Source organism: Rhizobium sp. WYCCWR 11146 (genome assembly GCF_013591995.1).
GTDB lineage: Bacteria > Pseudomonadota > Alphaproteobacteria > Rhizobiales > Rhizobiaceae > Rhizobium > Rhizobium indicum.
In genome coordinates this window covers 453,894-511,292 of sequence record NZ_JACCEY010000016.1, presented here as the reverse complement: position 1 = coordinate 511,292, position 57,399 = coordinate 453,894, and the positions used below count along the sequence as shown (strand labels likewise).

The window sequence follows — 57,399 nt, the reverse complement described above, 5'->3', positions numbered from 1 at the left end:
GGAGCGCAGCGCCGTTTCGCCGTCGCGTGGTCCAAGCATCACCGTCGCGACGTCACCGAGCCGGACGCGGTCCTGCAGGATGACGTTGGAAAAATCCGCCGGGGTCTGCAGGTTGGCGGTGGCGCGCACCACGATATCCTGCGTATTGCTCTTCAGCGAGCCGGCCGGCACGTCGAGTGCGGCATTGTCGAGTGCCTTCGTCAGGTCGCCGATGGTCAGCCCGCGGCTGGCAAGAGCCCCCTGGTCGACATCGACGCGGAAGACCTTCTCCTGGTCGCCATATTCCTCGACGTCGGCAACCCCGTCGACGGAGGCGAGGCGATCGATCACCTCGTTTTCGACGAGCTGGGTCAGATCGTCCATGTTGAGATTGGTGGAGGTGACGGCAAGGCGCATGATCGCCGAGGAATCCGAATCCGCCTTGACGATCTGCGGCGCATCCGCTTCGTCGGGCAGGTTCTGGGTAATGCGGCCGATCGCGTCGCGCACGTCGTTGGCGGCGACCGAGAGATCGATCGCATCCGAGAATTCCAGCGTCACCCGGCTCTGACCGAAGGACGAGGTCGACGAAATCGATCTCAGGCCGCTGACGCGCGCGACCGCCCCCTCGATCACCTTGGTCAGTTCCTGGTCGATCGTCTGCGGCGATGCGCCGTCGAAGGTGGTGCGCACGGTGACGACGGGACGGTCGACATCGGGCAGTTCGCGCACCTCGACGCCGACATAGGCGGCAAGGCCGGCAACGACCATCAGCGTGTTGAACACCAGCGCCAGGATCGGTCGACGAACGAAAAGTGCAGTGAAGCTCTGCTTGCCCGACGCCCGGTCCTGATGAATTTCGGTCACGTTCATTGGGTGGCGACCTCCGCAGTCGCGGCGACATCGGCGCTCACGCGCACCGCCCCACCCTCACGCACGCGTTGCAGTCCCTGTGTGACGATCACGTCGCCATCCTCGAGATCGGCTTTGACGAGCACGAAATCCGGGTTGCGCTGCACGATGCTGACCCGCACCTTATGCGACTTGTCGTCGTTGACCTGCCAGACGAAGGAGCCCTGCGAATCCCACTGCACGGAGACCGGGTCGACAGCCGGATATTTGTCGCCAGGAAATTTCATGCTGACACTGAAGGACATGCCGGCACGCAGCTCGTCCGAACTGTTGTCGATCCGGGCGCGTAGGCGCAGCGTGCGGCTTGCCGCGTCGATGCGGTTGTCGACGGCTTCGACCAAGCCCGAAAACACCTGCCCCGGCCTTGCCACAGACATCGCCTCGACCGGCTGGCCGACCGACACCGTATTGGCGAAGCGCTCCGGCACCCAGTAGTCGACAAGGATTTCCGAACGGTCGTCAAGAGTGACGATCGGGATGCTCGTCGTGACGTTGTCGCCGATATTGACCGGCACGATGCCGACGATGCCGTCGATCGGCGCGGTGATGTTGCGCCGGGCGAGATTGAGCTCGGCGGCCTGCAGCTGCAGCCGCGCGCCCTGCTCGGCGATCTCCGAATCGAACACGTCCATGCGCGACACGCTGGACTTGATGTTGTGATAGAGATTCGACTTCTCGACGGCGGCCTTGACCGCCACATCAGCCTGGCCGCGGGCGATCACCTGCTCCTCGCTGTCGAGCTTGGCCAGCACCTGGCCGGCCGTCACCCTATCGCCCGACTTGATGAGAATTTCGCGGATCGTGCCGGATGCCTGCGGCGTGACCGCAACCGAACGGATCGCGTCACCCGTGCCGATGGCGTTCAGCCGGTCGTTGACGATCCCTTGGACGACGGCCTGCGTCGCGACGAGAATGGTGTTGTTGCGCCCGCCGCCATTGCGGCGGTTCTGTCCCTGCCCTTGTCCCTCGCCACGCTGCTGCCCTTGCGCCCGGGCGGGAGCGTCGGCATCGGCCGTCTCCCCGGCCTTCGGCGCGATCTTGGAAACGATGCTGTCTGGAATGCCTGCATCGCGCATCGTATCGCCGGCGCCGGGCACGAAGAAAACCCACGCGGCAAAGCCGGCAATAATGACGATGAGCGAAAGTACAAACTGCTTCCAAATGGCCATTCACGTCTCCGGAGGGACTCGAGGTTGGACCAGGGTCGGTCGAAAGAGGCGCTGCGGGATCGAGATTCCCGTCTGATGCGACAATATCGCGCGTTTACAGCTTACCGGCAAGCATAAGCAGCCGGCATTACCGATTTGTAATATCAGCAAAGAATGGAAATAACCCGGCCGCTCACTTTTGCTTGAATGAACACTGGCCCGTGTCTTTAATCCTGCCGATTGTCGAGCAAAATACCGTACAAAATCCCCGAGGATGCGGGTTGGATGTCTATCGACGCATCGACCACCGCACGCCCATGGTAGCCGCAATCCCCAGTATCGGCCACACCGCCCAGAACTGCCCCGTCCAGGTGAAAAGGTTGATGCCGGCAAGGCCAAGCGCCAGGATCGCCAGCAAGGTGATCTTGCGATTGAATCGGGTCTGATCACGGTTCCAGGCGAGCGCCGCGACGACGGCCAGCGCGAGCACCGGAAAACGCGCCCAGAAGACGCCCTGCCACGACAGGAGATTGATACCGATCAGGACGGCGGCGATGACGCCGAGCACGCCATACAGCCTGCGTCCGCCCGGTGCTGGGGTTGTCTCGGCCTTAGCGGCCGCCATAACCGACGCCGGCTGCGGCCGCGCGGGGCCGGATCGTTCCGCAGAAGGCGTCTCGTCTTTGGCATCGCCGATCTTCACCGCGTAGCTCGGCACGCCTTCATCGACATTTTTCACCATCAGCGGTCCGAGAAACTCGAAACCAACCGCCACCTTGTTGCGGACCTGGTCATAGACGGTGTTCGATATCACGATGCCGCCTGCCGCAGCCGACGTCTGCAGCCGCGCCGCAATATTGACGCCGTCGCCATAGATGTCGTCGCCTTCGACGATCACGTCGCCGAGATTGATGCCGATGCGGAAGAGCATGCGCCCGTCGGCCGGGCGGCGGGCGTTGAAACCCGCGAGTTCGTTCTGGGTGTCGACGGCCGCGCGCACCGCCTCGACCACGCTCGGGAAATCGGCGATCAGCCCATCGCCCCAGGTATTGATGACGCGGCCACCATGGCTTTCGATCAGGCGCCCCATCGCTTCCCGGCAGCGTTTGAGCGCAGCGAGCGTCCCTTCCTCATCAGCCCCCATCAGCCGCGTATAATCCTGCACGTCAGCACAGAAGATCGTCGTCAGCTTGCGCCGCGTTTCACTCATGGTCTCTCGTCTCCGCGCTATCCGCCCCGGAAGATCGCTGCAAAGGGTGAAACTGGTCGAGATCAAGTGGGCGATTGCAACGGCGGTAAACTACTAAGGCTTTGTGTTTGTTGCCACCGATAATTGTTCATTATCGCCGTCAGCATAATCTGTGATCACTGAACGATCTTGCGCGGGCTCGCCGCGTGTTCTCTCGCCACCGTGCTGGAACTGTCGATTTCCTGAAGCAACACGTCATAGCCCCAGAGATCGGCGAGATGCTGCAGGACGAGTTTCGTGTCATTTTCCTGAAGATAGCAGCCATTCATGACGATGTGCTGCAGCAACAGGCGGCGGTCGCCAGCGAGGTCGACATCGACGATATCGATTGCCGGATCGGTCCAGCCGATATCATATTCGCGGGAGAGCTGGCGGCGGATGCGCAGGTATCCACGCTCATTATGGATCGCCGAAACCAGTACCCCCTCGGTCTGTTCCGGATCGTCGTAGAGATGGAATAGTCGCAACTGCCGGATCAGGTTCGGGCTCAGAAACTGGCTAATGAAGCTCTCGTCCCGGTAATTGGCCCAGATGTCGCGCAGGACCGCCATCGCATCGCCTCGTCCGGCGATATCGGGAAACCATGCGCGGTCCTCTTCCGTCGGCGTCGTGACGATCCTCTCGATGTCCTGCATCATCGCAAAGCCAAGCGCATAGGGATTGAAGCCCGAGAATCGCCGGTCGTCATAGCTCGGCTGGAACACGACGTTGGCGTGCGACTTCAGGAATTCGAGGAAGTTTCCGTCGCTGATCTGCCCACGCTCGTGAAGCCGGTTCATGATCTGGTAGTGGACGAAGGTGGCGGTTCCCTCGTTCATCACCTTGGTCTGCCGCTGGGGGTGAAAATATTGCGCGACATGGCGGACGATGCGAAGGATCTCGCGCTGCCACGGCTGCAGCCGCGGCGCCGACTTTTCCAGAAAGTATAGGATGTTGTCCTGAGGAAGCCCGAGGGCGGCGCGGCGCTTTTCTAGGCCGATGTCACCCGCCTTCCGCGCCTTGCCGACGGGAACCGTGCGCCACAGGTCGTTGAACATCTGCTCCTCGTGGGCGCGGCGCTCCTGCTGCCGCTTTTCCTCCTGGCGAAGATCGATCGTGGTCTTGCCCGCGTATCGATGCACCCCGTGCGACATCAGCGCATGGGCTGCGTCGAGCGTGCGTTCGACGGCCGTCTCGCCGTAACGTTCCTCACAGCGGGTGATATAACCCTTGGCGAAATCGAGGTAATCGAGGATGCCCTCCGCATCGGTCCAGAGCTTGAAGAGATAGTTGTTCTTGAAGAAGTGGTTGTGGCCGAAGGCCGCATGCGCGGTGACGAGCGTCTGCATCGTCGCCGTGTTTTCCTCCATCAGGTAGGAGATGCAGGGCGAGCTGTTGATGACGATCTCATAAGCGAGGTCGCGCATCCCGCGGCGGTAGAAGGTTTCGTGATGAGCAAAGTGTTTGCCGAAGGACCAATGGCGATAGAAGAGCGGCATGCCGGTCGAGGAATAGGCATCGAGCATCTGCTCCGAGGTGATGACTTCGATCTGATTCGGGTAGACGTCGAGGCCGAGTTCGCCGAGCGCGATCTCCTCGCAGGCGTCGTGGATGCGCTGGAGCGTTGCGAAATCCCAGTCGGCCCCCTCGAACAACAGCCGCTCTCGTGGCCTCATCGTCATGGTCATGGCGTCACCTTCGACTGTGCGTCACGTTTCTGGAAGAGATCGTGGAAAACAGGGAATATTTCGTTTCGCCGGCAGACCTTGCGCATCGAAAGCGGCTGCAGCTCGGAACGGATCCCGTCATAAAGCATCCAAAGCGGCGAGCGGGATACCGAGGAGTCACCGCCTTCTTCGCCGACTTCGATATAGGCGAAATACTGGCACAGCGGCAAAATCTCGCGCAGCAGTTGTCCGCTCAGGTTCCCGTCCGAATGGGCGTTGTCGCCGTCCGATGCCTGGGCGCCATAGATATTCCATTCTGCCGGATCGAAACGCGCCGCGATGATCGCCCGCATTGCCGCCAGCGCACTGGAAACCAGCGTGCCGCCCGTTGCCGGGCCATAGAAGAAGGTTTCCTCGTCGACTTCCTCGGCCTTGTCGGTATGGCGGATGAAGACGATCTCCACTTTCTTGTAGCGCTTCGACAGGAAAAGGTAGAGCAGCAGGTAGAACCGCTTCGCCAGGTCCTTCATGTGTTCCGACATGGAGCCGGAGACGTCCATCAAGCAGAACATCACGGCTTTCGCCACAGGCTTCGGCTCGTTTTCGAAGCGGCGATACCGCACGTCGAGCGGATCGATATAGGGAATGCGCCGGCTTTTTTCCGTCAGGGATTTGAGTTTTGCCTCAAGCGCCAGCCGGCTCTCGTCGTCCTCGCATTCCTCGATCTGCCGCTGCAGGGCTTCGATTTCCTCGCGGCGCGGACGGTGAAGCGCGACACGGCGCATCATCGCGAGCCTGGTCGTGCGACCGACGGCGATGTTGGACGGCGATCCCGACACGGAATAACCGGCACGGAACGGAGTTTCCTCCTCGGTTTCGGCCAGGCGCCGCTTGGCAAGGTCGGGCAGTTCCAGATCGTCCAGGAACACATCGAGGAATTCCTCGCGCGTCAGCACGAAGCGGAAGCCGTCCTCGCCGTCGCCCTCACCCGCATCCTTGGGTTTTCCGCCCCGGCTCCCTGGCGGGCGCGGAAGAATGTCGCCTTCGACGAAGGCCCTGTTTCCCGGCAGGATATGGTCGCGGATGCCGCCGTCGCCCCTTCTCAAGTTCGGCTCGGCCATTCCATCGATCGGCAGGCTGATTTCCCCGCCGTCGAGCACATCGCGAATGTTCCGGTTTTGCAGAGAACGTTTTACCGCCTGCTGCACGGCGCCTTTCATGCGCCGAAGAAACCGTTGCCGATTTTCCAGACTTTTACCGCGCGGATTTAGCCGACGGTCGACAATGTGCATATTGGCTCCACATTAACTTGCCTGTTTGACGCGCATGTACCATTCGACGAGGCGCCGAACCTGCCTCTCCGTGTAACCCCGCGCGGCCATGCGCGAGACGAATTCGCTGTGCTTCTTTTCCGTTTCGGAATCCTTCTTCGACCCGAAGGAAATGACCGGCAAAAGATCTTCGACCTGCGAGAACATTCGCTTTTCGATGACTTCCCGGATTTTCTCGTAGCTCGTCCATGACGGATTCTTTCCGCCGTTGGCTGCCCGCGATCTCAAGCAGAACTTGACGATTTCGTTGCGGAAATCCTTCGGATTGGCGATTCCTGCCGGCTTTTCGATTTTCGTCAGTTCCTGGTTGAGGAGCTCGCGATCGAGAAGCTGGCCGGTATCGGGATCCTTGAAGTCCACGTCTTCGATCCAGGCATCGGCATAATCCACGTAGCGGTCGAACAGATTCTGTCCGTAATCCGCATAGGATTCAAGATAGGCCTTTTGGATTTCATTTCCAATGAACTCTGCGTAACGCGGCGCAAGATCGGCCTTGATGAATTCCAGATATCGCTTCTCGACATCGTCGGAAAACTGCTCGCGGCGGATCGACTGCTCCAGTACATACATCAGATGAACCGGATCGGCACCGATATCCGTGGTGTCGTGATTGAAAGTGGAGGCGAGCACCTTGAAGGCGAAGCGGGTCGATATGCCGTCCATGCCCTCGTCGATGCCGGCGGCATCCCGATATTCCTGGACACTACGGGCGCGCGGATCCGTCTCCTTCAGGCTTTCGCCGTCATAGGTGCGCATCTTCGAGAAGTACGTCGAATTCTCATGCTTGCGCAGACGTGAAAGCACGGAGAAGCGGGCCAGCATTTCGAGCGTTGCCGGGGCGCATGGCGCATCGGTGAGTTCCGATCCCTCGATCAGCTTCTCGTAGATCTTCTGCTCTTCCGTCACGCGCAGGCAATAGGGCACCTTGATCACGCAAATACGGTCGATGAACGCTTCGTTGTTCTTGTTGGCCTTGAAGGTCTGCCATTCCGCCTCGTTCGAATGCGCAAGGACGATGCCGGAGAAGGGGATGGCGCCGATATTCTCGGAGCCGATATAGTTCCCTTCCTGCGTCGCCGTCAGCAGCGGATGCAGCATCTTGATCGGCGCCTTGAACATCTCGACGAATTCGAGCACGCCCTGATTGGCGCGGTTGAGGCCGCCCGAATAGCTGTAGGCATCGGGATCGTTCTGGGAATAGGTCTCCAGCTTGCGGATATCGACCTTGCCGACCAGCGACGAGATATCCTGATTGTTCTCGTCTCCAGGCTCGGTCTTGGCGATGGCGATCTGGCGCAACCGCGAAGGCTGTACTCTGACGACGCGGAAGCGGGAAATATCGCCCCCGAAATCGTCGAGCCGCTTCAGGCACCACGGGCTCATCAGTCCGCTCAGGCGCCGCAGCGGAATGCCGTATTGCTCCTGCAGGAGCGATCCCATCGTGTCCGGGTCGAACAGGTTGAGCGGACTTTCGAAAACGGGGCTGATCTCGTCACCCGCCTTCAGCACGTAGATCGGATGAAGCTCCATCAGCAGCTTCAACCGCTCGGCCAGAGATGACTTGCCGCCGCCGACCGGGCCGAGCAGATAGAGGATCTGCTTGCGCTCCTCGAGCCCCTGCGCTGCATGCCGGAAGAAGGAAACGATGCGTTCGATTGTCTCTTCCATGCCGTGGAAGCCGACAAAGGCCGGATAGATCCGGATGGTCCGGTTCATGAAGATCCGGCCGAGGCGCGTGTCCCTGGCAGTATCGACCATCTGCGGCTCGCCTATCGCGGCGAGCAGCCGCTCGGTCGCATTGGCATAGGCAAGCGGTTCCTTTTTGCAAAGATCGAGATACTCCGAGATCGACATATCGGTCTCGCGACGCGCATCATAGCTGCGGGTGAACGCATCGAATACGGATTCGCTCAGCATGGGCCCTCCATCAAGGTTAATGCCACAGGCTCTAGGTCGTCATACCAAAGGAGATGGCCACGACATTCCTAAGAATCAATAGTTTCGCAGGTATATTCCACGCTCACCGGCTGTTTCTGGCAATGCACAAAAACGTGCGTGCACCGGTTATTTTTTTACTCTACGAAACTGTTTCTTATTGTAGTTGAGAAAAGGGCTATTGCGATATCAGCACATTTCGCGACGTGACAGAAAGATGAAAAGGGTGTGCAATGTCGCCCGTGATTCGAGCTCTGGAGAAATCGACGATTTGGCTGTGAAACTGCCCAAAGTCGATGCGGCGTGTGCCGATCCGCTCCAGACATGCTGGAAAACGGCGCATCCCAGCCATGCGCCCCGCATCGTGATCATGCGGCTACCCGGCGCGACTCAGCCGTTGAATGCCTTCTCCAGCGCGGCGACATCGATCTTGACCATGCCGAGCATCACTTCGGTCACGCGCTTGGCCCGCTCGCGGTCGCTGTCGGCGATCATCTCGGACAGCACGCGCGGCACGATCTGCCAGGAAAGGCCCCAGCGGTCCTTTAGCCAGCCGCAGGCCTCCGGCGTGCCGCCATTGCCGAGGAAGGCCTCCCATATCCGATCGATCTCGGCCTGGCTTTCCACGAGAATCGCGATCGAAAAGGAATGGTTGAAACTATCGAGCGGGCCGGCCTTCATGGCCAGGAAGGCCTGGTCGGCGAGCGTGAACTCGATCAGCTCGACGCTGCCGGGAGGCCCGCTCGGCGTTTCCGCCGGCAATATGGTAGTGCGGCCGATGCTGGAGTCCGGGATAACAGACACGTAGAATTCGACGGCTTCGCGCGCTTCCTCGGCGAACCAGAGATTTGAAACGACCTTCGGCATGAAACGGCCTCCTTGTTGACGGGTGTTGATCCGGACTGCTGTCCGATGACCCAAGGACGCCCCGCCGGCGCCGGTTCCGACACGCCGCGATCGAAATTTTAGCTCCGCCCGCCCGCATGGCGACCACAGCCGGGCTAGGCGGCGGCATTGCCGCCCGCAACATACCGCTTGGGATAGCGCCGGCTCGGGAATGAAAGCAGAACATCTTTTCTGGTCTTTCCTTCCCGAATCACTACATTACGCGCCATGAGCAATAGTTTCGACGATATGCCCTTCTTCGACGAAGAGCCGGGCGAGATGGCGCGCAAGCCGCAGCCGCCTGCCGCAACCGCCGAAAGGGCGCCCGCCGCCAGTGGCGGCATCGCCGCCCGCGCCATGGCGGCTCGCGATGGCGGCAAGCGACCGGATTATCTCGCCGGGCTGAACCCCGAGCAGACCGAAGCCGTCGAAACACTGGAAGGCCCCGTCCTCGTGCTCGCCGGCGCCGGCACCGGCAAGACGCGCGTGCTGACGACCCGCATTGCCCATATCCTCAATACCGGCCGCGCCTTCCCCTCGCAGATCCTCGCCGTCACCTTCACCAACAAGGCTGCCCGCGAGATGAAGGAGCGCATCGCGTTGCTCGTCGGCGGCGCCGTCGAAGGCATGCCCTGGCTTGGCACCTTCCATTCGATCGGCGTCAAACTTCTGCGCCGTCACGGCGAGCTTGTCGGCCTGCGCTCCGATTTCACCATTCTCGATACCGACGATGTCATCCGCCTGATCAAGCAGATCATCCAGGCCGAAGGCCTCGACGACAAGCGCTGGCCGGCCAAGCAGTTCGCCGGCATGATCGACACCTGGAAGAACAAGGGTCTCGGCCCTGCCGATATCCCCGAGGGCGACGCCCGCGCGTTTGCCAATGGCCGCGGCCGCGATCTTTATTTCGCCTATCAGGCGCGCCTGACGACGCTGAACGCCTGCGATTTCGGCGACCTGCTGATGCATCCGATCGCGATCTTCCGCAAGAACCCGGATCTCTTGAAGGAATATCACGGCCGCTTCCGCTACATCCTCGTCGACGAGTACCAGGATACCAATACCGCCCAGTACATGTGGCTCAGGCTTCTCGCCCAGCGCTCCAAGGGCGAGCCGCAGAACGTCTGCTGCGTCGGCGACGACGATCAGTCGATCTATGGCTGGCGCGGCGCAGAGGTCGACAATATCCTGCGCTTCGAAAAGGATTTCCCCGGCGCCAAGGTCATCAAGCTCGAGCGCAACTACCGCTCGACCGAACATATCCTCGGGGCCGCCGCCCATCTGATTGCCCATAATGAGGGCCGCCTCGGCAAGACGCTGTTCACCGACCGCTCCGATCCAGACGACGTCAAGGTGCAGGTCCACGCTTCCTGGGATTCGGAGGAGGAAGCCCGCGCCATCGGCGAGGAGATTGAGCAACTCCAGCGCGGCAAGCATCTCTTGAACGACATGGCGATCCTCGTGCGCGCCTCCTTCCAGATGCGCGAATTCGAAGACCGCTTCGTCACCCTCGGCCTCAACTACCGCGTCATCGGCGGCCCGCGCTTCTACGAGCGCCTCGAGATCCGCGATGCCATGGCCTATTTCCGCCTGGTCGCTCAAGCCTCCGACGACCTCGCTTTCGAACGCATCGTCAACACCCCGAAGCGCGGCCTCGGCGATACGACGGTGCGTGCGCTGCACGACTATGCCCGTGCCCGCGATATCCCGATGCTTGCGGCAGCCGCCGACATCATCGAGACCGACGAGCTGAAGCCGAAGGCGCGAAAGGCGCTCTTCGACGTGATTCAATCTTTCCGCCGATGGCAGGAACTACTTGAAAACACACCTCATACCGAACTTGCCGAGCAGATCCTCGAAGAGTCCGGCTATACCGACATGTGGAAGAACGACAAAAGCGCCGAAGCGCCGGGTCGGCTCGAAAACCTCAAGGAACTGATCCGCTCGATGGAAAGCTTCGAGTCGATGCGCGGCTTCCTCGAACACGTCTCCCTGGTCATGGATGCCGAGACCAACGAGAACCTCGATGCCGTCTCGATCATGACGCTGCACTCTGCCAAGGGCCTGGAATTCGACACCGTCTTCCTGCCCGGCTGGGAGGAAGGCCTCTTCCCGCACCAGCGCTCGCTGGATGAGAGCGGCCGCGCCGGCCTGGAGGAGGAACGCCGCCTCGCCTATGTCGGCATCACCCGCGCCAAGCACCGCTGCCACATCTGGTTCGTCTCCAACCGTCGCATCCATGGCCTCTGGCAATCGACCCTGCCCTCGCGTTTCCTCGACGAACTGCCCGAAACCCATGTCGAGGTCGCCGAAATGGAGCAGAGCTACGGCGGGTACGGCCGCGGCGGCTACGGCCAGTCCCGCTTCGACAAGGCCGAACCCTTCGCCAACTCCTATTCCACTCCCGGCTGGAAACGAGCCCAGGCCAACAAGACCGACGCCACACGCGACAATTGGGGCACCCGCTCCGGCCACGCCGTCGAACGCATCGGCTATGGCGAAAGCGGCCCGAAGGGGCGCACGATCGAAGGCGAGCTGGTGGCGAAATCGACCTCGTCGGAGCCATCGAAATTCACGCTCGGCGATCGCGTGTTCCACCTGAAATTCGGCAACGGCAACATCACCGGCATCGAAGGCAACAAGCTGACGATCGAGTTCGACCGGGCGGGACAGAAACGGGTGCTGGACGGGTTCGTCGAGCGCGTCTGACCGCGTCAGCACGACGCGAAAAGGCTTACCCGAGCATCCGCATCCTTCCGAGCCCGAGAATATCGTTGATCAGGGCGACGCCAATGCCCGCAGCGACGATTCCCAATCCGATCAGAAAGAGCCGGCGAGACCGGTCATATTTGGCGGCAAACAGGGAGTCCCGCGCCAGCAAATCGGCAAAGACCTTCACCTGGACGGCAATGCCCACGGTCAGGAACAGCATCGGCAGAATATCGATGCGGCTCCAGTCATTGGGATTGGAGACCCAGACACTGATGAAATTAAGCGAGAAACCGAGGATGATCCCGGCCGCCGTCAGCGACCCGTTGCGAAACGTCGCATCGATCTTTTCGTCGGGATCCGGCTCTGACATGGCTTCGCTTCCGGCTTGCTTCTGAGTAAGAAAGGCAGAAATCATGACCCGGAGCAAGATCGGCCTGACGTCGCCTCTCGCAGAAAGCAGACGAAATGTCGCAGCCGCGCAAACGCGGGCACTCCGCCCAGAGCTCCTCCGCGCGCTGCGTTACGGCAATTTCGGGCCAACACCGGCATGGATTTAATCGCGCCCAGACAAACCGACCGCCCACAAAAGCCAATAAATCCAATGAAAAAACTTTGGTAACCGAAAGGTTAACGTGCGTTGCCTCACGTCGTCAATCGCACTTCTGCCCTGTCAAAACGTCGCTTTGACGCCTTTCGCAAATCAGCTTAGCCCAGAGGCTGCCCGCCCATGAAAGGCAGGCTTCACGACGAACTTTTCGAAGGAGGTTCAAGTGACCAGTGTTTCATCTCTCGGCAGCACCTTAACTCAATATCAGTCTCCGCTTTCCAGTCTGGACAAGAATGGCGACGGCGTCATATCGGCGGACGAGTTGGCCGCCGCCTCGCAGTCCTCTACATCGGCCACGACGTCGACCGAGAGCGACGACAGCAGCACCGACATCGTCAAGAAGATCACCGCCGACATCCTGTCGCTGATGCTGTCCATGCAGAAGACAGACAGCAGTGACGATCAGGGCGACGGCGGCGATCAGAGCGACGACGCTTCCAAGGGTGTCTTCGCCGCGATGGATACCAATGGCGACGGCAAGTTGACCGAGTCTGAATTTCTTGCCGCCGATCCGAACAGCATCAAGACTTCAGGCGACAGCGATCCGCTCCTCACCAAGGTGCTGAGCGACATGCAGACGGCCCTTCAGGCCTACCGCAATACCTACGGCGCTTCCGCCGTAGCAGGTGATTCCGCGGCCGAAGACGTGGCGGCGGTCTAGCTGGCCGAGATCCGGGCTCTGCCGGGGGAGCCTCGATCCATCGATGCCGCACAAAAGTATCCTACGTAGGCAGATCGATTTGCCGGCACTTGCCACCGTCGTGGGCCGTGTCTGGGATCCGGAAATCATGCACGCGCCTTCCCCCTCCGTTCCATTTCAACACGAGAACCGCCGCCGGCTATCGCAATGATTGCATTAGAGCATTCTGTTTCGAAGACTTACTACCGCTAGTGCCAGAATTAACACTTGCGCGTCCGCGCCTGGAAATCCACTAGTTGATCCATTCAGTGTGCTTGGCGTCTTACACTGCAATAGAGCGAAGGGATTGGCCTTGATGAAAGCGCTGCTGCTCGTCGATATTCAGAACGGCTTCTGTCCGGGCGGCAATCTGCCGGTGCCTGATGGCGACAAGGTGGTTCCCGTCGCAAACAGACTGATCGACAGCGGCAAATACGATCTGATCGTCGCCTCGCAGGACTGGCATCCGCCAGGCCACGGCAGCTTCGCCTCCGCCCATCCCGGTGCCGTCCCCTTCGAGTTGGGGGAACTGTCGGGCAAGCCGCAGATGATGTGGCCCGACCACTGCATTCAGGGTACGCTCGATGCCGAACTGCATCCCGAGCTCAAATCCGAAGAGATCGACCTGATCCAGCAGAAGGGCGAGAATCCTGATATCGACAGCTATTCGGCCTTCCGCGACAATGACCGCGACGCCTCGACCGGCCTTTCCGATTTCCTCGAGGACCAGGGCGTCACCGACCTCGACGTCTGCGGGCTGGCGACCGACTATTGCGTCAAGTTCTCCGCGCTCGACGCGCTGGAGATGATGCCTGACGTTCGCGTGCGCTTCGTCGAGGATGCAAGCCGCGGCATCACGCCCGAAGGCGTCACCGCCGCCATCGAGGAGATGCGGACGCATGGCATCGCGATCATCGACAGCGCCAGAGTCCTGGCCGACTGATTGAGATCAGCGATAAAAGACAATGTGGCGAATGTCGGATCGGCACACGTCCATCCGTCCTTGGCTCTGAACACACCAATCATGGGAGTTGAGAGATGAGAAAGCTTGTTACCGCAGCCTTCGTGAGCTTGGATGGCGTCATGCAGGCGCCCGGCGCGCCGCAGGAGGATCCGACCGGCGGCTTCACCCTTGGCGGCTGGACCGTCAATTACTGGGACGAACCGATGGGCGGTTTCATGGACGGGATTTTTACCGACCCCTTCGCGCTGCTGCTCGGCCGCAAGACCTACGAGATCTTCGCTGCGCACTGGCCCTTCGTCGGCAAAGACGATCCCATCGGAAAAGCCTTCAATGCCGCGACCAAATATGTCGCAACCACCTCGAACGAGCCGCTCACCTGGGAAAATTCCTTTGCGCTGCGCGGCGATGTCGCCGCCGAAATCGCCCGCTTGAAGCAGCAGGATGGTCCCGACCTCCTGACGCAGGGCAGCAGTGGCTTGCTGCAAACGCTGCTGGCGCACGACCTGATCGATGAACTCCGGCTCCTGACCTTCCCGCTCATCCTTGGCCCCGGGAAGCGCTTGTTCGGCAAGGGCGCCATCCCGGAAGCGCTGAAGCTCACGGCCAACTCGGTATCGACGACCGGCGTCATCATGAGCGTCTACGAGCGCGCCGGCGAGGTCGAAACCGGCAGCTTCGGAATGCCCGAGCCTTCGCAAGCCGAGATCGCACGCCGGGAGCGGATGAAGCGCGAGGGCTGAATGCCTCTGCGTTCTGCGATTGCGGGCCGCGACGCCGCCGCGTCCCGTTTATGGACTGCAGCGCCGCGCTCAGACGCGCAAGGGACGCTATAGAACTTTGAATTACTGCACAATTTTTATCCTCAAATCGATTCTGATTTAAGGAACAGTATCCTTGTTCTTGTCGTCTCGCTCCAACAGATAGATGTCCTCGGCCAGGTCCTCCATCTTCCTCAGAAGCGCCGCATGCGCATCGCGAAGGCCCTGATTGTAATAATGGGCTCCGATCTCGTCCGCGAAGAAATCGAGCAGGAATTCCGCCGGCAGCACGCCGATCGCCTGGTCGAGCTCGGCCTCGAAATAGCGGCGAATGCTGGCAACGATCGTCGCCTTCGCCTCCTTCGAAAATTCGATCTTCTTCATCATTGCCTCTTTACCGAATGCGATCGGGACTTTGATGGTTCAGCAAAATCGATTGGTCAATCAAGGAAATTCAATTGCTGTTGCAAGCCATAGACCATAAGGGAAAACCTGAATTCCAAAAGGAAAGATCGCATGAATCGCGCCGACTTTGTTGAAGGTTTGCGGGGTGGCTCCGCCGTTGCGCTGGCATCCGCGCCCTTTGGCGCTCTCTTCGGAGCGCTTGCGGTCGAAAACGGCTTGTCGCTCTCCGAAACCGCCTTCATGAGCGCCACCGTCTATGCCGGCGCCAGCCAGATGGTCGGCATCGAACTCTTCGGTCACAATGTCCACGCCTGGCTGATCGTGCTGTCGATCCTCGCCGTCAATTTCCGCCACGTGCTCTATTCGGCGGCGCTGGCACGCTACATCGGCCATTTCACGCCGGTGCAGAAATTCTTCACCTTTTTCCTACTCGTCGATCCGCAATTCGCCGAAGCGGTAAAGCGCGGCGAGTCCGGCCGGCAACTCACCTTCGCCTGGTACTTCGGCTTCGCCATCATCATCTACATTCCCTGGGTGCTGATCAGCATCGCCGGCGGCATGCTCGGCGGCTTCATTGGCGATCCCAAGGCCATCGGCCTCGACATTCTGCTGCCGGCCTATTTCCTCGGCATCGTCCTTGGCTTCCGCAAGCGAGACAATTTCCTGCCCGTGGCGCTCGTCAGCGCGGTGGCGTCCGTACTCGCCTACCGCTATGTCGGCTCGCCCTGGCATGTCAGCCTCGGTGCTGCCGTCGGCATCCTGCTCGCCGCCGTGCTGCCTTTGCCGCCGCAAGAGGCTGATCTCGAAGCCGACGCCCTTCAATCCGAAGTGCACGAGGTCTGAGCCATGGAATTCGATCTTCACATGGCGCTCGTCATCCTCGCCGCAGCAGCCGCCACCTTCGCCACCCGCATCGGCGGCTATATCCTCATCACCCGAATGAAAAGCATTCCCCCGCGCATGGAAGCGGCGCTGAACGCCGTGCCGGCGGCCGTGCTGACGACGCTGGTCGCCCCCGCCTTCTTCATCGGTGGCTGGGAATCGAAGCTGGCGCTGATCGTCGCTCTCTTCATCGGCCTGCGCTTCAGCCATACATGGATGCTGGTCGCCGCCTGGATCGTCGTGATGACCTGGCGCCACTCGATCGGCGCCTGAGCACCGGCCCGAAAGCCGGCACAGAAATTCAAGGCATTACAGCGTCGCCGACGCTGTAATGCCGTTTCTCAATATTCCAGCGGCAGCGTCGCGTTTTCGAGCCACGCCCTGACATCGTGATCGTGGATAAGCGGCATCAGCGCCTCACATGTGCGGCGATGATAGTCGTTGAACCAGTGCAGCTCGTCATGGGTCAGAAGCTCGGGAATGACGAGGCTGCGGTCAATCGGGCAGAAAGTCAGCGTCTCGAATCCAAGCATCGGCGCATCGCCGCCCTCGATCTCCTCGGCACCCCGCACATAGATCAGGTTCTCGATGCGGATGCCGAAGCTGCCGGGCCGGTAATAGCCAGGCTCGTTCGAAAGGATCATGCCGGGCAGCAGTTCCTGCGTCGACAGCCTGGAGATGCGCTGCGGCCCCTCATGCACCGAGAGATAGGAGCCGACGCCGTGGCCTGTGCCATGGGCGAAATCGGCGCCGGCCCGCCACAGCGCGATGCGCGCCAGCGGATCGAGGTCGCAGCCGCGCGTGCCCTTCGGGAAACGCGCCGTGCTGATATCTATCATCCCCTTCAACACCAGCGTGAAGAAGCGCCGATGCTCTTCCGAAACAGTGCCGATGCCGACGGTGCGGGTGATGTCGGTCGTGCCGTTGATATATTGCGCGCCCGAATCGATCAGGAAGAGTTCGCCGGCCTCGATCATCCGGTTGGTCTCGGTCGTCACGCGGTAATGCATGATCGCCGCATGTTCGCCGGCGCCCGAAATCGTGTCGAAGGAAATGTCCTTCAGCGGGTTCTGCATGCTCTGGCCGACGCGGGCGCGCGCCGCTTCGAGATACTCGGCAGCAGCGATCTCGCTCACCGTGCCGGGCTTCGTCTGCGACAGCCAATAGAGGAATTCTACCATCGCCGCCCCGTCCTGCAGGTGCGCGGCGGCCGAGCCGTTGATCTCGACATCGTTCTTCACTGCGCGCGGCAATTTGGCGGGATCGGCGCCCTCCACCACTTCGCCGCCGGCCTTGCCGATGATCTCTGCCAACGCATAGGCGGCGATGTCAGGGTCGATCAGCACGCGGCCGCCATCTCTCGAAACGGCGGCAAGCCTCTCCTCCAACGCCGAGGGCGGCAGCTGCGTGCAGATCTGCCCGAGATAGGCCTCCGGCTCGATGCCGGTCTTGCGCTTGTCGAGAAAGATTTCGGCCCGGCCGTCGGCATGGATGACGGCGCGCGCCAGCGGATGCGGCGTGTGCTGCACATCGGCGCCACGGATATTGAAGGTCCAGGCGACCGAAGAGGGATCGGCGATCAGCACCGCCGCAAGGTTCTTCTTCGAAAGATCGGCGGCGATCGTCGCGATCTTCTCCCTCGCCAGCACGCCAGCCTGCGCGACGTTCTGGATGCTGACCGCGCCAAGCGGCTCGGCCGGCCGGTCAGCCCAAAGCCTGTCGAGCGGATTGTGCGGCAGGAAGACCAGCGTGCCGCCGATCTCCGACAGCGCCCTTTCCAGACGGCGCACCTCGGCCCCAGCATGCAGCCAGGGGTCGATGCCGAGCCGCAGACCCTTGGCTCCGTTTGCGGCAAGCCAGACATGCGGCGGCTCGTTGACGAGATCGCCACCCGAAAAGACCGAACCGTCGACCTGTTCGGCAAGTTGCGTCACATAGCGCCCGTCGACGAAGACGATCGCCTGCGTGCGCAGGATCAGCGCAATGCCGGCCGAGCCGGTAAAGCCCGTCAGCCACGCGAGGCGCTCGGAACCTGCAGGAACATATTCGCCGTTGAATTCATCGGCGCGCGGCACGAGAAAGGCGTCGATGCCGAGCGAATCGAAACCGGCCCGCAGCGCCGATACACGATCCCTGCCGAATTGCGGCGTGGAGGTAACCTCGAAAGACTGGAACATGCTGGAAACCCGAATGATTGAGACGAATCCGGTTAATGGGATACCGGCCATGTTAGCGAAATTTCAACCGATGGGGAGAAAAAGCGACCAAACGAGTCGAAACCTCTGGGGCCGCTCAACATTTTGACAGAACTGTGACGCCAAAAGTTAATTTGGCACGCTTTATGCATTGGCCGCATGGCTCCCATGAGCAAAACCCTCTGCCTCCGCATTTCAGAATAGCTATATAGGCTGCATCGAACGGTTCGCGATGAACCTGTAAACAAAGGAATTCTTGAAATGACCGCCTCTCTCTCGCGCTTCGCATATAGCAGCCCGGTGCAGGCTGGCGAACGCCAGACCGTGCGTCACGTGATCGGCGCCCGCCGCCCGCAGAACGAGGACAGCCTCAAGCTGCTCGGCGCCGGCCAGCGGGCCACGCGCCACAAGGGCGCCCTCAGCTACGCGTTCTAAGCCTGAAAGCCAGTCCGTCTCCTCCCTCCCGGACCGGCCTATTGGAATGCAGTAGAGCCCGCTTGAGCGCTCCTCCCCTTGAGCTCGCGGGCATTGACCGGATAGACCGGTCCAAGGCGGTGCCATCGGCACCGCCTTTTTTCTTGTCTTCAACAAGGCTCACGGAGCGGCTCCCTTGCGATAAGGCGGTGCGGCACCCGCCACCGCCCTCATCCCTGCGCTTGTCACAGGGATCCAGCGCGCCCAAGTCCTTGGGCGCGGGAAACTCTCTTCAAGCTCGTATGGAGTCATTCACCGCGCAGACGCGCGGTGGCGGGATCCCTGTGACGGGCACAGGGATGAGGGTGGGGAGGAGACGCAGGCGTGCGTTGCAGGACAAGTCACCTGCTCACAGCCTTGAAAAATCAGGGCCGATCGAGATGAATAGTCACCCAGCCGTTGCGCCAGATGGTTCTGACATGGCGAAGCCTCGCGCCACTATAGGCGGCAATCACCTTCCAGCGTTGCCCGGCAAGGATGCCGGAGAGAATAACCGATCCGCCAGGCGCAAGGTGTGTCGCAAGCTTCGGCGCCATGCGGATCAGCGGCCGCGCGAGAATGTTGGCGATGATGAGATCGAAGGGACCATGCTCTGAAAAGGCCGTCGAATGAAAGCCCGGCGCCGTCCTGGTGACGATGCCCGAGACGATGCCGTTGCGGCGCACATTCTCCGCCGCCACCTTCGTCGCGATCGGATCGATGTCGGTCGCCAGCACCGGTATGTTCCTGAGCTTGCGCACCGCAATCGCCAGTACGCCGCTGCCGGTGCCGAGATCGAGCGCGTTGCGGACCGGGCGCGAGCGCACCACGCTATCGATCACCTCGAGGCAGCCCGCCGTCGTGCCGTGATGGCCGGTGCCGAAGGCCTGGCCAGCATCGATCTCGATGGCAATATCGCCGGGGCGGATCTTGTCGCGGTCATGCGAGCCATGCACCAGGAAACGCCCTGCCCTGACGGGCTTCAGCCCCTCCAGCGATTTCACCACCCAGTCGATCTCGGGGATGACTTCCCGCTCTAGCCGGGCCTCGGGGAAAGAGGCCTTCAATGCGTCCGCGACGCGGGATTGCACTTCAGCCTCGTCCTCGGCCATCATATAGATAGAGGCTTCCCAGATATCCTTCTTCTCATCGATCTCGGTGGTGCCGATGGCAAAGTCTTCTTCACCGAAGACCACGCTCAGAAGGTCGAGGATCTCTTCGGCCTTGGTTTCGGTCGTCGTCACGTAAAGGCGGATTTCACTCACGATAGGCGGTCTTTCCCGTTTCCATTGCCCGCCATCGGTCGAGCCAACGCCCCATCACGCTGAAACCATCACCCCTTGTTGACGAGATTCTCCAGCTTCTTTACCGCCGTGTCCGGGTTTTCGCCATAGGCGATCGTTCCGGAAAACCGCCCGGCCGAATCGAGCAGGAAGACCGACGCGGTGTGGTCCATCGTATAGTCGCCGTTCGGATCCTTCTCGTCGACCGGCACTTTCTTGGCGTAGACGCGGAACCCCTTGACGACCTCGGCGATCTTGGCAGGCGCGCCTGAAATGCCGGTGATGCGCTTGGAAACATTGGAGACGTATTCGTTCATGATCTCAGGCGTGTCGCGCTCCGGATCGACGGTGACAAAATAGGCCTGCAGCTTATCGCCTTTCGGATCGACCTTCTCCATCCAGCCGTTCAGCTCGAAAAGCGTCGTCGGGCAGACTTCCGGGCAATGGGTGAAGCCGAAGAACAGCGCCGTCGGCTTGCCGCGCAGCGCCTCCTCGGTGATCGGCTGTCCGTTCTGGGAGACCAGGGTGAAGGGCACGCCGAAAGGCGCTTCCGCCACGACATTCTTCGACTTCGTCAGGTAGAGCGTGTACGCGCCAAGAAACCCGGCAAGTATCAGGACACCGACCCAGACGGCGATGCGGAATGTCTTCATTGGCATGATCCTCGATTCAGGCGGATGTGCCGCCCGCCCCTGCTGGCGTGATTATAGCCTCGACCGGAGGCGCGCAATTCAAGAATATGTTTTCGAACCCGTGTTGAATTGTCTCACCGGTAGAAACTGCCACGGCAACGAAATCCGCCCTCAGGAATCTGCACCGATCAAAAATGCATGTGTTTGAATAGCTTACCTTTAGAGCGACTGCCAATCCGAAAATACATATCGTTAGGAAAGACTTAAGCCGTCACATCTATATTTAACGGCGGTTCTACATCGCCTCTCCCGCTGGGGACAACTGGGAAGAATTCTGACCATGAACAACAATAACGCCATCAAGCAGTCGGGCGCTTATCTCGAAATCGTTTCGTTCCACCTGGGCGATCAGGAATTCTGCATCGACATCATGGCCATCCGCGAGATCCGCGGCTGGGCGCCGGTGACGCCGATGCCGCACACCCCGCCCTACGTCTTGGGTCTCATCAACCTACGCGGCGCCGTGATCCCCGTTATCGACATGGCCTGCCGCCTCGGCATGAAAATGACCGAGCCCTCCGAGCGCTCGGCGATCATCGTCACCGACATCGCCGGCAAGCTGGTCGGCCTGCTGGTCGAGCAGGTTTCCGACATGATGACCATCAAGAGCGAAGACCTGCAGCCGCCGCCGGAAATCATCCCGGAAGCCCAGCGCGCCTTCTGCCGCGGCATCGTCGCGCTCGAAAAGACCATGGTCTGCTTCTTGAACCTCGACACGGTCATTGCCGACGAGCTGACACAGGCGGCCTGAGGAATACTCATATCTGGAATTCGAAGGCCCGGCTCGTCCGGGCCTTTTTGATTTTGGAATGAGCGAAAAAGGGAAGTGGCGCTCTTTCCAAAATCTCACCGCAGAAGCCTTATTGCGGCTTCCCGTTCTTCCACACAACGTTCTGCCCGTAGAGCGGGATGGTCGAGATCGACATCTTCGCCGAACCGTCGGTCAGTTCGCGCGAATGGGCGAGATAGATCAGTGTGTCGTTCGTCTTGTCGTAGATACGGTTGACGACCAACGTCTTCCAGATCAGCGACATGCCCTGGCGGAACACCTCGCTGCCATCCTTGGACAGGTCGATATTGCCGATCTCGATCGGCCCGGTCTGCCGGCAGGCAATGGAATTGTTGGACGGATCCTCGAACCAGTTGCCGTTCTTGAACCGGTCGATCAGGCTGCGGTCGAAATAGGTGACGTGGCAGGTAACGCCCTTGACCTCAGGGTCGGAGACCGCCTCGACGATGATGTCGTTGCCGATCCAGTCGACCCCGACCTTGCCGACGACTTCGGCCGAGGCAGCACCGGCGGAAAGGGCGGCGAAGGAGAAGGCGGCGAGGAGAAGATTGCGCAGTCTGGACATGGCGGCTCCCTGAATATCCGCATTCTAGATAAGCATGCACTCATGCTTTGCAAGAAAACGGCCTTTGCGGAAAGGGATCAGCCTTTTCGGCAGGTGCAGGGCTCATAGGCCTGCGCCGTCAGCCGGCCGGGTCTCATGCCGATCAGCGCCGGTATAGCATGGACGGCATGGGCCTTGACCGCTCTCGCCATCTCGATTGCCGCCGCTGCGCAGACGGCGGCATCCTCGGCGGCGTTATGATGCACGAAACGCAGGCCGAGATGCTCGGCGATCAGGTTCAGCCGGTGCGAGAGGAAATGCGGCCAGATCCGCTGCGCCATCATCAGGCTGCAGAGATAGGTAAGCTCAGGATAGGATTGCCGGTAGAGATCGAGACTCGCCCGCCAGACGCTGAAATCGAAGGCCGCATTGTGCGCGATCATCGTCGCGCCGCGAAAATCCTCCTCGAACTCATCCATTACCTCGGGGAACTCGGGCGCGTCCTCGACATGCTCCGGCCGGATGCCGTGGATTGCGATGTTCATCCCTGAAAAGCGCATGTCCCGCGGCCGGATCAGCCGCTCCTCGACGCGCGTCACCCTGCCGTCCTCGATCCAGGCAAGGCCGACGGAACAGGCGCTGCCGCGCTGTTCGTTCGCCGTCTCGAAGTCAATCGCGATAGTTTTCAATGCCGCAGTCCGAATCGTTTCTTCCGGCACAGGAATACCGCCCCGCTTCTGGCCGCGCAAATTCGACACGACGCCCGGTTGACTTTTTAACCCGCATATCGAAACTTATTGCCATGATCGGTTCCCTAACCATGTCAGCGCTTATCCATCACACCACGACCCTTGAAGGGTACGCGGGAGCGATGGCGCGTTAGCAGCGATCCGATCATCATCCCGAAACCCTGCCGAGGCGAGCAGGGTTTTCGGAAACCGGCTCTCCTCCCGACCACGATGGAGAGCATGAATGTCTGAAAACGAAGAGAATGAACCTCGCGGCCGAGCGCGCTTGCCGGATGGCGTCCTCGTGCGCGCCGTCCGCCTGTCCGATGCGGAGGAGATCACCGATCTCATAAATCTGCCGAGCTACCGGGCCGGCACCTTACGGCCGCCATATCAGAGGATCGAAGAGGTTCGCAAACACATGGAAAATCCGTCGCCCGGCGCGCTCAACCTCGTCGTCACCCAGGACGGCAAAATCGTCGGCAATAGCGGCCTCAACCGTCTTTCCGGCCGCCGGCAGCACGTCGCCAGCATCGGCATGGGTGTGCATGACGACTTCACCGGCCGCGGCTTCGGACGGATCCTGCTCGGAGCAATGGTCGATGCTGCTGACGACTGGCTCGATATCAAACGTCTGGAACTGACCGTCTACACCGATAACGATGTTGCCATCGGCCTCTACCGGAAATTCGGCTTCGAGCAGGAAGGGCTGCTGAAGGCCTTCGGATATCGCGCCGGTCAATATGTCGACGCCTATACGATGGCGCGGCTCAGGCTATGAGCAACGGGGCTGGCGGTTTGCCGTCAGCCCCTCACCCGCTGATCAGCGCCAGCCACTCGTCCTCGTCCATCGTCTGCACGCCGAGCTCACGCGCCTTGTCGAGCTTGGAGCCGGCGCCGGGGCCGGCGACGACGATGTCGGTCTTCTTGGAGACCGATCCCGCCACCTTGGCGCCGAGACTTTCAGCCCTCGCCTTCGCCTCGTCGCGGGTGAACTTTTCCAGCGAGCCGGTGAAAACCACGGTCTTGCCGGCGACCGGGCTGCCTGCCGTCTTCGGTTGTTCGGCCTCCTCGGGCGTCACTTCCTCAATAAGCCGGGTGATCACCTCGACATTGCGCGGCTCCTTGTAGAATTCGACGATGGCGCGCGCCACGACCTCGCCGATACCCTCGATGGCGTTGAGATCGTTCCAGGCGTCGCCGGAAAGCGCCTCGGCCTCGCGCATTGCGGTTTCAAAGGCCGCATAGGTGCCGTAGGAGCGCGCCAAGAGCTTCGCTGTGGTCTCGCCGACATGACGGATGCCGAGCGCGTAGATGAAGCGGTGGAGCGCAATGCTGCGCCGTTCGGTGATCGCCGCATAGAGCTTGCCGACGCTGACCTTGCCGAAGCCGTCGATATTCTCCAGCTTGGTCAGCGATTGCTGCTGACGCTTCTCCAGCGTGAAGATATCGGGCGCAGTGCGGATCTGCAGCGACGCGTCCTCGTTTTCGAAGAAGAAGTCGATCTGCTTCGAACCGAGCCCTTCAATATCGAAAGCGTTGCGCGAAACGAAGTGCTTCAGATGCTCGGTCGCCTGCGCCCTGCAGATGAAACCGCCGGTGCAGCGGGTGACCGAATCGAGCTTGCCGGTCTTCTCATGTCTTTCGCGCACGGCATGCGAACCGCAGACCGGGCAGGTCTTCGGAAATTCGTAGGGCCTGGCCTCGGCCAAGCGCTTCTCCATGACGACGTCGAGTACCTGCGGAATGACGTCGCCGGCGCGCTGCACGATGACGGTATCACCAATGCGGATATCGTGCTCGTCGTCGCGGATGCGTTCGCCGCTATTGCCGATGCCCTGGATGTAATCCGCGTTGTGCAGCGTCGCATTGGTGACGACCACGCCACCGACGGTGATCGGCGTCAATCGCGCGACAGGTGTGAGGGCGCCGGTGCGGCCGACTTGGATGTCGATATTCTCGACGATCGTGAATGCCTGTTCGGCAGGAAACTTGTGCGCCGTCGCCCAGCGCGGCGAACGCGAGCGGAAGCCGAGACGGGCCTGCAGCTCGAGACTGTCGACCTTGTAGACGACGCCGTCGATGTCGTAGTCGAGATCCGGGCGCTCGAGACCGATCTCGTCATAATGCGACAGGATGTCGGCGACCGAGTTCAGCCGCTTCATCAGAGGGTTCACGGGGAAACCCCAATCCTTGAAGGTCTGCACCATCCCAAATTGCGTGTCGGCGGGCATTTCCGACATCTCGCCCCAGGCGTAGGCGAAGAATTTCAGCTTGCGGCTCGCCGTCACCTTGGCGTCGAGCTGGCGCAGCGATCCGGCAGCCGTATTACGCGGATTGACATAGGTCTGCTTGCCCTCCGCCTCCATCTGCCGGTTCAGCGCCAGGAAGTCGCTCTTGGCCATATAGACTTCACCGCGGATCTCCACGACGGCGGGAACACCCTTCGGCAGCTCGTTGGGGATCTCGGCGATGGTGCGGATATTGGCGGTGACATTCTCACCCGTCGTGCCGTCGCCGCGTGTCGCTGCCGTCACCAGCCTGCCGTTTTCGTAACGGATCGACATCGAGAGCCCGTCGATCTTCGGTTCGGCGGTAAAGGCGATCGACTGGTCCGGCAGCCGGCCGAGGAAGCGATAGACGCCGGCGACGAAATCCTGCACGTCCTCCTGCGAGAAAGTATTGTCGAGCGACAGCATCGGCCGCGCATGGACGACAGGCGAGAACGTGACGGAGGGCGCTGCACCGACATGCCGCGATGGGCTGTCTTCGCGGATCAACTCGGGAAACCGCACTTCCAGCGCATCGTTGCGGCGCTTCAGCGCGTCGTAATCAGCATCCGAAATCTCCGGCCGGTCCTTGCCGTGATAGAGCGCATCGTGATGCGCAATCTCCTTTGCCAGCCGTTCAAGCTCGACGGCAGCCTCTTCGATCGTCAACGTGTCGACGGTGGAACCTTCGGTGGGCATGGAACATCACTCCAGAGAATCTGCATTGTTTTTTAGAGCAAAATTTCCGGATGAAAAGAGAGGCCGCGTATCCGCCGTCGGGAGGATCGGCCTGCTCACCTCTCCTCCTCCATTCCTGTGCCTGTCACAGGAATCCAGCCACGGCGCCTCTGCGCCGTGAATGACTCTCTTTCAAGGAAGAAGAATCTCCCGCGCCCAAGGACTTGGTCGCGCTGGATCCCTGTGACGAGCACAGGGATGAGGGAGATTGAGGTGAGCTTTCGCGCCGACTTTCATGCCTTGGAACCCTTGTCACCGCCCTATTCCCAATCGTTCGCATTACGCAACCTGATGCCACTGACATGCAGGCTGGTGCCCCAGAGCCCTTTCAGCGGCGTCAGCGTGTCCACCACCCGAAGCTCCACCTTGCGCGGCGCAAACTCCTGGTCGAGCCGCGAGATGGCGGTGCGCTCGATGGGAACAACGCGTCTGCGGGCCACCCACATGCCAGCATCATCCAGATCCTCGAAGCCCTCGGCCGGCAGCTCGTAGCGGTGGATGGTATCCGCTTCGAGCCTCTCCAGCCAATGGCGCTCTACGTAGGCAACGGCCCGCCAGTCGCCGAGCCAGCGCCGCCGTTCGGCCTCCAGCGTATCGGCTGTCGCCCAGAGCAGGATGCGGGGACAATCGCGCGGAAAGAGATACATGAAATCATGATCGGCATCGATTGCCCAGACGAGCGGACCGTTCAGCCATTCCCGGCCGGGCGCGCGGGCAGACGGGACGCGAACCGAACGTGGCTCGAACGCAGCAATACCGGAATCGTCGCTGAAATGGAAAAGCCGCATGGCATGAGCTCGCCGCCGATCGGGAAGCTTCAGCGCATATCGCGCCGCGGGATGATTGTCATCCCGCCGGCCCGAGCGGAAAGAGCATCGGAAGAAAAATCAGCCGTTGCCGGCGAGCAGCCGCTTCGCCGCCGCCCTCGCCTCTTCGGTGACCGAAGCCCCGGCCAGCATACGGGCGATCTCCTCGGTGCGATCCTTTTGCGCCATCGTGGCGACGCGCGTGGCGATCTTTTCCGAACCGTCGGCCGACGGTCCCTTGGAAATCAACAGATGCGTCGCAGCCCGCGCCGCGACCTGCGGCGCATGCGTGACCGACAACACCTGCACCCGCTCCGACAGCCGCTTCAGCCGCTGGCCGATCGCATCGGCCACCGCGCCGCCGACGCCGGTATCGATTTCATCGAAGACGAGCGTCGGAGCCGATCCGCGATCGGCAAGCGCCACTTTCAGCGCCAGCAGGAAACGCGACAGCTCGCCGCCCGAGGCGACCTTCATGATCGAGCCCGGCCGCGTGCCGGGATTGGTCTGAACATGGAACTCGACGACGTCGATGCCTTCGGCGAGCGCCTCCCCTGCATCCGTGGTAATCTCGACCATAAAACGGGCGCGTTCGAGTTTAAGCGCCGGCAGCTCGGCCATGACGGCCCCAGCCAGTGCGGTGCCGGCACGATGGCGCTTGTCAGACAGCGAGCGCGCCGCCGCATCGTAATTTTCCCGCGCTAGGCCGACCTCGGCGTCGAGCCGCGCAAGCCGCTCCTCGCCCGCGTCGAGATCGGCAAGATCGGCGATCATGCGCACAGCTAACGCCGGCAGCTCAGTGACGGGCACGGAATATTTGCGCGAGGCGGCCCTGAGCGCGAAAAGCCGCTCCTCCACCCGCTCCAGCTCTCTCGGATCGTATTCGGTCTTGCGCAGCGCCGCCTCGACTTCCATCTGCGCGTTGGAAAGCTGGTCGAGCGCGGCATCAAGCAGCGTCACAGTGTCTTCGAGCAGTCCCGGCGCCTCATGGCTCTTGCGCTCGAGCCGGCGCACCAGCGAGGCGATATGGGGCACCGGCGAGGCATTGCCGTTCAGGAATTCGGACGCCTCGGCGATATCGCCGGCGATTCGCTCGGCTTTCATCATCTTCTGCCGGCGATCGGCGAGTTCTTCCTCCTCGCCATCCTGCGGCGAGAGCTTCTCGAGTTCCTCGACGGAAGAGCGCAGATAGTCGGCTTCGCGCGCCGCACTTTCCACCTTCTCGCGGTGCTTCTTCAGCGTCCGCTCGCTGTCGCGCCACAGGCGATAGAGCCGGGAGATCTCCGAAACCTCGTCGGTGAGGCCGGCGAAGGCATCGAGCAGAGTGCGGTGGGCATTGGTGTCGACAAGGGCGCGATCGTCGTGCTGACCGTGGATTTCGACCAGCATCTGACCGGCCTGGCGCATCAATTGCACGCTGACCGGCTGGTCGTTGACATAGGCCTTGGTGCGTCCGTCCGCTGATTGCTGGCGGCGGAAGATCAGATCGCCCTCGTCGTCGATGCCGTTTCCACGCAGGAGTGTGCGGGCGCCGTGTTCCATGCCGACGTCGAACACCGCCGTCACCTGGCCCTTGTCCTCGCCATGACGCACCAGGTCGCCGTCGCCGCGTCCACCGAGCGCCAGCGACAGGCTGTCGAGCAGGATGGATTTGCCCGCCCCGGTCTCGCCCGTCAGCACGGAGAGGCCGGTCTCGAAGGCAAGATCCAGCCGCTCGATCAGGACGATATCGCGGATCGAAAGCTGGATCAGCATTGGCCTCAGGAACCGAGAAGAAGTTTCTTGCCCGCTGCGGCGATCCACGAGCCCTTGTTTTCACGTGGCTCGGCACCGCCGCTCTGCAGCAGCTTGTAGGAATCAGCATACCACTGGCTGTCGGGATAATTGTGACCGAGAACGGCAGCGGCTGTCTGCGCCTCGTCGACGATGCCCATGGAATAATAAGCTTCGACGAGACGCGCTAAGGCCTCTTCGATCTGGTTCGTATTCGGATATTTCTCGACGACGATACGGAAGCGCGAGATCGCGGCGAGATATTCCTTCCGCTCCATGTAGTAGCGGCCGATCTGCATTTCCTTGCCGGCGAGCTGGTCGCGCGAAAAGCGGATCTTGGCCTGTGCGTCGTCGACATATTCGGAGTTCGGATAGTTGTCGATGACGGCCTGCATCGCCTCGATCGTCTTGGCCGAGGCGCGCTGGTCCTGCGTCACGTCGACGATCTGCTTGGAATAGGTGAGACCAATGAGATACTGCACATAGGCGGCATCCTGGGATTTCGGATATTGCGACATGTAGCGGTTGCCGGAAGCAAGCGCATCGTCTAAACGGCCCTGGCGATATTTGACGAAGGTGCTCATCACGAGCGCTTTGCGCGCCCATTCGGAAAAAGGGTTCTCGCGGTCGATCGCGTCGAACTTGCGCGCCGCTTCCGCCATGTTGCCGGCCTTCATATTGGCCAGGCCCTGGGTGTAGAGCACGTCAGGCGGATCGGTTTCGAGACCGAGCTTGGTGATGTCGATGTCGGGATCCGACTGGCAACCGGAGATCAAGGCGCCTGCGCTGAGCACCAGAAGCGATGCGAACAAGGCGCGCGCTGTCTTCATCATACCTTCAGATCCTGCATAACCCATTCGAAAGAACCCCACTGCTGCCGCTCTCTCCACGGCAGCCACGCCTCGCTGGCGTTTCTAGCCACAAATGTGCATCAAGAGCAACGCAATGATAAGGCATTAACGCATTTTTGTGGCAGCAGCCGCAGAATGATCGGCTTTTCAACTTCTTCCCGACCTGTGGCGGCCAAGCATCGGTCTATTGCCGTAGACACGCCCGACATAAAAAAACCGCCTCCGGGAAAGAGGCGGCCTGGTCTTGAGAATATGCTGGAGGTCATGCCGACCAGGGAGCGAATTCCGAAGCACTGACCGCGATCAGTTCGCGGGCAGCGACGCGCTGGCGCGGCGTCGACGTCTCGACCACTTCGTAGGCGGAGGAATCGGCGAGCAGCGCCTTTAGCGCATTGGCATTCATCTTGTGACCGCCGCGATAGGAACGGTAGCAACCGATGAACTGGACGCCGGCAAGCGACAGATCGCCGACGGCATCGAGCGTCTTGTGGCGGACGAATTCATCCTTGGCGTAACGCAGCCCTTCGACGTTGATGACGGTGTTGTCGTCCGAGATGACGACGGAATTTTCGAGTGAGGACCCGAGCGCGTGGCCCGACGCCCAGAGACGCTCGACATCGCGCATGAAGCCGAAGGTGCGGGCGCGGGAAAGCTCGGCCTTGAAGACGGCGGGTGTCATGTCGCCGGCCCACTTCTGCCGGCCGATCAGCGGGCACTCGAAATCGATTTCGACTTCGAAGCGTGTACCGTCATAAGGACGGAATTCGCTCCAGGAGCCGCCATGCTCGATTCGCACCGGCTTGGTGATACGGATATAGCGGCGCTTGACGCCGAGCGAGACGAGACCGACCTGCTCGATTGCCTCGACGAAGGGCAGCGAGCTGCCGTCCATGATCGGCATTTCGGAGCCCTGCACCTCGATCACCACATTGTCGAGGCCGAGCGCATAGACGGCGGCCATGACATGCTCGATCGTCGCAACCGAATGGGCCGGCGAGAATCCGAGCACGGTGCAGAGGTCGGTATTGCCGACCTGCGAGGAGACGGCCTTGAGTTCGGTGATGTCGCCATTGTCATGCAGGCGCTGGAAAACGACGCCGGTGTCCGATTCGGCCGGATTCAGGGTGATCGAGACTTCCGCACCAGAATGGACCCCGGTGCCCGAAAGCGTCACCGGACGCGATACCGTCGTTTGAAAACCCAGCAAGCCAATCGCCATAAATTCTGCCTTTTATTCTTCCGTACCGGCGGTCTGCCCGATCGGCACGGTCATCGTTCATTCTGCAACCGGAGCCTGTCGAAAGGTCTCCTAGGGGCAGTTTCATTGCACCATACTTACGTGCGCCAGCGCTCCAATCCAAATCACTGTTTCTTTCGCTTTGTTACGAAGTCACGCGATTGAAATTGCTCGCGAATCGCAGGCTGAAAAACAGCAATGCCCGGGACCTTGATCCCGGGCATAAACGGTGCTGAAGCAGCTCCTCAGTTCGACTGGCGACGCAGGAATGCCGGGATTTCCAGCTGGTCGTCTTCCTGCATCATCCGGGCCTGCGGAACCGCGCGGCCCTGGTCGTCGAGGTTGCCGCGGCGCGGTGCGTAGAGGCTTGCCTCGGGCGACAGCGGACGGCGCTGCTGCGAAGCGGCCGGCGGTGCTGCCGTCATATCGGCGGCAACGGCGTCGTCGTCGCGGCGGCCAAGCGAATTGGTGATTCGCTTGAGCAGGCCCATCGGGCCGCGCTCCTCCGCCGCGTGCGCGGAAGCCGGCTGCGTGCGGTGGTCGAGTTCGGCCTGGACGACCGGCGGGAAATCCTCAACCTTCGGCATGCGCACCGGTTCGGCCTGGCGGATGGTCGGCTCCTGCCGGACCGGCTGCTGCTGGACCGGCTGACTTATGACCGGCTGGCTCATGACGGGCGCCGGAGCCTGCTGCTGCACCTGAGGACGCATTGCCGGAGCTTCCGGCGCAGGCGCGAAGATCTTGCTCTGCGGACGGAAGGCTTCCTGCTGTGCCGCCGGCTGCTGCAGCGGTGCGGCAGCACGCGGGGCCGGAATTTCGAGCTCGCGTTCCATCTCGGCTTCGCGGATGGTCTGCGCGATCGGATCCATGGCCTTCGGTGCCTGCATCACGGGGGCAGGCTGTACTGCGGCCGCTGCCGGAGCAACAGCCGCGGAGGGACGGATAGCGGGCCTTGCTGCCGGCTGGAGGTTGCGTTCGGCGGCTTCGTTCATCGCCCGGTCGATGCCGGTTGCGACGACCGAGACGCGGATGATGCCTTCGAGCGATTCGTCGAAGGTGGCGCCGAGGATGATGTTGGCGTCAGGATCGACTTCCTCGCGGATGCGGGTCGCGGCTTCGTCGACTTCGAAGAGGGTGAGGTCGCGACCGCCGGTGATGGAGATCAGCAGGCCCTGGGCGCCCTTCATCGAGGTTTCGTCGAGCAGCGGGTTGGCGATCGCAGCCTCTGCAGCCTGCAGCGCGCGGCCGGAGCCGGAAGCTTCGCCGGTGCCCATCATCGCGCGGCCCATCTCGCGCATCACCGAGCGGACGTCGGCGAAGTCGAGGTTGATGAGGCCTTCCTTGACCATCAGGTCGGTGATGCAGGCAACGCCGGAATAGAGAACCTGGTCAGCCATGGCGAAGGCATCGGCGAAGGTCGTCTTGTCGTTGGCAATGCGGAAGAGGTTCTGGTTCGGAATGACGATCAGCGTATCGACAGACTTCTGCAGTTCCTGGATGCCCATCTCGGCCAGGCGCATGCGGCGCCCGCCTTCGAAATGGAACGGCTTGGTGACGACGCCGACCGTCAGGATGCCCTTGTTGCGGGCCGCCTGCGCGACAACCGGAGCAGCACCTGTGCCGGTGCCGCCGCCCATGCCGGCGGTGACGAAGCACATATGTGTGCCGTTCAGGTGATCGACGATCTCGTCGATGCACTCCTCGGCCGCCGCGCGGCCGACTTCCGGCTGCGAGCCGGCACCGAGGCCTTCGGTGACGTTGACGCCGAGCTGGATGATGCGCTCGGCCTTCGTCATCGTCAGCGCCTGCGCATCCGTGTTGGCGACGACGAAGTCGACGCCCTGGAGGCCGGCGGTAATCATGTTGTTGACGGCATTGCCGCCACCGCCGCCAACGCCGAACACGGTGATGCGCGGCTTCAGCTCTGTGATGTCAGGCTTTTGCAGCTTGATGGTCATGGTACCTGTTCCTTCTCTCTCTGGCCGCATCGCCACGCCGGCCAATTACTCAATTTCAGAAACTTTCCTTCAGCCACTGGCCCATGCGGGCAATGCGGCTGTTATTTCCTCCAAGCGACATGAGCAGACCGCTCTGTGACGCATGTGTCTCCATGTCCGCGACCTGCGGATAGATCATCAGTCCGACGGCCGTCGAAAAGGCCGGGCCCTTCGCCGCTGTCGGCAACCCCGAGACGCCCATCGGACGGCCGATGCGGACGTTGCGGGCGAGGATACGCCGCGCCACGTCGGCAAGGCCGGTCAGTTGGCTCGCTCCGCCGGTCAGCACGACGCGCTTGCCGACGATCGGGCTGAAGCCGGAGCGCTGGATGCGGTCGCGGATCAGTTCCATCGTCTCTTCGATTCGGGCCGAGACGATGCGCGAAACCAGTGCCCGCGGCACCTGCGACGGCTGGTCGCGATCGTCCTCGCCGATCGGCGGGATCGAGATCAGCTCGCGCTCGTCTGAGGAATTCGAAAGCGCCGAGGCATGCACGACCTTCAGCCGCTCCGCATCCTCGATGCGGGTCGAAAGGCCGCGCGCCAGGTCGGTAGTAACGTGATGGCCGCCGAGGCCGACGGCATCCGTATGAACGAGCTTGCCCTCGGCAAAGACCGAAATCGTCGTCGTGCCGCCGCCCAAGTCGATCGCCGCGCAGCCGAGCTCGACCTCATCGTCGACGAGAGCCGCAAGACCCGATGCATAGGGCGTCGCGACGATGCCCTCGACCGACAGATGCGCACGATTGACGCTAAGCTCGAGGTTCTTCAGCGCCGAGCGCTCCGCCGTCACCACATGCATGTCGACGCCGAGCGCATCGCCGTACATCGCCAGCGGATCGCGGATGCCGCGCTCGCCGTCGAGCGAGAAGCCGGTCGCCAGCGAATGCAGCACCGAGCGGTCCTGGCGCAGCGACTGCTGGCAAGCGGCCGACAGCACCTTCTTCAGATCGTTGAGTTCGACTTCCTGGCCACCGAGATCGATCGTCGCGGTGTAGATGTCACTGCCGAGGCGGCCGGCCGTCAGGTTGACGATCAGGCTCTCGACCGTCAGCCCCGCCATGCGCTCGGCCGCATCGACGGCAAGGCGGATGACACCTTCCAATGCGTCGAGATCGGCGATGACGCCGGTCTTGATGCCGCGCGAGCGCTGATGGCCGATGCCGATGATCTCGATATTGTGCGTGCGGCCCGGCAGGATCTGGCTTTCCTCGCGCGGCGTCAGCCGGCCGATCATGCAGACGACCTTGGTGGAACCGATGTCGAGCACCGAAACGACATGTGACCGCTTCGACGAAAGCGGCTTCAGGCGCGGCAATCCGAAATGGGATGAACCGAACAAGCTCATATATTCTGCCCCGCCTTCTTCAATTCTTTCGTGCGCTCCGTCACTGCCGTCTGCCTGCGGACCGCCGCCTCCGGCGTCAGCTGGATCGCGGTTCTGTCGGCCAGCCTGAGATCGACTGCGGCAATGTCCCGCTCGAGGAGCTGATGCTCCTTGTCGAACTTCGAAAGCGTCGCCAGTGCCTGGTCGATACCGTCTTCCGGCAGCTTGACGACGACGCCGTTATCCATGTGCAGGTCCCAGCGACGGCCGGATATCCAGACATAGGCCTTTACGCGGGCCTTCACGTCGGGCCACTTCGAGAAGGCTTCGTCGAGCGAAGCAGCCGCCGTTTCGGCATCGCGGCCGACGACGAGCGGCAGCGCCGAAAACTTGTTGTCCCGCAGCGGCGCAATGACGCTGCCGTTCTTCTCGATCAGGGAAAGCTCCTGCCCGTGCTGCCAGATCGCATAGGCCCGGCGCTCCTTGAGCTTCACCTCGATCGTCTTCGGATAGATCTTGCGCACCTCGACATTTTCGACCCAGGGAAGATGCGCGATCTTTCTGCGGGCGGCATCGACGTCGAGGGCGACCAGCGAGGTCGTGCCGTCAAGGCCGATCAACTGCAGGATCTCGATTTCGGAGGTCTCCGAATTGCCGGAGACCTTGACGTCCTCGATCGCAAAACCTGCGGCCGTCGTCGTCGCCTGCGCCACGGCTTCCGTGTGGCCGCCGAGCGACATGCCGTAAAGCCCCGTCGCGCCTAAGAAAGCGAGCGCCGAGACCGTGCCCGTATGAACAGGAATGTAGATGCGGCCACTGCAGAGACTGATCAGGAAGCGCGTGACCCGGCGCAGCGGACGCGGCAGCACGAACCGCTCTTCGGCCTCCACGATCGGAAGCACGGCATGATGGCTGGGGCGCCCTATCCTCTTGACTGTCAACGCAAACAAGACGCGTCCTCCACCATCCACCGGAGAAACCGACCAAAGGAATAACCGGCATGGCCGGCCATTTCGGGCACGAGCGAGGTTGGAGTCATCCCTGGCTGGGTATTGACCTCCAGCCAGATGATTTCGCCGTCTTCGGAGAAACGATCGTCGTAACGAAAGTCGGACCGACTGACGCCGCGACAACCGATTGCCTGATGCGCCCTTAGGGACAATGTTTGTATTTTTTGGTAAATATTCGGTGAAATTTTCGCGGGGATGACGTGTTTTGAACCGCCTGCCGCATACTTGGAGTCGTAATCATAGAAATTGTGTCCCTGCGGCACCACTTCCGTGACACCAAGCGGAGTTTCGCCCATGACACCGCAGGTCAGCTCGCGACCGTAAACATAGCGCTCGACGAGCACCTCTTCACCGTAACGCCATTCGGGCGAGCTGACGATCTGTGGCGGATGCGCCTGATCTTCGGTGACGATGACGACGCCGAAGCTCGACCCTTCGCGGACGGGTTTCACCACATAGGGCGGCTTCATCGGATGCGTCGAGGGAAAGGCGAAACGGTTGACCACCTGTGATTCGGCCACCGGAATGCCGGCGGCGCCGGCAACGAGCTTCGCCTTGTCCTTGTCCATCGCCAGCGCCGAGGCAAGCACGCCCGAATGCGTATAGGGGATCTCGAGATATTCGAGGATGCCCTGAATGGTGCCGTCCTCGCCGAACGGGCCGTGAAGCGCATTGAAGACGACATCGGGCTTCAGCGCGGCAAGCTTCTCGGAAACGTCGCGCGCCACGTCGATGCGCGTCACGTCGAAGCCCTCTGCCTCGAGAGCTTCTGCGCAAGCCTTTCCCGAGGAAAGGCTGACAGGCCTTTCCGAGGAAAATCCGCCCATCAGGACAGCGACATGCTTGCGACTCATCAACACCCCCAAAAAATAACTTCCATTTTCGAAATCGACGCTTGCGCGAAGCTGTCTGCACCGTTTCGGGCCTTTGTCCGACCTGGGTGCACTAGAGCATCATTATGGTTAATGAAGTGTTTACTTTCGTTAACTTCGTATTGCCGCGCCCTTGATTTTTTAACCTTCTCTTCTTCGGGATTGCCAGATCGAAGACGCCGCCGATCCGCGAAAACAGAAAAACCCGCACGGAAAAACCGCGCGGGCTCAATGGGATAGCTCGTTGTTTGCAGTCAGTCGGCGTCGTCGAGGAATTTCCATACGAGCCCGCCGAGCGCCCCACCCGCAAGCGGCGCAATCCAGAACAACCAGAGCTGCTGCAGCGCCCAGCCGCCGACGAAAAGCGCCTGGCCGGTGGAACGGGCCGGATTGACCGAGGTATTCGTCACCGGGATAGAAACGAGATGGATCAGCGTCAGCCCGAGGCCGATCGCCAGCGGCGCGAAGCCCGCAGGCACCCGGCTGCTGGTCGACCCCAAGATGATGATCAGGAAGAACATGGTCAGCAGCACTTCGATCAGCAGCGCCGAAAGCAGTGAATAACCACCCGGAGAGTGCTCGCCATATCCGTTGGCGGCAAAGCCGCCGAGTTCGAAACCCGCCTTGCCGCTGGCGATGAGATAAAGCAGCGCCGCCGCGGCGATGGCGCCGACAACCTGCACGACGATATAGGGAACGAGGCGCCCCGCCGGAAACCGTCCGGCAACTGTAAGGCCAAGCGAGACCGCCGGATTGAAATGACCGCCCGAAATGCCGCCCACGGCATAGGCCATGGTGAGCACCGTCAGACCGAACGCAAAGGCCACGCCGACAAAACCAATTCCAAGCTCGGGATAGGCCGCGGCCAGCACGGCACTGCCGCATCCGCCGAAGACCAGCCAGAACGTGCCGAGAAATTCGGCAACAAGACTCTTTTGCATGGATATCTCCTCTGCCCTCAACCAGAGGGTTAACAATGAATCTGTTACAATTCGATTCCGGTCAAGCACGCGGGCAACGCCACGGCAAGCCTCGCGCAAGGAAGGAAAACCCAAGGATTTGAGATGACGCCGGGGGACGCGAGCCGGTAATGCATGCGGCCGCGTCCCCTGTACCGACTGCATGTTTTGACGTTTTCTCGGATCTGAAATTGCGTTAAGACCCGCCCGCCTCCCAAGGCGCTTCACAAAAATACTGATTGGAATGAAAATGACAGACGCGATCTCCGCATCGCCGACTCCTGCCTCGAACAGTGCGCAAGTCAATTCCCCGGCTCGCGTTCTCATCGCCAGCCTTGTCGGCACCACCATCGAATTCTTCGACTTCTACGTCTACGCGACGGCAGCCGTCCTCGTCTTCCCGCATCTCTTTTTCCCGGCAAGTGATTCGAACGCCGCAACGCTGCAGTCGCTCGTCACCTTCTCGATCGCCTTCTTCGCCCGCCCCATCGGCGCCGTGATTTTTGGCCATTTCGGCGATCGCATCGGCCGCAAGGCGACGCTCGTCGCCGCGCTGATGACGATGGGGCTTTCGACCGTCCTGATCGGCATGCTGCCGGGCTATGATGCGATCGGCATCGCGGCACCCTTGTTGCTGGCGCTTTGCCGCTTCGGTCAGGGCCTCGGCCTTGGCGGCGAATGGGGCGGCGCCGTTCTGCTTGCCACCGAAAACGCTCCTCCCGGCAAGCGCAGCTGGTACGCCATGTTCCCGCAGCTCGGCGCGCCGATCGGCTTCATCCTCTCCTCCGGCTTCTTCCTCATCCTGGCGGAAACGATGAGCAACGAGGATTTCCTCGACTACGGATGGCGCATTCCCTTCATCGCCAGCCTCGCCCTCGTCGCCGTCGGCCTCTATGTCCGTCTGAAGATCGCCGAGACGCCGGAATTCCGCAAAGCCGTCGAAAAGCACGAGCGCGTCGCCGTGCCGATCGAGGTGGTCTTCCGCAACCATCTGCGTAGCCTGATCCTCGGCACCTTCATCGCCGTTGCGACCTTTGTGCTGTTCTACCTGATGACGGTCTTCACGCTCTCCTGGGGTACGACACCTCTGGAAAAGGGTGGGCTCGGTTACTCCCGCGAGCAGTTCCTGGTCGTCCAGCTTGTCGGCGTCCTCTTCTTCGGCCTGACGATCCCGCTTTCCGGCTGGCTCTCCGATCTCTATTCACGCCGCATCATCCTGACGCTGACGACGATTGCCATCGCCATCTTCGGCTTCTTCTACGCGACGCTGTTGACCAGCGGTCTCACAGGCGCTTTCCTGTGCTCGATCATCGGCCTCGGCTTGATGGGCTTCACCTATGGTCCGATCGGCGCTGCGCTCGCCGCCCCCTTCCCGACCACAGTGCGCTATACCGGCGCCTCGATGACCTTCAACCTCGGCGGCATCTTCGGCGCTTCGCTCGCCCCTTATATCGCCACCTGGCTCGCCACCCATTATAGTCTGGACTATGTCGGCTACTACCTCGCTGCCTCGGCAGTGATCTCGCTGGTCTGCATCCGGTTGTCGGGCCACGAGGAAGTCTGAACCTCGATCAACAAATGAATAACAAGCCGCGGCGCTCTATCGTCGCGGCTTTTTTATTGATGCCGTCAGCACTTCCGGTTAACCGGAACACTCACGGTAAAACGGGGAACAGATCATGCGATGCCTCATTACCGGCGCAGCCGGCTTTGTCGGTGGGCCTCTCGTCGAAAGACTGCATGGAGAGAGGCTATGCGAGCTTGCGGTGACGACGCGATCTGCAGCCGCCAGCTTCCCGACATCTGTGCGGCATTTTCCCGTCGAGATATCCAGTGAAACCGATTGGACGGCTGCTCTCGAGGGTATTGATGTCATCGTCCATCTCGCCGCTCGTGTTCACATCATGCACGACCGCGCAGCCGATCCGCTTGCGGAATTTCGTCGGATCAACACCGCCGCCACGTTGAACCTCGCCGAGCAGGCCGCCCGCGCGGGCGTAAAAAGGTTCGTCTTCATCAGCAGCATCAAGGTCAATGGCGAGGAGAACGATCGGCCCTTCCGGCATGACGATACGCCAATGCCGATCGATCCCTATGGCATTTCGAAGCTGGAAACTGAAATCGGGCTGCATGAAATCGCCGCTCGAACAGGCATGGAAGTCGTCGTCATTCGCCCGCCGCTCGTTTATGGACCCGGCGCGCGGGGCAACTTCGCCCTGCTCGTCGGACTTGTCCGCAAGAAGATACCGCTCCCCTTCGCGTCGCTGAAGAACCGCCGGACACTGGTCGCGCTTCCAAATCTTGTTGATCTGATCATCACTGGGATGAAGCATCCGGGTGCTGCCGGCCAGACCTTTCTCGCAGGCGATGCAGAAGATCTTTCGACTCCCGGGCTTATCGAAGGGATTGCCGCAGGGTTGGGTGTCAAACCGATGCTGCTCCCCTTCCCCCCCGCCCTGTTGCAGATGGGCGCGAGAGTCGCGGGAAAGGACGCCGTCTACCAGCGTCTTTGCGGTTCCCTCCAGGTCGACATATCCCGTGCTCGCGACGTGCTTGGCTGGTCGCCCCTCGTCACGCCGCGCGAAGGCCTGAAGCTTGCGGTGACGTAAACCGTTACTCGCTCGTCACACCGTGGAACGGACGCACCTCGCGGCCGGGCATGAAGACGCCGAGACGTTTGATTTCCCATTCGAGCTTGATGCCGTCTTTTTCGAAGACCTCGCGGCGCACCTGTTCGCCGAGATATTCGAGGTCATAGCCGGTCGCCTGCCCCATGTTGATCATGAAGTTGCAGTGAAGCGACGACATCTGTGCTCCGCCGATGACGAGACCGCGGCAGCCTGCCTCGTCGACCAGTTTCCAGGCCGAATGGCCAGCCGGATTCTTGAAGGTCGAGCCGCCGGTCTTTTCGCGAACCGGCTGCACCGTCTCGCGGTGATTGCGCACGGCATCCATCTCGGCGCGTATCTGGGCGCGCTCTTCCGGATAGCCCTCGAACAGGACCGAGGTGAAGATCAGATCTGTCGATGCGGTCGAATGCCGGTAGGAATAGCCCATCTCGGCATTGGAAAGCACATGCTTGTCGCCCTTGCGGTCGACGGCATGGACTTCGATCAGCCGCTCGCGCGTTTCGACGCCATTGGCGCCGGCATTCATGCGCGCCGCGCCGCCGATGCCGCCGGGAATGCCGTAGAAGAAATGGAAGCCGCCGATGCCGTTGTCCATCGCCATCGCCGCCACATGTTTGTCCGGGCAGATGGCGCCGGCGAGAATGCGGTTTTCACCGGCAAGCTCGACGAAGCCGAACCCCTTGGCCGACAAGCGCAGCACGACGCCGGGAATGCCGCCGTCGCGCACCAGGATGTTCGAGCCGACGCCGACCACCGTCAGCGGCACCTCTTCCGGCAATATCTTCAGGAAAGCGATGAGATCGTCGACGTCATGCGGCTGGAACATCAGCTCGGCCAGGCCACCGGCCCTGAACCAGGTGACGCGGTCCATCGGGGCATCCGGCGTGATACGGCCGCGGATATCCTTTACACCGTCTCCGAGAGACGCGAGAAGCTTTTCCCCATTCACCTGTTTCATACGGACTTTCCCGATAGGCCTTCCAGTTGCTTGGGCAGCGCCGCTGCCCAGGATGTAATGCTCCCAGCCCCCAACAGAACCACGAAATCGCCAGGCTTTGCAACCTCCGCGACCATCTGCGGCAGAAGCTCCGCCGAGCTTAGAAAGCGGGCGTCGCGATGGCCGCCGGATTTTATGCGCGAGACCAGAGACACGGAATCGATACCCTCGATCGGATCCTCACCCGCCGCATAGACAGGTGCCAGGAAGATGCTGTCGGCATCGTTGAAGCAGGCGGCGAATTCCTCGAACAGGCTCGCAAGACGGCTGAAGCGATGCGGCTGGTGGACCGCGATGACACGGCCCTTGCAGGACTCTCGGGCGGCGCGCAACACCGCCTTGATCTCGACCGGATGGTGGCCGTAATCGTCGAAGATCTGCACCCCATTCCACTCGCCGGTCAGCGTGAAGCGGCGCTTGACGCCGCCGAAGGAGGCGAGCCCCTTGGCGATATCTGCGCTCGATATGCCGAGCCGGTTGGCAACGGCAATCGCCGCCGTCGCGTTGGAAATATTATGCCGGCCGGGCATTGGCATGACCAGCCCCTTGAGCTCGATTACCTGGCCGGTGCGGCGGCGGCGGATTTCGACGTCGAAGATCGAGCGCGTGCCGTCGATGCGCACATTCTTGAAGCGCACGTCGGCCTGCGGGTTCTCGCCATAGGTGATGATCTTGCGGTCCTCGATGCGGCCAACCAGCGACTGCACCTCGGGATGGTCGAGACACATGACGCCGAAGCCGTAGAACGGCACGTTCTCGACGAACTGCCGGAAGGCGGCGCGCACGGCGTCGAAATTGCCGTAATGGTCGAGATGTTCCGGGTCGATATTGGTGATGACCGCAACATCGGCCGGAAGCTTCAGGAAGGTGCCGTCCGATTCGTCGGCCTCGACCACCATCCACTCGCCCTCGCCCATGCGGGCATTGGTGCCGTAGGCATTGATGATGCCGCCATTGATGACGGTCGGGTCCAGCCCGCCGGCTTCGAGCAGTGTGGCGACCAGCGAGGTGGTCGTCGTCTTGCCATGCGTGCCGCCGATGGCGATCGCATTGCGGAAGCGCATCAGCTCGGCGAGCATTTCGGCACGGCGCACCACCGGCAGCAGCTTTTCGCGCGCGGCGATGAGTTCCGGATTGCTCTTCTTGATTGCCGTCGAGACGACGACGACCTCGGCCTCACCCAGGTTTTCGGCCCGGTGGCCGACGAAGACCTCGATGCCCTTGTCGCGCAGGCGCTGGACATTGGCGCTGTCGGCCTGGTCAGATCCCTGCACCTTGTGGCCGAGATTGTGCAGCACCTCGGCAATACCGCTCATGCCGATGCCGCCGATGCCGATGAAATGGACGAGACCGATCGTCTTCGGCAGTTTCATGCGCGTGTCCTCTTGAATTCCGCAATTGTCCGTCTGGCGGCAATAGCCTCAACCAGGTCGGCAAGCAAGTTCGCGGCATCGGGTTTCCCGGCGAGTTTCGCCGCCGCCGCCATGTGCGAAAGCTTTTCTGGATCGTTCATCACAGCCGTCAGGATCGCCGCGATCTTCTCCGGCGAAAGCTCCGACTGGGCGATCACCTTCGCCCCGCCGGTCGCAGCAAGTGCCGCCGCATTCGCCGCCTGGTCGTGATCGAGAGCGTGCGGGTAAGGCACGAGCACGGCAGGCCGGCCGATGACGGAGATTTCCGAAACCGTCGAGGCGCCCGAACGGCAGATCACGAGATGCGCCCTTGCCAGCCTCTCGGCCATGTCGGTGAAGAAGGGTGCGATATCGGCTCCCATCTCCAGCCTGGCGACGCAGCCGCTGACCATCTCCATATCCTCGGGACGCACCTGCTGGGTGATGCGCAGGCGCAGGCGAAGCGCATCGTCGAGCAGGCTGATCGCCGTCGGCAGCGCCTTGGAGAAATATTGCGCGCCCTGGCTGCCGCCGAAGACGACGAGGTTGAAGGCCTCGCCCGCATGCGACGGCGTGTAAGGCACCTCGGCTGCGGCGATGATTGCCGGGCGGACGGGATTGCCAGTCGTCACCGTCTTGTCTGAAAAGGCAGCGCCTCCCTCCGGCAGGAAACCGCCGGCGATGGCCTGCACGCGAGTTGCCAAGGCCTTGTTGGCGCGCCCCATCACCGCATTCTGCTCGTGGATCATCGCGGGCACGCCGAGCCGGGTGGCGGCAAGAAGCGGCGGCACGGTTGGATAACCGCCGAAACCGACGACGATGACCGGCTGCAACCGCTGGATCAGCTTCTTTGCCGCCCGCATGCCGCTCCAGAGCGTCCATAGCGAGCGGGCGACGGCGATCGGGTTCTTTGAGCCGATCGTCGCCGACGGCACGACATGGATTTCCTCGGCCGGGAACTTGCCGGCATAACGCTCGGCCCGGCTGTCCGTGACGAGATGCACCGAATAGCCGCGCTCCTTCAGCTTGAAGGCCAGCGCCTCCGCCGGGAACACATGGCCGCCGGTTCCCCCGGCGGCAAGCAGCACGATGCCTTTGCTCATGGTCTTCTACTCCGCCGGCATGCCGTGCGGGACGCGGAAGAGGCTCCGGTCCTGTGCGCGTTTTTCCGGTCGATGGCGCGTCAGCGCCAGAATGAAGCCGGCGGTGACGCAGATCGCCACCATAGACGAGCCGCCATAGGAAATCAGCGGCAGCGTCATGCCCTTTGCCGGCAGCAGTTCGAGATTGACGCCGATATTGATGATCGACTGGATGCCCATCTGCAGCACCAGGCCGGCGACAGCGAAGCGGTTGAAGTCGTTCCGCTCGCGATAGGCATGCGAGAGGCCGCGCAGCACCAGCACGGTAAACAGCGCTACGAGCGCCATGCAGAACACGATGCCGAACTCCTCGGCCGCGACCGAGAAGATGAAGTCGGTATGCGCATCCGGGATGATGCGCTTGACGATGCCTTCGCCCGGTCCCTGGCCGAACCAGCTGCCGCGGATGATCGCCTCGCGCGCAGTGTCGATCTGGAACGTGTCGCCCTCGCCGGTCATGAACTTGTCTATTCGGCCGGCGACGTGCGGGAAGACGTAATAGGCGCTGAGCAGGCCGCCGGCGCCGCCGATGCCGAGCAGCATGATCCAGATCCATGGCATGCCGGCCATGAAGAACATTCCGCCCCAGACGGCTGTGGTCAGGATGGTCTGGCCGAGATCCGGCTGCGCGACGAGAAGGGCCGCGACGATGCCGAACAGGATGATGGCAAAGAGATTGCCAGGGATCTCCGGCTGGCGCGCATGTTCGGCAAACAGCCAAGCGCAGACCACGACGAAGGCAGGCTTCATGAATTCCGACGGCTGGATGGAAAGCCCGGCGATCCAGATCCAGCGCCTGCCACCCTTGACCTCCTGCCCGACGAACAGCACCAGCACCATCATGGCGACCGAGATGATCAGGATCAGGATCGCGGTTCGCCGCACCTGGCGTGGCGTCAGGAACGACAGCCCGAGCATGACGCCGATCGAGGGGATCATGAAGGCCGCATGGCGCTTGACGAAGTGGAAGGGCTCGAGCCCGATGCGCTCGGCGACCGCAGGAGATGCCGCAAACGACAGCATGAAGCCGATGCCCATCAGGAAGATGAACATTGCCAGGAAGAAGCGGTCGATGGTCCAGAACCAATCGGCCAGAGGCCCACGTTCCGCGCGGCTTACCATGTCATTTCTCTCCTGTTGCCGGACCGATCAGCATCGCAATACCGTCAAGCGCCGCCACGTGGCCGACGAAGGCTTCGCCCCTGACTTCGAAGTTCTTATACTGGTCGAAGCTTGCGCAAGCCGGGGATAACATCACGGCCGAAGCAGCGCTCTCGTCGCGTTCGGCATCGGCCGCCGCATGCGCGACGGCGCGCTCCAGCGTGCCCGAGATCTCGTAGGGCACGGCCTCGCCGAGCGTCGCGGCAAATTCCGCCGCCGCCTCGCCGATCAGATAGGCCTTGGCGATGCGCGGAAAATAGGGAGCGAGCGTCGTGATCCCGCCAGCCTTCGGCAGGCCGCCGGCGATCCAATAGATGCGATCATAGCTCGAAAGAGCCGGCGCTGCGGCATCGGCATTGGTCGCCTTGGAATCGTTGACGAAAACGACGCGGCCACGCTGCCCGACCGGCTGCATGCGGTGCTTCAGTCCGGGAAACGAGGCAAGACCGGTGCGGATGTCGTCAGCGGAAATCCCGACGGCGAGGCAGGCGGCAACGGCTGCGGCGGCGTTCTGCGCATTATGACTGCCGCGCAGCGTCTGGACGCCGTCGAGATCGGCAAAGGGCAGCATGGCGCCGCCGGCGGCCTGGATGAGTTTGGTGCCCTCGGCATAGATGCCGTCGGCCAGCACGTTGCGGCGCGAGATACGGACCACCTTGACGCCCGCCCGCTCGACACGATCGGCAATCAGCGCCGAAAGGCTGTCGTCGACGCCGACGATCGCGACATCGCTGCCGGCGACCAGCCGTTCCTTGATATCGGCATAATGCTGCATGGTGCCGTGACGGTCGAGATGATCGGGCGTCAGGTTGAGCAGGATGCCGGCAGACGGGTCCAGCGTCGGCGCCAGATCGATCTGGTAGGAGGAGCATTCGACAACGTAATAACGCTCGGCCTTCGGCGGATCGAGCGTCAGCACGGCAGTGCCGATATTGCCGCCGAGCTGTGTGTCGTAGCCTGATGATTTCAGGATATGGGCGATTAGCGCCGTCGTGGTCGACTTGCCGTTGGTGCCGGTTATGGCGATGAAAGGGCAATCCGGTGCATGGGCGCGGCGCTCGCGCACGAAGAGCTCGACGTCGCCGACGATATCGACGCCGGCCGCCCGCGCAAGATCGACGGTCCAGTGCGGCTTCGGATGGGTGAGCGGCACGCCGGGCGACAGCACGAACAGCGCCTGCTGGCTCCAGTCGATGTTGTGCAGGTCTTCCGTCCTGATGCCTTCGGCAGCGGCCTTGGCGACACTGTCGGGATTGTCGTCCCAGGCGGTCACCTCGGCACCGCCTGATATAAGCGCCCGGGCGGTGGCAAAGCCGGAGCCGCCGAGCCCGAAGAGCGCGACCTTCCTGTCCTTGAGCGTCGTGACCGGGATCATCGCCGCCTCACCGAAGCTTCAGCGTCGAGAGGCCGAGCATCGCTAGGCCGACGGCGACGATCCAGAAGCGGATCACCACCTGGCTCTCGGTCCAGCCCTTCTTCTCGAAATGATGATGGATCGGCGCCATCAGGAAGACGCGCCGCCCGGTCATCTTGAAGAAGCCGACCTGGATGATGACCGACAGCGTCTCGATGACGAAGAGGCCGCCGATGATTGCCATGACGATCTCGTGCTTGGTGGCGACGGCGACGGTGCCGATCGTACCGCCGAGTGCCAGCGACCCCGTGTCGCCCATGAAGATGGCGGCCGGCGGCGCGTTGAACCAGAGAAAGCCGAGGCCGGCGCCGATGACGGCGCCAAGCACGACGGCGAGTTCGCCGGTGCCGGGCACGAAATTGATCTGCAGGTAATTCGCAAACACCACATTGCCGGCGAGATAGGCGATGACGCCGAAGGAGGCGGCGGCGATCATCACAGGCACGATGGCAAGCCCGTCGAGACCGTCGGTCAGGTTGACGGCATTGCCGGCGCCGACGATGACGAAGCCGCCGAAGACGACGAACATGATGCCGATATTGATCATGAAGTCCTTGAAGAAGGGAAAGGCGATCGAGGAGCCGAAGGTCGAGCCGGCAATCCCCGAGGCAAGGGCGGTGCGCATCATGAAATAGACGGCGATGCCGGCGATGACGAATTCGATGCCGAGACGCGCCTTGCCGGAAAAGCCCATGTGGCTCTGCTTCGTGACCTTGAGATAATCGTCGTAGAAGCCGATCGCACCGAAGCCCAGCGTCACCAGCAGCGTGGCGACCACATAGACGTTGGAAAGATCGGCCCAGAGCAGCGACGCGCCGACGATGCCGGCGAGGATCATCAGTCCGCCCATGGTCGGCGTGCCGGCCTTCTTGAAATGCGTCTGCGGCCCGTCGGCGCGGATCGGCTGGCCCTTGCCCTGCCGGATACGCAGCGAATTGATGATCGTCGGCCCGAACAGGAAGACGATCAGTGCTGAGGTGAAGAGAGCAGCCCCCGTGCGGAAGGTAATATATCTGAACAGGTTCAGAAATTTGAAATATTCCGACAGTTCGACAAGCCAGATCAGCATTCAGGGCCCCTTGTTTACCCGATCAAAATTCGCGTTGCGTGTCGGCAAATGCTGGGAACTTGTCAAGGAGCGCGGCGACGATCTTGCCGAAACCGATGCCCAGAGACGATTTCACCATCAACACGTCGCCTGGCGCGACCGAGTTCAATACATAATCCGTCAATTCGCTAGTGTTCTCGCGATATTCGACATGGACGCTTTCCGGCAACGATTCCTTGAGCGCAGCCATCTCGGCTCCGGCCAGCCACACATGCTCGATGCCGGCAGCAAGCAGCGGCACGGCAAGGTCGGTATGGACCTTCTGCGCATACTCGCCCATCTCAAGCATGTCGCCGAGCACGGCGATACGGCGTCCGCGGCCGGTCGGTTCGGAGGCTGCCAGCAGCGCGATCGCCGCGCGCATCGAGGCCGGATTGGCATTGTAGCTCTCGTCGATCAGCGTGAAGCTGCCGCCGCCGATCACAAGCCGGTGGCGCTTTCCCCTGCCCTTTTCCGGCCTCAGCGTCGCAAGCGCTTCGATCGCCTTCTGCATATCGGCGCCGACGATCCTAACGACGCCGAGCGCTGCGAGCGCATTCTCGGCGATATGGCGGCCCGGTGCGCCGAGCGCGACCTCCAGCGTCTCGCCGCCGATCGTCAGCCACAGGGTCGAATTCTCGTCGGAACCATTGAATTCTGCGAGCCGGAATTCGGCCTTGGCATGCTGGCCGAAAGAATGGATATGCGCGATGCCGAGCGACTGCGCCGTGCGGTCGAGGAAATTGAACTGGTCGTTGTCGCGGTTGAGCACGACATGGCCGCCGGGTTCGAGCCCCTCGAAGATCTCGGCCTTGGCGGCGGCGATTTCCTTGATGTTCTTGAAATTGCCGAGATGCGCCGGCGCGATCGTGGTGATGATGGCGACATCGGGACGGATCATCGCCACCAGCGGCCGGATCTCGCCGGGGTGGTTCATCCCGACTTCGAAGACGCCATAATCCGTATCCTCGGGCATGCGCGCCAGCGTCAGCGGCACGCCCCAATGATTGTTGAAGGAGGCGACGGAGGCGTGCACCTTGCCGGAGGGCGACAGCACATGCCGCAGCATCTCCTTGGTGGTCGTCTTTCCCACAGATCCCGTCACGGCGATGATCCGGGCCTTTGAGCGCTCGCGCGAGGCAAGGCCGAGCCGGCCAAGTGCCGCGAGCACGTCTTCCACGACGATCATCGGCACCGTCAGGCGGCCCATGGCGGGAAGCCTCGCCTCGCTGACGACGAGAAGGGAAGCGCCGTTCGCCATCGCCATCGAGGCGTAGTCGTGACCGTCGACGCGGTCGCCCTTGATCGCGAAGAAAGCTTCGCCTGGAGTAATCGAGCGGCTGTCGATGGAAATGCCGGTGATGCCCTCGGGCAGCGTGCCGAAGGGGCGCCCCGCCATCGCTGCGATCATGTCTTCCATCGTCCAGAGCCAGCTCAAGATTTCAACTCCTCCAGGGCCCTGCGCACCTCCGCATGATCGGAGAACGGCAGGGTGACGCCGCCGATCGTCTGCCCTTCCTCATGCCCCTTGCCGGCGACGATCAGCGTATCGCCGGATCTCAGCATGCCGACCGCCTCGCGGATCGCCATGGCGCGATCGGCGACTTCCGAGGCGCAAGGCGCGGCCGCCATGATCTCCGCCCGGATGGAGGCCGGCTCCTCCGAACGCGGATTATCGTCGGTGACGATAACGACGTCGGCAAGACGGCAGGCGATTTCGCCCATGATCGGCCGTTTGCCGCGGTCACGGTCGCCGCCGCAGCCGAAAACGACGATGACGCGGCCGGTGGTGAACGGCCTGACCGAGCCCAGCACGTTTTCCAGCGCATCCGGCTTGTGAGCGTAGTCGACATAGGCGAGCGCGCCGTCTTTCGTATGGCCGACGAGTTCGAGACGGCCGGACGCGCCGACGAGCTTCTCGAGCGCGGCCATCGCAACCTTCGCCTCAACGCCGGTCGACATGGCAAGCGCTGCGGCGACCAGCGCGTTGGCCACCTGAAAATCGCCGGCCAACGGAATGTCCACCTCGAAGATCTCGCCGCCGATATGGATCTCGGCCATCTGTTTGTGGCGGAAGTGCTCGACGCGCTTCAACGAGAGGTAATCGCCCTTTCGCCCGACGGTACGAATGTCGTGACCGGCATCGGTCGCGGCCATGATCGCCTGCGCCGACCACGGATCGTCGGCAAAGATCACCGCCGGCGATCCCTTCGGCAACAGCGTATCGAAAAGCCGCATCTTGGCGGCCATATAGGCATCGACGGTCGGATGATAATCCATGTGGTCGCGGCCGAGATTGGTGAAGGCGGCGGCGGCAAGCCTGACGCCATCAAGCCGGCACTGGTCGAGACCGTGGCTGGAGGCCTCCATCGCGGCATGTGTCACGCCTTCTCCGGCAAGTTCCGCCAGCAGCGCATGCAGCGACACCGGATCGGGCGTCGTCAGCGAGCCATACTCGTTGCGCGTCGGCGAGACGACGCCCGTCGTGCCGATCATCGCGGCCGCGTGGCCGGCATGCGCCCAGATCTGCCGGGTGAAAGAAGCGACGGAGGTTTTGCCCGCGGTGCCGGTGACGGCGACCATAGTGTCGGGCTGCCTGCCGTGGAAACGCGCGGCGGCGATGGAAAGGAAACGGCGCGGCTCCTTGACCGCAAGCACGGGGATCGAAGCATCGACGGCTTGGGAGGCGATCGCGACGGCAGCGCCGCGGCCGGCGGCATCCACGATGAAGCCCGCGCCGTCCGCCTTGGTGCCGGCGACCGCGACGAAGACATTGCCCGGCGCCACCTTGCGGCTATCCGAAGACAGGCCCGAAATATCAAGCAGGCCTGCCGGGCCTTCGAGCTGTGCTTCAAGTTCCGGAAACTGATCTCCGGCCAAGTCTCGCAATTTCATCGAATGCACTTTTCTCTCTTGAAGCCGATTCACCCCTCGCGAATCGGCGTCGATATTCATTCACACTCAATAAGACACCAGCAAGGCCGATCCGCCCTCCCCGAATTTCGGCTCGATGCCGAGAATAGGGGCCGCACGCCTGATGATCTCGCGGGCGATCGGGCCGGCGGTACCGGCGGAGATCGTTCCGCCATAGGCTTTCTCGCCGGTCTTCGGCTCGTCGCAGAAAGTGATCACTGCATATCTGGGATCGTTCATGGGGAATGCGGCGATAAAGGAATTGAAATTCAGGGTTGCCGAATAACGCCCGTTCACCACCTTGTCGGCCGTGCCCGTCTTGCTGCCGACGGAAAAGCCCGGCACGCGGGCAACACGTCCGGACCCCTTGTAGCCGTTGAAGTCGAGGAGATAGCGGATCTCGTCGCTGGTTGTCTTCTTGATGACCTGCGTGGCAATCTCATCGGCCTGTTCGCGTGTGCGCGGTAGGAATGTCGGCTCGATCAGTTTGCCGCCGTTGACGAGAGCGGCAGCCGCCACCCCTGTCTGCAGCGCCGTCGTCGAGACACCATGGCCGAAGGAAATCGTGATCGAATTGATCTTCTTCCAAACGCGCGGCTGGCTCGGCATCTTCACTTCGGGCAGTTCGGTCTGCATCTTCGTCAGCAGGCCGAACTTGGTGAGATAGTCCTTCTGCGCGTCGATGCCGACGATGTCGATGACACGCGCCGTACCGATATTCGAAGAATACTGGAAAATCTCGGGAACGGTCAGCCAGCGGCGCTGCCCGTGAAAATCGTGGATGGTGAAGCCGCCGATATAGATCGATTTGCTGGCATCGAAACTGTCGGTCATCTTCACCTTGCCGCTATCGAGCGCCATGGCCAGCGAAAAGGTCTTGAACGTCGAGCCCATTTCGAAGGTGCCGTTGGTCATCCGGTTGAGCCAACCCTCCTTGGCGCCTTCCTGCGGATCGTTCGGATCGAAATCCGGCGCCGATGCCATGGCCAGCACTTCCCCCGTATGCACGTCGATGACCGCAGCACCGGCGCCCTTGGCCTGGAAGTTGTTGACGGCGTTGACGACCGCGTCCCGGACGATGTTCTGCACGCGCAGGTCGATCGATAGCCGCACCGGCTCGAGCGGCTGGTCGCTGGTCATGCCGACGGAGGCGAGATCGGCAAGCCCCTGGTCGTCGATAAATTTCTCCATGCCGGCGACACCGCGGTTGTCGATGTTGACGTAACCGAGGATGTGCGCGGCGGTCGCCCCACCAGGATAGAAGCGGCGCTTCTCCGGCCGGAAGCCGATGCCGGGAATACCGAGCGCCAGGATCTGGCTCTGCTGCTTCGGCGTCAGTTGCCGGCGCAGCCAGGCGAAATGCGAGGTCTTGACCGAGAGCTTCTTATAAGTGTCCCTGACGTCGAGTTCGGGCAGCACCGTTGCAAGCTTCTCGACCGCCTCGTCGGCATCGACGATCTTGTTCGGTTCGGCAAACAGCGAGACGGTGCGGATGTCGGTGGCCAGCACCTCGCCGTTGCGGTCGAGAATGTCGGGGCGCGAGGCCATCAGCCGGTCGGGCGGCAGGATGCTGGAGACGACCTCCTGATCCTTCATCGCATATTCGACGAGACGGCCGCCGATGACGGCGTAGACACCCATGAAGCCAAGGATCAGCAGGCCGACGCGGCTTTTTGCCTGCCCTGATTTCTTCTTGCGCGATCCCTCGATCGCCAGGCCGGCGGGGGAAGGACCGCCGAACCGGTTATAGACGCCGGCGGAGAAATGCGCCTGGCTCTTCAAAACCATGATGCGGGAAAGAAACGACATTATTCCTCCACCGATCCGGTTTCGATCTGGTCTGCATCCTCTGCCTCGCCGCGTGGCGCGGGCACCGGAATGGGCTGCGCCTTGGCGGTGGCTTGCACGCCCTTGGTGTCTGGTGCGCCTTTGGCGCTGGCCACGGTCGCGCTCTTCGCGCTGACCTTTGCCTCCGTCACGTCAGGCACGGGAACCTCGGATTTCAGCATCGGCAATTCCTTGGCATGCACGAGCGCCGTCGATTCCGTCGGCTGCAGCTTCAATTCTTCATTATAGGCCTTGACCAGCCGCTCCAGCCGGTTCGGCTGCGATTGCAGCGCCCAGTCGGCCTTGAGAAGGTCGATCGTGTCCTTCTCGAGCTTGATCTCTGCTTCGAGGCGATGAACCTCCTCGAGCTTCAATTCGGCGCGGTGCTTGATCGTGTAGGTCACGGCGGCGGTGGCCGTCATGACGCCGATGAGCACGAGATCGAACGTTTTCAGCATATCAACCTCCAAGCTTTCCGAGACTGGCAAGATTGGGAAACCCGAAGAGCGACATATCCGCGGCTTCGGCGGCGGCGTCCGTCCTCAGACCGGCGCGCAGCTTGGCGGAGCGGGCGCGCGGATTGATCTCCGCCTCCGCCTCGCTTGCCGAAACCATCGGCTTGCCGATCGCTGCAAAGGTTGCCGCCCGCTCATGCGCGACCGGCAGATGCCGCGAACCCGACGCCTTGCCGGCGCGGTCGGAGAAGAATTTCTTGACGATGCGGTCTTCGAGCGAATGAAAGGTGACGACGACAAGCCGACCGCCGGGTTTCAGCACCGATTCCGCCGCAAACAGCGCCTGCGCCAGTTCGCCGAGCTCGTCGTTGACGAAGATGCGCAATGCCTGGAAGACGCGCGTTGCCGGATGGATCTTGTCCTTCATCTTGCGCGGCGTGACGAGCTCGATGAGACCGGCGAGATCGCGTGTCGTTTCAAATGGCTTTTCGGCGCGGCGCTTCTCGATCGCATGGGCGATGCGCGGCGCCTGGCTTTCCTCGCCGAGAAAATGGAAGATGCGGATGAGATCCGCGACCTTGGCGCGGTTGACGACATCGGCGGCCGAAACGCCTTCGGCCGACATGCGCATGTCGAGCGGCCCGTTCTTCTGGAAGGAGAAGCCACGTTCGGCCTCGTCGATCTGCATGGAGGAGACGCCGATATCGAGCACGACGCCGTCGAGCCCGCCTTGCGGCGCATGATCGGCAAGATGCGAGAATTGCGAATGAACGAGCCTGAGACGACCGCCATGGGCGGCGACCATCGCTTGGCCAGCCGCAATCGCCGTCGGATCGCGGTCGAGCGCAATCACCTCGGCGCCAGCCGCAAGGATGGCCAAGCTGTAACCGCCAGCACCGAATGTACCGTCGAGGATGAGTTTGCCGGGCGCGGGCGCCAATGCCGCAAGCACTTCACCCAGAAGAACAGGAATGTGACGAACCGGTCCGCCACCGGCATCAGTTGAACCTCCGCCAGGATTCGCCACCATTCCGTTCCCTCGTTCTTTCAGGAACGCTTGCCCGCCAGCTTGCGCTCCCCTCGTGCCTGCGCCTGTGCGGCCACAAAAGCCTGCGGCTGCCAGAGCTGAAAATGATCCGCCCGACCGACGAAGGTCACTTCGTCCGAGATGCCGGTAAAGCCACGAATGAAATCCGTGACCATCAGCCGCCCCTCGGCGTCGAGCTTCATGAAGACCCCGCCTCCATGAATAAGAAGCGACATCTCGTTCGCATCCGGCGAAAACGGATCCTCCGCAGCAATCTGCCGTTCGAATCTTTCGAGAAGATCCGGACCGCCGATGCTGATCGCCGGAAACACAAAGTCCTGGAAGCAGTAGAGCTCCTGGACGTTGCGCTGCGCCAGCACGGAACGGAAAGCCGAAGGCACGGAAACCCTGCCCTTGGCGTCGATCCTGTTGGTCGCGTTCGAAAGGAAGCGGTTCATGACACGAAACATCCGTTCCCGCAGGGATCCGGACCAAAAGACGCCCGAAACTCCCGATATCAGGCACAGCTTCGCAAGCCGGATGAGCAAAAACCCCTCCGACGCTTCCGGAGAGGAAGGCGCCTTTGCTTTGCGATGAATGGGCAGGTGATTGCCCTGGTGCAGTGCGCATTTGGGATAGCATGGGACCATATGGGCGTCAATGGGATACGCCTATTTTGCAATAGACGCATGATCAAAAATTTATAAGCCGTTAAGTTTAACAAAGGGTTAGCGGCGTCATCTTACATATGACACGCATTGGTATTCCTGCAGGAAAAATCCATCCAATGGATGCATAAACATCTGCTTGAAAAACAGCCGGTTTCAGCGACTTACGCTGAAAATCCGGCTGCCGCGCCCGCAAGATGATAATCGCCAGTTGGCCTGTAAGCCGGGTTCTGTATGGCTCCGGCGTGAACCGGAACGTGGCAGCCATTCCTCTGGGACAGCGTTCGCACGCTGCCTCACGCAACCCACCCGGATGACTGGCCTGGAAACCAGCCGGAAAGCCTTTCGGCCTACCGCGTCATCCCTATTCGGTCTTGCTCCCGGTGGGGTTTACCGTGCCATTTCCGTTGCCGGAGATGCGGTGGGCTCTTACCCCACCCTTTCACCCTTACCTGTCATGACAGGCGGTTTGCTTTCTGTGGCACTTTCCCTGAGGTCGCCCTCGCCGGACGTTATCCGGCACCGTGTTTCCGTGGAGCCCGGACTTTCCTCACCCTACCGCCTTTCGGCATTGGTAAAGCGCGGCTGCCCAGCCAACTGGCAGGGCTCCCATAAACGAGAGAGATCGCAATTGCTATCGAAATAAATGATATCGCTCAGAGCAATTCCAGCAAAACTGCGCAGCGGTTTTGCGTCCGGAATTGCGCAAGAACAAAAACAGGGAGCACCTCCGTGATTCGGAGAAAAACGGAAATGCTCTAGCGAAATTGCGGTGTGAAATCCGTCGAGTAGCCCTGTTCGCCGATTCCGCCTGACAAAAGCAGCTCGGCCCCAAGCCGACCGATTTCGTCCGAGCTCTTGGCCGACGTGCCGGCGCAGCCCGTCAGCACCGCGATCTCCGGCGATGAGCTATAGCCGATCATCGGGTAGCCGCTTTCCGTATGCGACACGACGCAGGCGGCCGCCGAAATCGAAAGCGGCACCATATCGGGCACGAGACCTTCAACGATGCGCTTGAGATGCGCGCGCACCTTATCGCGCCCCTCGGTCTTGAACCAGGCGCGCATTTCCGTGTCGTCGCTGAGCGCCAGATCGTCAGGATCGCCGCCGATCTTCAGGTAGAATTTGCCGTCGGGATACCGGATCGGCGGAAGCAGGTAGATATCGATGCCGGGCGCCCGGAGAATGAGCGACGGCATCGCGGCCAGGCGCGCCGCGTCGGCCTCGCTTACCTCGAAAAGCGTCACGGTCCGGGCATAAACCGTCATGGCAACAGGCTGCGGCAACAGATTCTCCGCAATGGAAAATCCGCCCGCTGCCAGCAGCACCTTTTCAGCACGATGGATCAAGCCACCTGATGTCTCGACGACAGCCGACCCACCTTCGCTGCGGATCGAAACGACATGATCGCGGATGACCGCGGCGCCTGCCTTTTCCGCCAGCAGCGATTGGGCTTTCACAAGCTTGCGCGGACTGATGTGGCCGGCCCCCCTCGCCTCGAAGACGCCCGCGCCCCCATCGGGAAAGGCGAAGAAGGGAAAGGCGGCTTTCAGCCCCGCCTCATCGAGCAGGCTGGTCTCGACGCCGAGCGAAATGGCGGCCTGTCGGGTCTTCTCGAGATAATCGCCCCCGGTCGGCGCGACGACGACACAGCCGACCTCGCGATAGAAATCGATACCGCTGTCGCGGGCGATCTCGCCATAGCGGTCGATCGAGCGGTTGGCGAGCAGTGCCCAATTGCGGTCGGGATCGATGGTACGGGTGATGCGCCCCTCGTCATAATGGCTGGCGAAGACACCCTGGTGCGTCTTGCGGTCATCAGGCTCGTCCGGGCCAATCACCGCGACACCGTCCGCTTGGCGCGCCAGATGCCGCGCCGCTGCTGCCCCCATCAACCCGCGGCCGACGACGATATATTTGAAATCGACTGCCATGCTGTCTCCTCTAAACAGCGCCGCGCGCCTTTTCAGACGCGCAAAGGACGCTGTAACACTTTAGAATTGCTGCATTCGATTTAAGGAATCATGCAGCAGCGAAAACCGGCGTCAGTGCGCCGCCAAAATCCGCTTCGCCAAGCTGCCCTTCCGTCAGAAGCACGGCCCCTAAGCGGCCGAGTTCGTCGGAAGATTTGGCCGCAACGAAATTGCCGCCGGTCAGCACCGCGATGCGCGGCGACTGCGTAAATCCGGCATAGGGATAACCGGTCGGCGTGAAATTCGCTACGCAGGGCGCCGAGGTGACCGGGCAGCCGGCAAGCCCCGGCATCAACTGCAGGGCGACGCGCGAGAGATGATCGCACTCGGCGGCACTGCCGTCGGAACGGAACCACGCCCCGGCATCCTCCAGCCTGCCGAAGGAAAGCGCCTCGGTGTCGCCACCGAGTTTCAGATAGGTCTTGCCGTCGGGATAACGCACCGGCGGCAGGATATAGATGTGATCCTCTTCCCGGTCACCGAGCACGATCGTCGACGGCATATCGCCGAAGATCGCCATCTCGCGTTCGCCGATCTCATAGAAGGCGACCGTTCGCGCCATGACCCTGGTATCGACGGGACGCGGCAGCAAGGCATGGAAATTGCTGAAACCACCAGCGGCGACCAGCACGCGCTCGGCGCTGTAGCTTCTGCCGCCGGCCATCACCTCGACATGGGAACCCGCATCGCGCACCGATGTTGCGGTCGCCTCGATCAGCGAGACGCCGCCCTGTTCGGCAAGCTTTGCCTGCGCGCGCACCAGCGCCCGCGGGTTGATGTAGCCGGCGCGCGTGCGTTCGAAATATCCTGTGAAATCAGGATCGACGGCAAGATAGGGAAAGCGTCCGCCGAGTTCCGACGGTGCGATAGTCTCGATATCGCTGCCGAGGGTCCGGCTGACAGTCAGCGCCCTTTCGATATAGTCCTGCTCGTCCTTCTCAGGACTGGCAAAGAGGCAGCCGACCTCCGAATAGAAGGAAATGCCGCTCTTTGTCTCGATCTCGCCGTAGCGGTCAAGCGCGCGGGCGGCGAAGGTTCCCCAGGCAAGATCGCCATCGAAGGTGCGGGTGATGCGCGCTTCGTCGTAATGGCTGGCGAAGACGCCGTGATGGGCCTTGCGCTCCTCGGGCTCCCGCGGGCCGATCAGCGCGATGCCGTCGGCCATCGAGGAGAGATGCCGTGCGGCGGCAGCACCCATCATGCCGCGTCCGATGATGATGAACCTGAAATCGACTGCCATATCCCACCTCGCTAAATTCCAGCGATACCATGGCAATCATCTTGAATCATCCAGCTCTTGCCAGGGATAAGCGCTTCAGGCTCAGAGCATTGCCAGAACCTTGCCGCAATAGGACTTGGACACCGGGTTCATGCGCGTGGCGCCATGACCGGCATTATATTTGAGGATGGTGTTGCAGGTCTGGCCACCACCGAGATCATGGGCGGCAGCCAGATATTTCATGCCGTACTTGATGTTGGTTTCCGGATCGAACAGGCCCTTGGCGCTGCCGGAATAGCCCATCATGCGGGCAGTTGCAGGCTTAATCTGCATCAGGCCGATTTCACCGTGGCTGCCGCGCGCATTCGGATTGAAATTGCTTTCGATGCGGATGACCGCGGTCGCAAGCGCAACCGGTACATCATATTGGCTCGCATATTTGCTGATCAGTGCGGAATAGGAATTGCCGGAAACATTGGCGACGGGATAACCGCTCTGGCGCTCGACCGTCTTCAGCGGGCGCTCCGCCGTCTTGAGCGGACGCTTCGCCGGCTTGACCGAACGCTCCGCTTTCTTCAACGGGCGCTCTGTCTTCTTTGAAGGACGCTCGACCTTCTTCACCGGCGCATCAGCTCGCACACCCCAATCATTCGCAAAGGCAAAGCTATTTCCGGCCAGCACCATGCCAACGCATGTTGCAGCAACAACAATCAGTTTTCTCATGTAGTCTTGATCACTCCGACCCAAAGAATTACCGGACGGCGCGCCTCGCTGTCATAATGAATACCAGATCAAGGACCGATCAGGATTCACGGTAATTCTTATCGTTTCACATAACGCCAGTGGTTTAACTCGAAAACAACCCCGAGCCCCGGTTG

The 57,399-nt window shown here is 61.7% G+C and carries 50 protein-coding genes and 1 other RNA gene (1 of these 51 cut by a window edge); 11 read left to right on the top strand and 40 right to left on the bottom strand.

Annotated features, from left to right (window positions below; genetic code table 11):
* The 7 genes from HX899_RS12465 to HX899_RS12435 form a co-directional block, all read right to left on the bottom strand.
* Nucleotides 1-852: the beginning of an efflux RND transporter permease subunit gene (locus HX899_RS12465; protein ID WP_181292575.1), read on the bottom strand. The gene continues 2,304 nt to the left of window position 1, outside the view; the window shows 852 of its 3,156 coding nt (coding positions 1-852); it begins with the start codon at nucleotides 850-852; its stop codon lies off the left edge, out of view.
* Complete coding sequence (locus HX899_RS12460; RefSeq protein WP_181292574.1) at nucleotides 849-2,060, bottom strand: efflux RND transporter periplasmic adaptor subunit; 1,212 nt, start codon at nucleotides 2,058-2,060, stop codon at nucleotides 849-851. The genes HX899_RS12465 and HX899_RS12460 overlap by 4 nt, the downstream gene beginning before the upstream one ends.
* A gap of 268 nt (nucleotides 2,061-2,328) precedes the next feature.
* The gene (locus HX899_RS12455; protein ID WP_138330541.1) at nucleotides 2,329-3,249 is read right to left on the bottom strand and encodes an adenylate/guanylate cyclase domain-containing protein; all 921 of its coding nucleotides are present in this window, start codon (nucleotides 3,247-3,249) and stop codon (nucleotides 2,329-2,331) included.
* Nucleotides 3,250-3,404: 155 nt separating this feature from the next.
* Entirely contained in the window at nucleotides 3,405-4,955 is a 1,551-nt protein-coding gene (locus tag HX899_RS12450; protein WP_138330540.1) for a SpoVR family protein, read from the bottom strand.
* The gene (locus HX899_RS12445; protein WP_003541349.1) at nucleotides 4,952-6,226 is read right to left on the bottom strand and encodes a YeaH/YhbH family protein; all 1,275 of its coding nucleotides are present in this window, start codon (nucleotides 6,224-6,226) and stop codon (nucleotides 4,952-4,954) included. Before HX899_RS12445 ends, HX899_RS12450 begins: the two co-directional genes overlap by 4 nt.
* A 12-nt stretch (nucleotides 6,227-6,238) precedes the next feature.
* Entirely contained in the window at nucleotides 6,239-8,182 is a 1,944-nt protein-coding gene (locus HX899_RS12440; RefSeq protein WP_138330539.1) for a PrkA family serine protein kinase, read from the bottom strand.
* 408 nt (nucleotides 8,183-8,590) lie between these two features.
* Nucleotides 8,591-9,067, bottom strand: coding sequence for a VOC family protein (locus HX899_RS12435; RefSeq protein ID WP_138387088.1), 477 nt, complete (start codon nucleotides 9,065-9,067; stop codon nucleotides 8,591-8,593).
* 246 nt (nucleotides 9,068-9,313) lie between these two features.
* On the opposite strand from HX899_RS12435, the gene HX899_RS12430 reads away from it, so the two are divergent.
* Nucleotides 9,314-11,794, top strand: coding sequence for an ATP-dependent helicase (locus HX899_RS12430; RefSeq protein ID WP_138387087.1), 2,481 nt, complete (start codon nucleotides 9,314-9,316; stop codon nucleotides 11,792-11,794).
* A gap of 25 nt (nucleotides 11,795-11,819) precedes the next feature.
* Here HX899_RS12430 and HX899_RS12425 read toward each other — a convergent pair whose 3' ends face one another.
* Complete coding sequence (locus HX899_RS12425; RefSeq protein ID WP_138330536.1) at nucleotides 11,820-12,167, bottom strand: hypothetical protein; 348 nt, start codon at nucleotides 12,165-12,167, stop codon at nucleotides 11,820-11,822.
* Nucleotides 12,168-12,567: 400 nt separating this feature from the next.
* On the opposite strand from HX899_RS12425, the gene HX899_RS12420 reads away from it, so the two are divergent.
* The 3 genes from HX899_RS12420 (at nucleotide 12,568) to HX899_RS12410 (ending at nucleotide 14,787) form a co-directional block, all read left to right on the top strand.
* Entirely contained in the window at nucleotides 12,568-13,065 is a 498-nt protein-coding gene (locus tag HX899_RS12420; RefSeq protein ID WP_138330535.1) for an EF-hand domain-containing protein, read from the top strand.
* A gap of 334 nt (nucleotides 13,066-13,399) precedes the next feature.
* Nucleotides 13,400-14,026, top strand: coding sequence for a bifunctional nicotinamidase/pyrazinamidase (gene pncA / locus HX899_RS12415; RefSeq protein WP_181292573.1), 627 nt, complete (start codon nucleotides 13,400-13,402; stop codon nucleotides 14,024-14,026).
* 95 nt (nucleotides 14,027-14,121) lie between these two features.
* On the top strand, nucleotides 14,122-14,787 hold the full coding sequence (locus HX899_RS12410) for a dihydrofolate reductase family protein (protein ID WP_181292572.1): 666 nt from the start codon (nucleotides 14,122-14,124) through the stop codon (nucleotides 14,785-14,787).
* A 138-nt stretch (nucleotides 14,788-14,925) separates the two neighbouring features.
* Here HX899_RS12410 and HX899_RS12405 read toward each other — a convergent pair whose 3' ends face one another.
* On the bottom strand, nucleotides 14,926-15,189 hold the full coding sequence (locus HX899_RS12405; RefSeq protein ID WP_138330532.1) for a DUF2164 domain-containing protein: 264 nt from the start codon (nucleotides 15,187-15,189) through the stop codon (nucleotides 14,926-14,928).
* A 132-nt stretch (nucleotides 15,190-15,321) separates the two neighbouring features.
* On the opposite strand from HX899_RS12405, the gene HX899_RS12400 reads away from it, so the two are divergent.
* Nucleotides 15,322-16,053, top strand: coding sequence for an AzlC family ABC transporter permease (locus tag HX899_RS12400; RefSeq protein WP_180193748.1), 732 nt, complete (start codon nucleotides 15,322-15,324; stop codon nucleotides 16,051-16,053).
* Between the two features lie 3 nt (nucleotides 16,054-16,056).
* Nucleotides 16,057-16,365, top strand: coding sequence for an AzlD family protein (locus tag HX899_RS12395; RefSeq protein WP_017961278.1), 309 nt, complete (start codon nucleotides 16,057-16,059; stop codon nucleotides 16,363-16,365).
* A 68-nt stretch (nucleotides 16,366-16,433) separates the two neighbouring features.
* On the opposite strand, the gene HX899_RS12390 is transcribed toward HX899_RS12395, so the two are convergent.
* Nucleotides 16,434-18,269: an aminopeptidase P family protein gene (locus tag HX899_RS12390; protein WP_181292571.1), complete on the bottom strand. Its 1,836-nt coding sequence runs from the start codon at nucleotides 18,267-18,269 to the stop codon at nucleotides 16,434-16,436.
* A gap of 279 nt (nucleotides 18,270-18,548) precedes the next feature.
* Here HX899_RS12390 and HX899_RS12385 point away from each other — a divergent pair, with 279 nt between their 5' ends.
* Nucleotides 18,549-18,722 (top strand): hypothetical protein, encoded by a 174-nt coding sequence (locus tag HX899_RS12385; RefSeq protein ID WP_012758267.1) that lies wholly within the window; start codon nucleotides 18,549-18,551, stop codon nucleotides 18,720-18,722.
* 404 nt (nucleotides 18,723-19,126) lie between these two features.
* Here HX899_RS12385 and HX899_RS12380 read toward each other — a convergent pair whose 3' ends face one another.
* Nucleotides 19,127-20,005: a 50S ribosomal protein L11 methyltransferase gene (locus HX899_RS12380; RefSeq protein ID WP_181292570.1), complete on the bottom strand. Its 879-nt coding sequence runs from the start codon at nucleotides 20,003-20,005 to the stop codon at nucleotides 19,127-19,129.
* Between the two features lie 68 nt (nucleotides 20,006-20,073).
* A complete protein-coding gene (locus HX899_RS12375) occupies nucleotides 20,074-20,676 on the bottom strand; it encodes an SCO family protein (protein WP_181292569.1) in 603 nt (200 codons plus the stop codon).
* A gap of 319 nt (nucleotides 20,677-20,995) precedes the next feature.
* On the opposite strand from HX899_RS12375, the gene HX899_RS12370 reads away from it, so the two are divergent.
* Entirely contained in the window at nucleotides 20,996-21,466 is a 471-nt protein-coding gene (locus HX899_RS12370; protein ID WP_003541378.1) for a chemotaxis protein CheW, read from the top strand.
* A gap of 109 nt (nucleotides 21,467-21,575) precedes the next feature.
* On the opposite strand, the gene HX899_RS12365 is transcribed toward HX899_RS12370, so the two are convergent.
* Entirely contained in the window at nucleotides 21,576-22,070 is a 495-nt protein-coding gene (locus HX899_RS12365) for a CreA family protein (RefSeq protein WP_018074158.1), read from the bottom strand.
* 77 nt (nucleotides 22,071-22,147) lie between these two features.
* Nucleotides 22,148-22,738 (bottom strand): 3'-5' exonuclease, encoded by a 591-nt coding sequence (locus tag HX899_RS12360; RefSeq protein ID WP_181292568.1) that lies wholly within the window; start codon nucleotides 22,736-22,738, stop codon nucleotides 22,148-22,150.
* A gap of 283 nt (nucleotides 22,739-23,021) precedes the next feature.
* Here HX899_RS12360 and HX899_RS12355 point away from each other — a divergent pair, with 283 nt between their 5' ends.
* Nucleotides 23,022-23,558 (top strand): GNAT family N-acetyltransferase, encoded by a 537-nt coding sequence (locus HX899_RS12355; RefSeq protein WP_138330527.1) that lies wholly within the window; start codon nucleotides 23,022-23,024, stop codon nucleotides 23,556-23,558.
* Between the two features lie 31 nt (nucleotides 23,559-23,589).
* On the opposite strand, the gene ligA is transcribed toward HX899_RS12355, so the two are convergent.
* The 10 genes from ligA to aqpZ form a co-directional block, all read right to left on the bottom strand.
* Complete coding sequence (gene ligA / locus HX899_RS12350) at nucleotides 23,590-25,746, bottom strand: NAD-dependent DNA ligase LigA (RefSeq protein WP_138387079.1); 2,157 nt, start codon at nucleotides 25,744-25,746, stop codon at nucleotides 23,590-23,592.
* A 299-nt stretch (nucleotides 25,747-26,045) separates the two neighbouring features.
* Nucleotides 26,046-26,573 carry a DUF6886 family protein gene (locus HX899_RS12345; RefSeq protein WP_138330525.1) on the bottom strand — a complete coding sequence of 176 codons (528 nt, stop codon included), beginning with the start codon at nucleotides 26,571-26,573 and terminating at the stop codon, nucleotides 26,046-26,048.
* A gap of 99 nt (nucleotides 26,574-26,672) precedes the next feature.
* On the bottom strand, nucleotides 26,673-28,346 hold the full coding sequence (gene recN / locus HX899_RS12340) for a DNA repair protein RecN (protein ID WP_181292567.1): 1,674 nt from the start codon (nucleotides 28,344-28,346) through the stop codon (nucleotides 26,673-26,675).
* A gap of 5 nt (nucleotides 28,347-28,351) precedes the next feature.
* A complete protein-coding gene (locus HX899_RS12335) occupies nucleotides 28,352-29,221 on the bottom strand; it encodes an outer membrane protein assembly factor BamD (RefSeq protein ID WP_029873425.1) in 870 nt (289 codons plus the stop codon).
* 256 nt (nucleotides 29,222-29,477) lie between these two features.
* Nucleotides 29,478-30,434, bottom strand: a complete 957-nt coding sequence (gene lpxC / locus HX899_RS12330; RefSeq protein WP_012758277.1) for a UDP-3-O-acyl-N-acetylglucosamine deacetylase — start codon at nucleotides 30,432-30,434, stop codon at nucleotides 29,478-29,480.
* Nucleotides 30,435-30,697: 263 nt separating this feature from the next.
* Entirely contained in the window at nucleotides 30,698-32,410 is a 1,713-nt protein-coding gene (gene ftsZ / locus HX899_RS12325; protein ID WP_181292566.1) for a cell division protein FtsZ, read from the bottom strand.
* Nucleotides 32,411-32,465: 55 nt separating this feature from the next.
* Nucleotides 32,466-33,797: a cell division protein FtsA gene (ftsA, locus tag HX899_RS12320; protein WP_012758279.1), complete on the bottom strand. Its 1,332-nt coding sequence runs from the start codon at nucleotides 33,795-33,797 to the stop codon at nucleotides 32,466-32,468.
* Nucleotides 33,794-34,726 (bottom strand): cell division protein FtsQ/DivIB, encoded by a 933-nt coding sequence (locus tag HX899_RS12315; protein ID WP_181292565.1) that lies wholly within the window; start codon nucleotides 34,724-34,726, stop codon nucleotides 33,794-33,796. Before HX899_RS12315 ends, ftsA begins: the two co-directional genes overlap by 4 nt.
* Entirely contained in the window at nucleotides 34,714-35,640 is a 927-nt protein-coding gene (locus HX899_RS12310; protein WP_138387076.1) for a D-alanine--D-alanine ligase, read from the bottom strand. The genes HX899_RS12315 and HX899_RS12310 overlap by 13 nt, the downstream gene beginning before the upstream one ends.
* A gap of 272 nt (nucleotides 35,641-35,912) precedes the next feature.
* Nucleotides 35,913-36,599, bottom strand: coding sequence for an aquaporin Z (aqpZ, locus tag HX899_RS12305; protein ID WP_138387075.1), 687 nt, complete (start codon nucleotides 36,597-36,599; stop codon nucleotides 35,913-35,915).
* A 268-nt stretch (nucleotides 36,600-36,867) separates the two neighbouring features.
* On the opposite strand from aqpZ, the gene HX899_RS12300 reads away from it, so the two are divergent.
* Together HX899_RS12300 and HX899_RS12295 are read left to right on the top strand one after the other, a co-directional pair.
* Nucleotides 36,868-38,181 (top strand): MFS transporter, encoded by a 1,314-nt coding sequence (locus tag HX899_RS12300; protein ID WP_181292564.1) that lies wholly within the window; start codon nucleotides 36,868-36,870, stop codon nucleotides 38,179-38,181.
* Nucleotides 38,182-38,296: 115 nt separating this feature from the next.
* Nucleotides 38,297-39,226 carry an SDR family oxidoreductase gene (locus HX899_RS12295; RefSeq protein WP_181292563.1) on the top strand — a complete coding sequence of 310 codons (930 nt, stop codon included), beginning with the start codon at nucleotides 38,297-38,299 and terminating at the stop codon, nucleotides 39,224-39,226.
* Nucleotides 39,227-39,230: 4 nt separating this feature from the next.
* Here HX899_RS12295 and murB read toward each other — a convergent pair whose 3' ends face one another.
* From murB to HX899_RS12215, 16 genes are all read right to left on the bottom strand, one after another.
* Nucleotides 39,231-40,205, bottom strand: a complete 975-nt coding sequence (gene murB / locus HX899_RS12290) for a UDP-N-acetylmuramate dehydrogenase (RefSeq protein ID WP_029873420.1) — start codon at nucleotides 40,203-40,205, stop codon at nucleotides 39,231-39,233.
* A complete protein-coding gene (murC, locus tag HX899_RS12285) occupies nucleotides 40,202-41,617 on the bottom strand; it encodes a UDP-N-acetylmuramate--L-alanine ligase (RefSeq protein ID WP_027683743.1) in 1,416 nt (471 codons plus the stop codon). The genes murB and murC overlap by 4 nt, the downstream gene beginning before the upstream one ends.
* On the bottom strand, nucleotides 41,614-42,738 hold the full coding sequence (gene murG / locus HX899_RS12280) for an undecaprenyldiphospho-muramoylpentapeptide beta-N-acetylglucosaminyltransferase (protein WP_138330517.1): 1,125 nt from the start codon (nucleotides 42,736-42,738) through the stop codon (nucleotides 41,614-41,616). Before murG ends, murC begins: the two co-directional genes overlap by 4 nt.
* Before the next feature lie 6 nt (nucleotides 42,739-42,744).
* The gene (ftsW, locus tag HX899_RS12275; RefSeq protein WP_017988955.1) at nucleotides 42,745-43,899 is read right to left on the bottom strand and encodes a putative lipid II flippase FtsW; all 1,155 of its coding nucleotides are present in this window, start codon (nucleotides 43,897-43,899) and stop codon (nucleotides 42,745-42,747) included.
* 1 nt (nucleotide 43,900) lies between these two features.
* Nucleotides 43,901-45,313 (bottom strand): UDP-N-acetylmuramoyl-L-alanine--D-glutamate ligase, encoded by a 1,413-nt coding sequence (gene murD, locus HX899_RS12270; RefSeq protein ID WP_138330516.1) that lies wholly within the window; start codon nucleotides 45,311-45,313, stop codon nucleotides 43,901-43,903.
* Between the two features lie 7 nt (nucleotides 45,314-45,320).
* Complete coding sequence (mraY, locus tag HX899_RS12265) at nucleotides 45,321-46,421, bottom strand: phospho-N-acetylmuramoyl-pentapeptide-transferase (RefSeq protein ID WP_003541415.1); 1,101 nt, start codon at nucleotides 46,419-46,421, stop codon at nucleotides 45,321-45,323.
* Between the two features lie 22 nt (nucleotides 46,422-46,443).
* A complete protein-coding gene (locus tag HX899_RS12260; protein ID WP_138330515.1) occupies nucleotides 46,444-47,877 on the bottom strand; it encodes a UDP-N-acetylmuramoylalanyl-D-glutamyl-2,6-diaminopimelate--D-alanyl-D-alanine ligase in 1,434 nt (477 codons plus the stop codon).
* Entirely contained in the window at nucleotides 47,874-49,394 is a 1,521-nt protein-coding gene (locus HX899_RS12255) for a UDP-N-acetylmuramoyl-L-alanyl-D-glutamate--2,6-diaminopimelate ligase (protein ID WP_138330514.1), read from the bottom strand. Before HX899_RS12255 ends, HX899_RS12260 begins: the two co-directional genes overlap by 4 nt.
* Before the next feature lie 6 nt (nucleotides 49,395-49,400).
* Nucleotides 49,401-51,161 carry a penicillin-binding protein 2 gene (locus HX899_RS12250; protein WP_138330513.1) on the bottom strand — a complete coding sequence of 587 codons (1,761 nt, stop codon included), beginning with the start codon at nucleotides 51,159-51,161 and terminating at the stop codon, nucleotides 49,401-49,403.
* Nucleotides 51,161-51,637 carry a hypothetical protein gene (locus HX899_RS12245; protein ID WP_138330512.1) on the bottom strand — a complete coding sequence of 159 codons (477 nt, stop codon included), beginning with the start codon at nucleotides 51,635-51,637 and terminating at the stop codon, nucleotides 51,161-51,163. Before HX899_RS12245 ends, HX899_RS12250 begins: the two co-directional genes overlap by 1 nt.
* Before the next feature lies 1 nt (nucleotide 51,638).
* Nucleotides 51,639-52,664 carry a 16S rRNA (cytosine(1402)-N(4))-methyltransferase RsmH gene (rsmH, locus tag HX899_RS12240; protein ID WP_138330511.1) on the bottom strand — a complete coding sequence of 342 codons (1,026 nt, stop codon included), beginning with the start codon at nucleotides 52,662-52,664 and terminating at the stop codon, nucleotides 51,639-51,641.
* A 17-nt stretch (nucleotides 52,665-52,681) separates the two neighbouring features.
* The gene (gene mraZ, locus HX899_RS12235; RefSeq protein ID WP_026188472.1) at nucleotides 52,682-53,119 is read right to left on the bottom strand and encodes a division/cell wall cluster transcriptional repressor MraZ; all 438 of its coding nucleotides are present in this window, start codon (nucleotides 53,117-53,119) and stop codon (nucleotides 52,682-52,684) included.
* A 413-nt stretch (nucleotides 53,120-53,532) separates the two neighbouring features.
* Nucleotides 53,533-53,930, bottom strand: an RNA gene (gene rnpB / locus HX899_RS12230) — RNase P RNA component class A.
* Between the two features lie 157 nt (nucleotides 53,931-54,087).
* Nucleotides 54,088-55,263, bottom strand: a complete 1,176-nt coding sequence (locus tag HX899_RS12225; protein ID WP_181292562.1) for an FAD-binding oxidoreductase — start codon at nucleotides 55,261-55,263, stop codon at nucleotides 54,088-54,090.
* Between the two features lie 88 nt (nucleotides 55,264-55,351).
* Complete coding sequence (locus tag HX899_RS12220; RefSeq protein ID WP_181292561.1) at nucleotides 55,352-56,542, bottom strand: FAD-binding oxidoreductase; 1,191 nt, start codon at nucleotides 56,540-56,542, stop codon at nucleotides 55,352-55,354.
* Between the two features lie 81 nt (nucleotides 56,543-56,623).
* On the bottom strand, nucleotides 56,624-57,244 hold the full coding sequence (locus HX899_RS12215; protein ID WP_138330508.1) for a lytic transglycosylase domain-containing protein: 621 nt from the start codon (nucleotides 57,242-57,244) through the stop codon (nucleotides 56,624-56,626).
* Nucleotides 57,245-57,399 lie beyond the last annotated feature (155 nt).

What these genes read in the sequence shown, in the direction of transcription:
- HX899_RS12460 (WP_181292574.1), bottom strand. Translation starts at nt 2,060, where the DNA reads ATGGCCATTTGGAAGCAGTTTGTACTTTCGCTCATCGTCATTATTGCC.
- HX899_RS12455 (WP_138330541.1), bottom strand. Translation starts at nt 3,249, where the DNA reads ATGAGTGAAACGCGGCGCAAGCTGACGACGATCTTCTGTGCTGACGTG.
- HX899_RS12450 (WP_138330540.1), bottom strand. Translation starts at nt 4,955, where the DNA reads ATGACCATGACGATGAGGCCACGAGAGCGGCTGTTGTTCGAGGGGGCC.
- HX899_RS12445 (WP_003541349.1), bottom strand. Translation starts at nt 6,226, where the DNA reads ATGCACATTGTCGACCGTCGGCTAAATCCGCGCGGTAAAAGTCTGGAA.
- HX899_RS12440 (WP_138330539.1), bottom strand. Translation starts at nt 8,182, where the DNA reads ATGCTGAGCGAATCCGTATTCGATGCGTTCACCCGCAGCTATGATGCG.
- HX899_RS12435 (WP_138387088.1), bottom strand. Translation starts at nt 9,067, where the DNA reads ATGCCGAAGGTCGTTTCAAATCTCTGGTTCGCCGAGGAAGCGCGCGAA.
- HX899_RS12430 (WP_138387087.1), top strand. Translation starts at nt 9,314, where the DNA reads ATGAGCAATAGTTTCGACGATATGCCCTTCTTCGACGAAGAGCCGGGC.
- HX899_RS12425 (WP_138330536.1), bottom strand. Translation starts at nt 12,167, where the DNA reads ATGTCAGAGCCGGATCCCGACGAAAAGATCGATGCGACGTTTCGCAAC.
- pncA (WP_181292573.1), top strand. Translation starts at nt 13,400, where the DNA reads ATGAAAGCGCTGCTGCTCGTCGATATTCAGAACGGCTTCTGTCCGGGC.
- HX899_RS12410 (WP_181292572.1), top strand. Translation starts at nt 14,122, where the DNA reads ATGAGAAAGCTTGTTACCGCAGCCTTCGTGAGCTTGGATGGCGTCATG.
- HX899_RS12405 (WP_138330532.1), bottom strand. Translation starts at nt 15,189, where the DNA reads ATGAAGAAGATCGAATTTTCGAAGGAGGCGAAGGCGACGATCGTTGCC.
- HX899_RS12400 (WP_180193748.1), top strand. Translation starts at nt 15,322, where the DNA reads ATGAATCGCGCCGACTTTGTTGAAGGTTTGCGGGGTGGCTCCGCCGTT.
- HX899_RS12395 (WP_017961278.1), top strand. Translation starts at nt 16,057, where the DNA reads ATGGAATTCGATCTTCACATGGCGCTCGTCATCCTCGCCGCAGCAGCC.
- HX899_RS12390 (WP_181292571.1), bottom strand. Translation starts at nt 18,269, where the DNA reads ATGTTCCAGTCTTTCGAGGTTACCTCCACGCCGCAATTCGGCAGGGAT.
- HX899_RS12385 (WP_012758267.1), top strand. Translation starts at nt 18,549, where the DNA reads ATGACCGCCTCTCTCTCGCGCTTCGCATATAGCAGCCCGGTGCAGGCT.
- HX899_RS12375 (WP_181292569.1), bottom strand. Translation starts at nt 20,676, where the DNA reads ATGAAGACATTCCGCATCGCCGTCTGGGTCGGTGTCCTGATACTTGCC.
- HX899_RS12370 (WP_003541378.1), top strand. Translation starts at nt 20,996, where the DNA reads ATGAACAACAATAACGCCATCAAGCAGTCGGGCGCTTATCTCGAAATC.
- HX899_RS12365 (WP_018074158.1), bottom strand. Translation starts at nt 22,070, where the DNA reads ATGTCCAGACTGCGCAATCTTCTCCTCGCCGCCTTCTCCTTCGCCGCC.
- HX899_RS12355 (WP_138330527.1), top strand. Translation starts at nt 23,022, where the DNA reads ATGTCTGAAAACGAAGAGAATGAACCTCGCGGCCGAGCGCGCTTGCCG.
- ligA (WP_138387079.1), bottom strand. Translation starts at nt 25,746, where the DNA reads ATGCCCACCGAAGGTTCCACCGTCGACACGTTGACGATCGAAGAGGCT.
- HX899_RS12345 (WP_138330525.1), bottom strand. Translation starts at nt 26,573, where the DNA reads ATGCGGCTTTTCCATTTCAGCGACGATTCCGGTATTGCTGCGTTCGAG.
- recN (WP_181292567.1), bottom strand. Translation starts at nt 28,346, where the DNA reads ATGCTGATCCAGCTTTCGATCCGCGATATCGTCCTGATCGAGCGGCTG.
- HX899_RS12335 (WP_029873425.1), bottom strand. Translation starts at nt 29,221, where the DNA reads ATGGGTTATGCAGGATCTGAAGGTATGATGAAGACAGCGCGCGCCTTG.
- lpxC (WP_012758277.1), bottom strand. Translation starts at nt 30,434, where the DNA reads ATGGCGATTGGCTTGCTGGGTTTTCAAACGACGGTATCGCGTCCGGTG.
- ftsZ (WP_181292566.1), bottom strand. Translation starts at nt 32,410, where the DNA reads ATGACCATCAAGCTGCAAAAGCCTGACATCACAGAGCTGAAGCCGCGC.
- ftsA (WP_012758279.1), bottom strand. Translation starts at nt 33,797, where the DNA reads ATGAGCTTGTTCGGTTCATCCCATTTCGGATTGCCGCGCCTGAAGCCG.
- HX899_RS12310 (WP_138387076.1), bottom strand. Translation starts at nt 35,640, where the DNA reads ATGAGTCGCAAGCATGTCGCTGTCCTGATGGGCGGATTTTCCTCGGAA.
- aqpZ (WP_138387075.1), bottom strand. Translation starts at nt 36,599, where the DNA reads ATGCAAAAGAGTCTTGTTGCCGAATTTCTCGGCACGTTCTGGCTGGTC.
- HX899_RS12300 (WP_181292564.1), top strand. Translation starts at nt 36,868, where the DNA reads ATGACAGACGCGATCTCCGCATCGCCGACTCCTGCCTCGAACAGTGCG.
- HX899_RS12295 (WP_181292563.1), top strand. Translation starts at nt 38,297, where the DNA reads ATGCGATGCCTCATTACCGGCGCAGCCGGCTTTGTCGGTGGGCCTCTC.
- murB (WP_029873420.1), bottom strand. Translation starts at nt 40,205, where the DNA reads ATGAAACAGGTGAATGGGGAAAAGCTTCTCGCGTCTCTCGGAGACGGT.
- murC (WP_027683743.1), bottom strand. Translation starts at nt 41,617, where the DNA reads ATGAAACTGCCGAAGACGATCGGTCTCGTCCATTTCATCGGCATCGGC.
- murG (WP_138330517.1), bottom strand. Translation starts at nt 42,738, where the DNA reads ATGAGCAAAGGCATCGTGCTGCTTGCCGCCGGGGGAACCGGCGGCCAT.
- ftsW (WP_017988955.1), bottom strand. Translation starts at nt 43,899, where the DNA reads ATGGTAAGCCGCGCGGAACGTGGGCCTCTGGCCGATTGGTTCTGGACC.
- murD (WP_138330516.1), bottom strand. Translation starts at nt 45,313, where the DNA reads ATGATCCCGGTCACGACGCTCAAGGACAGGAAGGTCGCGCTCTTCGGG.
- mraY (WP_003541415.1), bottom strand. Translation starts at nt 46,421, where the DNA reads ATGCTGATCTGGCTTGTCGAACTGTCGGAATATTTCAAATTTCTGAAC.
- HX899_RS12255 (WP_138330514.1), bottom strand. Translation starts at nt 49,394, where the DNA reads ATGAATATCGACGCCGATTCGCGAGGGGTGAATCGGCTTCAAGAGAGA.
- HX899_RS12250 (WP_138330513.1), bottom strand. Translation starts at nt 51,161, where the DNA reads ATGTCGTTTCTTTCCCGCATCATGGTTTTGAAGAGCCAGGCGCATTTC.
- HX899_RS12245 (WP_138330512.1), bottom strand. Translation starts at nt 51,637, where the DNA reads ATGCTGAAAACGTTCGATCTCGTGCTCATCGGCGTCATGACGGCCACC.
- rsmH (WP_138330511.1), bottom strand. Translation starts at nt 52,664, where the DNA reads ATGGTGGCGAATCCTGGCGGAGGTTCAACTGATGCCGGTGGCGGACCG.
- mraZ (WP_026188472.1), bottom strand. Translation starts at nt 53,119, where the DNA reads ATGAACCGCTTCCTTTCGAACGCGACCAACAGGATCGACGCCAAGGGC.
- HX899_RS12225 (WP_181292562.1), bottom strand. Translation starts at nt 55,263, where the DNA reads ATGGCAGTCGATTTCAAATATATCGTCGTCGGCCGCGGGTTGATGGGG.
- HX899_RS12220 (WP_181292561.1), bottom strand. Translation starts at nt 56,542, where the DNA reads ATGGCAGTCGATTTCAGGTTCATCATCATCGGACGCGGCATGATGGGT.
- HX899_RS12215 (WP_138330508.1), bottom strand. Translation starts at nt 57,244, where the DNA reads ATGAGAAAACTGATTGTTGTTGCTGCAACATGCGTTGGCATGGTGCTG.